Annotated in this window: 50 protein-coding genes (2 of these 50 cut by a window edge); 33 read left to right on the top strand and 17 right to left on the bottom strand. The window is 66.7% G+C overall.

The window, feature by feature from the left end:
• From BMZ69_RS01805 to gmk, 3 genes are all read left to right on the top strand, one after another.
• On the top strand, positions 1-523 hold the 3' end of the coding sequence (locus BMZ69_RS01805; protein ID WP_092154627.1) for a MocR-like pyridoxine biosynthesis transcription factor PdxR. The gene continues 914 nt to the left of window position 1, outside the view; 523 of the gene's 1,437 nt are visible here — the last part of the coding sequence; its start codon lies off the left edge, out of view; it ends in the stop codon at positions 521-523.
• 117 nt (positions 524-640) lie between these two features.
• A complete protein-coding gene (locus BMZ69_RS01800) occupies positions 641-1,522 on the top strand; it encodes a YicC/YloC family endoribonuclease (RefSeq protein ID WP_092154622.1) in 882 nt (293 codons plus the stop codon).
• Between the two features lie 5 nt (positions 1,523-1,527).
• Positions 1,528-2,175, top strand: coding sequence for a guanylate kinase (gene gmk, locus BMZ69_RS01795; protein WP_244543164.1), 648 nt, complete (start codon positions 1,528-1,530; stop codon positions 2,173-2,175).
• Here gmk and rsmA read toward each other — a convergent pair whose 3' ends face one another.
• The 5 genes from rsmA to lptF form a co-directional block, all read right to left on the bottom strand.
• Entirely contained in the window at positions 2,176-2,973 is a 798-nt protein-coding gene (gene rsmA, locus BMZ69_RS01790) for a 16S rRNA (adenine(1518)-N(6)/adenine(1519)-N(6))-dimethyltransferase RsmA (protein WP_244543180.1), read from the bottom strand. It abuts the gene before it with no gap.
• Positions 2,974-3,035: 62 nt separating this feature from the next.
• Positions 3,036-4,055, bottom strand: a complete 1,020-nt coding sequence (gene pdxA / locus BMZ69_RS01785) for a 4-hydroxythreonine-4-phosphate dehydrogenase PdxA (protein ID WP_175506628.1) — start codon at positions 4,053-4,055, stop codon at positions 3,036-3,038.
• Between the two features lie 43 nt (positions 4,056-4,098).
• Complete coding sequence (locus tag BMZ69_RS01780; protein WP_092154172.1) at positions 4,099-6,639, bottom strand: LPS-assembly protein LptD; 2,541 nt, start codon at positions 6,637-6,639, stop codon at positions 4,099-4,101.
• 60 nt (positions 6,640-6,699) lie between these two features.
• Positions 6,700-7,785 (bottom strand): LPS export ABC transporter permease LptG, encoded by a 1,086-nt coding sequence (gene lptG / locus BMZ69_RS01775; RefSeq protein ID WP_092154170.1) that lies wholly within the window; start codon positions 7,783-7,785, stop codon positions 6,700-6,702.
• Positions 7,785-8,975, bottom strand: coding sequence for an LPS export ABC transporter permease LptF (lptF, locus tag BMZ69_RS01770; protein WP_092154168.1), 1,191 nt, complete (start codon positions 8,973-8,975; stop codon positions 7,785-7,787). Before lptF ends, lptG begins: the two co-directional genes overlap by 1 nt.
• A 181-nt stretch (positions 8,976-9,156) precedes the next feature.
• Between lptF and BMZ69_RS01765 the strand changes: the two genes are divergently transcribed.
• From BMZ69_RS01765 to BMZ69_RS01750, 4 genes are all read left to right on the top strand, one after another.
• Positions 9,157-10,650, top strand: coding sequence for a leucyl aminopeptidase (locus BMZ69_RS01765; RefSeq protein ID WP_092154165.1), 1,494 nt, complete (start codon positions 9,157-9,159; stop codon positions 10,648-10,650).
• A gap of 48 nt (positions 10,651-10,698) precedes the next feature.
• The gene (locus tag BMZ69_RS01760; RefSeq protein ID WP_092154163.1) at positions 10,699-11,151 is read left to right on the top strand and encodes a DNA polymerase III subunit chi; all 453 of its coding nucleotides are present in this window, start codon (positions 10,699-10,701) and stop codon (positions 11,149-11,151) included.
• Positions 11,148-11,558: a hypothetical protein gene (locus BMZ69_RS32000; protein ID WP_244543163.1), complete on the top strand. Its 411-nt coding sequence runs from the start codon at positions 11,148-11,150 to the stop codon at positions 11,556-11,558. The genes BMZ69_RS01760 and BMZ69_RS32000 overlap by 4 nt, the downstream gene beginning before the upstream one ends.
• A 113-nt stretch (positions 11,559-11,671) precedes the next feature.
• Positions 11,672-12,157, top strand: coding sequence for a DUF2314 domain-containing protein (locus BMZ69_RS01750; RefSeq protein ID WP_092154161.1), 486 nt, complete (start codon positions 11,672-11,674; stop codon positions 12,155-12,157).
• 3 nt (positions 12,158-12,160) lie between these two features.
• On the opposite strand, the gene BMZ69_RS01745 is transcribed toward BMZ69_RS01750, so the two are convergent.
• Positions 12,161-14,026 carry an ABC-F family ATP-binding cassette domain-containing protein gene (locus BMZ69_RS01745; protein WP_092154158.1) on the bottom strand — a complete coding sequence of 622 codons (1,866 nt, stop codon included), beginning with the start codon at positions 14,024-14,026 and terminating at the stop codon, positions 12,161-12,163.
• Between the two features lie 190 nt (positions 14,027-14,216).
• On the opposite strand from BMZ69_RS01745, the gene BMZ69_RS32335 reads away from it, so the two are divergent.
• From BMZ69_RS32335 to BMZ69_RS01720, 6 genes are all read left to right on the top strand, one after another.
• Positions 14,217-14,348, top strand: coding sequence for a hypothetical protein (locus BMZ69_RS32335; RefSeq protein ID WP_280142055.1), 132 nt, complete (start codon positions 14,217-14,219; stop codon positions 14,346-14,348).
• Positions 14,349-14,440: 92 nt separating this feature from the next.
• On the top strand, positions 14,441-16,579 hold the full coding sequence (locus BMZ69_RS01740; protein ID WP_092154157.1) for a methyl-accepting chemotaxis protein: 2,139 nt from the start codon (positions 14,441-14,443) through the stop codon (positions 16,577-16,579).
• Positions 16,580-16,619: 40 nt separating this feature from the next.
• Positions 16,620-17,120 carry a pantetheine-phosphate adenylyltransferase gene (coaD, locus tag BMZ69_RS01735; RefSeq protein ID WP_092154155.1) on the top strand — a complete coding sequence of 167 codons (501 nt, stop codon included), beginning with the start codon at positions 16,620-16,622 and terminating at the stop codon, positions 17,118-17,120.
• 138 nt (positions 17,121-17,258) lie between these two features.
• Positions 17,259-18,602, top strand: a complete 1,344-nt coding sequence (gene proS, locus BMZ69_RS01730) for a proline--tRNA ligase (protein WP_092154153.1) — start codon at positions 17,259-17,261, stop codon at positions 18,600-18,602.
• A gap of 16 nt (positions 18,603-18,618) precedes the next feature.
• Positions 18,619-19,917, top strand: coding sequence for a lipoprotein-releasing ABC transporter permease subunit (locus tag BMZ69_RS01725; protein WP_092154151.1), 1,299 nt, complete (start codon positions 18,619-18,621; stop codon positions 19,915-19,917).
• A gap of 13 nt (positions 19,918-19,930) precedes the next feature.
• Positions 19,931-20,641 (top strand): ABC transporter ATP-binding protein, encoded by a 711-nt coding sequence (locus BMZ69_RS01720; RefSeq protein ID WP_092154149.1) that lies wholly within the window; start codon positions 19,931-19,933, stop codon positions 20,639-20,641.
• A gap of 185 nt (positions 20,642-20,826) precedes the next feature.
• On the opposite strand, the gene BMZ69_RS31470 is transcribed toward BMZ69_RS01720, so the two are convergent.
• The 6 genes from BMZ69_RS31470 to tssK are packed head-to-tail and all read right to left on the bottom strand — an operon-like array spanning position 20,827 to position 30,840.
• Positions 20,827-22,791 (bottom strand): serine/threonine-protein kinase, encoded by a 1,965-nt coding sequence (locus tag BMZ69_RS31470; RefSeq protein WP_175506627.1) that lies wholly within the window; start codon positions 22,789-22,791, stop codon positions 20,827-20,829.
• Positions 22,788-23,585, bottom strand: coding sequence for a PP2C family protein-serine/threonine phosphatase (locus BMZ69_RS01710; RefSeq protein ID WP_092154147.1), 798 nt, complete (start codon positions 23,583-23,585; stop codon positions 22,788-22,790). Before BMZ69_RS01710 ends, BMZ69_RS31470 begins: the two co-directional genes overlap by 4 nt.
• Positions 23,582-24,274, bottom strand: coding sequence for a type VI secretion system-associated protein TagF (gene tagF / locus BMZ69_RS01705; RefSeq protein ID WP_244543162.1), 693 nt, complete (start codon positions 24,272-24,274; stop codon positions 23,582-23,584). The genes BMZ69_RS01710 and tagF overlap by 4 nt, the downstream gene beginning before the upstream one ends.
• Positions 24,275-24,287: 13 nt before the next feature.
• Positions 24,288-27,956: a type VI secretion system membrane subunit TssM gene (tssM, locus tag BMZ69_RS01700; RefSeq protein WP_092154143.1), complete on the bottom strand. Its 3,669-nt coding sequence runs from the start codon at positions 27,954-27,956 to the stop codon at positions 24,288-24,290.
• Positions 27,957-27,988: 32 nt separating this feature from the next.
• Positions 27,989-29,506: a type IVB secretion system protein IcmH/DotU gene (gene icmH, locus BMZ69_RS01695; RefSeq protein WP_092154141.1), complete on the bottom strand. Its 1,518-nt coding sequence runs from the start codon at positions 29,504-29,506 to the stop codon at positions 27,989-27,991.
• On the bottom strand, positions 29,503-30,840 hold the full coding sequence (tssK, locus tag BMZ69_RS01690) for a type VI secretion system baseplate subunit TssK (RefSeq protein WP_092154138.1): 1,338 nt from the start codon (positions 30,838-30,840) through the stop codon (positions 29,503-29,505). The genes icmH and tssK overlap by 4 nt, the downstream gene beginning before the upstream one ends.
• A 359-nt stretch (positions 30,841-31,199) precedes the next feature.
• Here tssK and BMZ69_RS01685 point away from each other — a divergent pair, with 359 nt between their 5' ends.
• Positions 31,200-31,979: a hypothetical protein gene (locus BMZ69_RS01685; RefSeq protein WP_139218953.1), complete on the top strand. Its 780-nt coding sequence runs from the start codon at positions 31,200-31,202 to the stop codon at positions 31,977-31,979.
• A gap of 17 nt (positions 31,980-31,996) precedes the next feature.
• On the opposite strand, the gene BMZ69_RS01680 is transcribed toward BMZ69_RS01685, so the two are convergent.
• Complete coding sequence (locus tag BMZ69_RS01680) at positions 31,997-32,914, bottom strand: DMT family transporter (RefSeq protein ID WP_092154134.1); 918 nt, start codon at positions 32,912-32,914, stop codon at positions 31,997-31,999.
• Positions 32,915-33,384: 470 nt separating this feature from the next.
• On the opposite strand from BMZ69_RS01680, the gene dnaE reads away from it, so the two are divergent.
• The 3 genes from dnaE to pncA all read left to right on the top strand — a co-directional run bounded on the left by dnaE (position 33,385) and on the right by pncA (position 38,451).
• Entirely contained in the window at positions 33,385-36,852 is a 3,468-nt protein-coding gene (gene dnaE, locus BMZ69_RS01675) for a DNA polymerase III subunit alpha (protein WP_092154132.1), read from the top strand.
• 235 nt (positions 36,853-37,087) lie between these two features.
• Positions 37,088-37,816, top strand: a complete 729-nt coding sequence (locus tag BMZ69_RS01670) for an FkbM family methyltransferase (protein WP_175506626.1) — start codon at positions 37,088-37,090, stop codon at positions 37,814-37,816.
• Positions 37,813-38,451, top strand: coding sequence for a bifunctional nicotinamidase/pyrazinamidase (gene pncA / locus BMZ69_RS01665; RefSeq protein WP_244543161.1), 639 nt, complete (start codon positions 37,813-37,815; stop codon positions 38,449-38,451). Before BMZ69_RS01670 ends, pncA begins: the two co-directional genes overlap by 4 nt.
• Positions 38,452-38,458: 7 nt before the next feature.
• Here the strand turns inward: pncA and BMZ69_RS01660 are convergent, their stop codons facing one another.
• Positions 38,459-39,628, bottom strand: coding sequence for a GGDEF domain-containing protein (locus BMZ69_RS01660; RefSeq protein ID WP_092154127.1), 1,170 nt, complete (start codon positions 39,626-39,628; stop codon positions 38,459-38,461).
• A 98-nt stretch (positions 39,629-39,726) separates the two neighbouring features.
• Positions 39,727-40,113, bottom strand: a complete 387-nt coding sequence (locus tag BMZ69_RS01655; RefSeq protein ID WP_092154125.1) for a RidA family protein — start codon at positions 40,111-40,113, stop codon at positions 39,727-39,729.
• A 297-nt stretch (positions 40,114-40,410) separates the two neighbouring features.
• On the opposite strand from BMZ69_RS01655, the gene BMZ69_RS01650 reads away from it, so the two are divergent.
• From BMZ69_RS01650 to pyrH, 5 genes are all read left to right on the top strand, one after another.
• On the top strand, positions 40,411-40,803 hold the full coding sequence (locus BMZ69_RS01650) for a pore-forming ESAT-6 family protein (RefSeq protein ID WP_175506625.1): 393 nt from the start codon (positions 40,411-40,413) through the stop codon (positions 40,801-40,803).
• 108 nt (positions 40,804-40,911) lie between these two features.
• Positions 40,912-41,223, top strand: coding sequence for a putative quinol monooxygenase (locus tag BMZ69_RS01645; RefSeq protein ID WP_092154123.1), 312 nt, complete (start codon positions 40,912-40,914; stop codon positions 41,221-41,223).
• A 160-nt stretch (positions 41,224-41,383) separates the two neighbouring features.
• Complete coding sequence (locus BMZ69_RS01640; RefSeq protein WP_092154616.1) at positions 41,384-42,391, top strand: 30S ribosomal protein S2; 1,008 nt, start codon at positions 41,384-41,386, stop codon at positions 42,389-42,391.
• Between the two features lie 166 nt (positions 42,392-42,557).
• Complete coding sequence (gene tsf / locus BMZ69_RS01635) at positions 42,558-43,481, top strand: translation elongation factor Ts (RefSeq protein ID WP_092154121.1); 924 nt, start codon at positions 42,558-42,560, stop codon at positions 43,479-43,481.
• 119 nt (positions 43,482-43,600) lie between these two features.
• A complete protein-coding gene (gene pyrH / locus BMZ69_RS01630; RefSeq protein WP_092154119.1) occupies positions 43,601-44,308 on the top strand; it encodes a UMP kinase in 708 nt (235 codons plus the stop codon).
• A gap of 162 nt (positions 44,309-44,470) precedes the next feature.
• Here the strand turns inward: pyrH and BMZ69_RS01625 are convergent, their stop codons facing one another.
• Positions 44,471-44,884: a VOC family protein gene (locus tag BMZ69_RS01625; RefSeq protein ID WP_092154117.1), complete on the bottom strand. Its 414-nt coding sequence runs from the start codon at positions 44,882-44,884 to the stop codon at positions 44,471-44,473.
• A 340-nt stretch (positions 44,885-45,224) separates the two neighbouring features.
• Between BMZ69_RS01625 and frr the strand changes: the two genes are divergently transcribed.
• The 11 genes from frr to lpxB all read left to right on the top strand — a co-directional run bounded on the left by frr (position 45,225) and on the right by lpxB (position 57,175).
• Entirely contained in the window at positions 45,225-45,788 is a 564-nt protein-coding gene (gene frr / locus BMZ69_RS01620; RefSeq protein WP_092154115.1) for a ribosome recycling factor, read from the top strand.
• A gap of 66 nt (positions 45,789-45,854) precedes the next feature.
• Positions 45,855-46,604 (top strand): isoprenyl transferase, encoded by a 750-nt coding sequence (locus BMZ69_RS01615; RefSeq protein ID WP_092154113.1) that lies wholly within the window; start codon positions 45,855-45,857, stop codon positions 46,602-46,604.
• Positions 46,601-47,419: a phosphatidate cytidylyltransferase gene (locus BMZ69_RS01610; RefSeq protein ID WP_092154110.1), complete on the top strand. Its 819-nt coding sequence runs from the start codon at positions 46,601-46,603 to the stop codon at positions 47,417-47,419. Before BMZ69_RS01615 ends, BMZ69_RS01610 begins: the two co-directional genes overlap by 4 nt.
• A gap of 7 nt (positions 47,420-47,426) precedes the next feature.
• Entirely contained in the window at positions 47,427-48,608 is a 1,182-nt protein-coding gene (gene dxr / locus BMZ69_RS01605) for a 1-deoxy-D-xylulose-5-phosphate reductoisomerase (protein WP_092154108.1), read from the top strand.
• A 22-nt stretch (positions 48,609-48,630) separates the two neighbouring features.
• A complete protein-coding gene (rseP, locus tag BMZ69_RS01600) occupies positions 48,631-49,779 on the top strand; it encodes an RIP metalloprotease RseP (RefSeq protein ID WP_092154106.1) in 1,149 nt (382 codons plus the stop codon).
• Between the two features lie 376 nt (positions 49,780-50,155).
• On the top strand, positions 50,156-52,627 hold the full coding sequence (bamA, locus tag BMZ69_RS01595; RefSeq protein ID WP_244543160.1) for an outer membrane protein assembly factor BamA: 2,472 nt from the start codon (positions 50,156-50,158) through the stop codon (positions 52,625-52,627).
• A gap of 39 nt (positions 52,628-52,666) precedes the next feature.
• Complete coding sequence (gene lpxD, locus BMZ69_RS01590) at positions 52,667-53,731, top strand: UDP-3-O-(3-hydroxymyristoyl)glucosamine N-acyltransferase (protein ID WP_092154100.1); 1,065 nt, start codon at positions 52,667-52,669, stop codon at positions 53,729-53,731.
• A gap of 88 nt (positions 53,732-53,819) precedes the next feature.
• Positions 53,820-54,278, top strand: coding sequence for a 3-hydroxyacyl-ACP dehydratase FabZ (fabZ, locus tag BMZ69_RS01585; protein WP_092154098.1), 459 nt, complete (start codon positions 53,820-53,822; stop codon positions 54,276-54,278).
• A 52-nt stretch (positions 54,279-54,330) separates the two neighbouring features.
• Positions 54,331-55,140 carry an acyl-ACP--UDP-N-acetylglucosamine O-acyltransferase gene (gene lpxA / locus BMZ69_RS01580; RefSeq protein WP_092154614.1) on the top strand — a complete coding sequence of 270 codons (810 nt, stop codon included), beginning with the start codon at positions 54,331-54,333 and terminating at the stop codon, positions 55,138-55,140.
• On the top strand, positions 55,137-56,003 hold the full coding sequence (lpxI, locus tag BMZ69_RS01575) for an LpxI family protein (RefSeq protein WP_092154095.1): 867 nt from the start codon (positions 55,137-55,139) through the stop codon (positions 56,001-56,003). The genes lpxA and lpxI overlap by 4 nt, the downstream gene beginning before the upstream one ends.
• Positions 56,000-57,175 carry a lipid-A-disaccharide synthase gene (lpxB, locus tag BMZ69_RS01570; protein ID WP_092154093.1) on the top strand — a complete coding sequence of 392 codons (1,176 nt, stop codon included), beginning with the start codon at positions 56,000-56,002 and terminating at the stop codon, positions 57,173-57,175. The genes lpxI and lpxB overlap by 4 nt, the downstream gene beginning before the upstream one ends.
• A gap of 7 nt (positions 57,176-57,182) precedes the next feature.
• Here the strand turns inward: lpxB and BMZ69_RS01565 are convergent, their stop codons facing one another.
• On the bottom strand, positions 57,183-57,197 hold the end of the coding sequence (locus BMZ69_RS01565; RefSeq protein WP_092154091.1) for a Bug family tripartite tricarboxylate transporter substrate binding protein. 978 nt of this gene lie beyond the right edge of the window; 15 of the gene's 993 nt are visible here — the last part of the coding sequence; its start codon lies off the right edge, out of view; its stop codon occupies positions 57,183-57,185.

The following is a 57,197-nucleotide window of genomic DNA, read 5'->3' as shown; positions in this document are numbered from 1 at the left end:
GATCTATAGCGGCACCTTCTCCAAGACGCTGTTTCCGTCCTTGCGCCTTGCATATCTCGTCCTGCCTCGGGCTATTGCCGAGCAAGTGATCAAGGCCAGGAGCGCCGCTGATCGCTTTCCGCCTGCCTTCCTGGCGGACGCCGTGGCCGATTTGATGTCGAATGGTATGCTTGCCGCGCATCTTCGGCGTGCGCGCCTGCGCTATCGTCAGGCCCGCGAAACCGTTGCATCGGCGCTGGGGCAGGCGAGCCGCGGCCGGTTGCGCGTCGTCGTGCCGCCGCAGGGCCTGCATCTGGTCGCCTATCTCCCCGCCGGCCTCCCCATCGACGCCGGCGCCCGCATTCGCGCCATGGCTGCGGTCGAAACGAGATTGCTGTCCGAGGCCAGCCTGTCGCCGGGTGGGATGGAAGGTTTCATCCTCGGCTTTTCAGGGCATGACAGTCGTGATTTGACCGCTGCCGCCAGGCGGCTCGGTCAGGCTGCGGACGCATATATTGCGGACAGCGGAGTGGCGACCGATTGATTGGGGCCTGAGAGCAGTCAGCCGGGCGCTGCCCCCAAATTTGCTGTGCCGGCGGCTTGCGACCGGCGCACTGCCTCTCTACGGTCCGGCCGCATTCCGGATGAGGGTATGAAAGATATGACGATCGAGAGCATGACGGGGTTCGCCCGGGTGGCTGGAACCGCCGGCATGCACGCCTTCGCCTGGGAGGTTCGCAGCGTCAATGGCCGCGGCCTCGATGTCCGTGTTCGCGTTCCCCCGGGTTTCGACAGCTTCTCGGAAGCGGCACGCAAGCAGTTCTCTGCCGCCTTCGCGCGCGGCACCCTCCATGCCAGCCTGGCGGTCACCAGCGAAGCGTCGGCCCCGCGCCCGCGCATCAATCAGGAGGCGCTCGCCGCCCTGATCGAGGCCGCGAGCCAGGTGAAGCTGCCGGCCGGCATCGCACCGGCGACGCTTGACGGCCTGCTGGCGATCCGCGGCGTCGTCGAGATATCCGAAGAGAGTGGCGATGCGCTGTCTGAGCTCGAAAAGCCGGTGCTGGCAGCGCTGGCGGAGACGATCGCGGCGCTGAAGCAGGCGCGGCTCGCCGAGGGCCGGGCGCTCGAGGCGATCCTCTCCGGCCATCTCGACAGCATCGCCCGCTTGACGGTCGAAGCCGAAGGCCATCCCGGCCGCAGTGTCGAAGCCATTCGCGCGCGTCTTGCCGGGCAGGTCGCTGCTCTGCTGGAAGCGAGCACCGCGCTGGAGCCGCAGCGCCTGCACCAGGAGGCCGCGCTTCTGGCGGTGAAGGCCGATATCCGCGAGGAGATCGACCGGCTGCATGCCCATGTCGCGGCCCTGCGTGAGCTGCTCGCCCAGGGCGGCCCGATCGGCCGCAAGCTCGATTTCCTGGCGCAGGAATTCGGCCGGGAGGCCTCGACGCTCTGCGCCAAGGCTGGCGATCCCGGGCTGTCGCGGATCGGATTGGAGCTGCGCACGACGGTCGACCAGCTGCGCGAGCAGGTCCAGAACGTGGAGTGATGGCGATGGCCGATCTCATTCGCCCGGCCCGCCGCGGCCTGATGCTGGTCCTGTCCTCGCCTTCCGGCGCCGGCAAGTCGACGCTGACGCGGACGCTGTCGCAGAAGGAGACGAATCTCGACCTGTCGATCTCGGTGACGACGCGCGGGCGGCGTCCCTCGGAGATCGACGGGGTCCATTACCGCTTCATCGATCGCGAGGCCTTCGACCAGCTGCGCGATCGCGACGAGCTGCTGGAATCGGCCGAGGTCCATGGCAATGGCTATGGCACGCCACGCAAGCCGGTCGAGGCGGCGTTGAAGGCAGGGCGCGACGTCCTGTTCGACATCGACTATCAGGGCACGCAGCAGATCCTGGAAAAGGCGCGCGAGGACGTCGTCGCGATCTTCATCCTGCCGCCCTCGATGGCGGAGCTGCGCTCGCGGCTTGTCCGGCGCGCCGAGGATGCGCCGGAGGTGATCGCGCGCCGCCTCGCCAATGCCCGCGACGAGATCGCGCGCTGGAATGTCTACGACTACGTCATCATCAACGACGATCTCGGCGCCGCCTATGAGTCTGTCCGCTCGATCCTGGCGGCCGAGAGGCTGAAGCGCAGCCGCGCCACCGGAATGCCGGCCTTCGTCGAGACCTTGCTGGCCGAGCAGGTCGGCTGATCAGCTCCGGGCAGTCGACGCAAACGCATTGGCGAGCGCGACGAAGCCGCTGACCGGGACCTCCTCGGCCCGCATGGTCGGCGACAGACCAGCAGCCTCGATCATCGCTGCCGGCTCGGCGAGCACCGCCTTGAGGCTCTGCCGCAGCATCTTGCGGCGCTGGCCGAAGGCGGCGAGCGTCACCCGTTCGAGCAAGCGTCGGTCGCAGGGCTCCGGCTGAAGGCGCGGCACCAGCTGGACGATCGATGAGGTGATCTTCGGCTGCGGCACGAAGGCGGTCTTGGGCACGTCGAACAGGATCTTGGTCTCGCAGCGCCAGTTGGCGAGCACGGCAAGGCGGCCATAAGCGGCACGCTGTTCCGGCGTCGCGACGATGCGCTCTGCGACCTCGCGCTGGAACATCAGCGTCAGGGACATCCACCAGGGCGGCCAGGGCTCGGCGCTGAGCCAGCCGACCAGCAGCGGCGTGCCGATATTATAGGGCAGGTTGGCGACGATCTGAGCCGGATTGCCGCCGAGCAGATTCGAAAGATCGACCGCGAGCGCATCCCCGTCGACGACATCGAGCTGGCCCGGATAATGCGCGGCGATCTCGGCCAGAGCAGGCAGGCAGCGCCGGTCACGCTCGATGGCGATGACGCGGCCTGCTCCGTTCGCAAGCAAGGCGCGGGTCAGCCCGCCGGGGCCGGGCCCGATCTCGACCACGGTCTGGCCTTCGAGCGGGCCGGCGGCCCGGGCGATCCGGCCGGTCAGATTGAGGTCGAAGAGGAAGTTCTGGCCGAGCGCCTTCTGCGCCATGAGCCCATGGCGCTCGACCACCTCGCGCAGCGGCGGCAGCCCGTCCTGGCTGGTTACCCCGCTCACATCGGCTCTCCGCGCTCGGCCGCTGCCATGCGGGCCGCGAGCCGCAAGGCCGCGCACAGGCTGTCCGGCCGCGCGATGCCTTTGCCGGCGATGTCGAAAGCGGTGCCGTGGTCCGGCGAGGTCCGGATGAAGGGCAGGCCGAGCGTGACGTTGACGCCCTCGTCGAAGGCGATCGTCTTGATCGGGATCAGCGCCTGGTCGTGATACATGCCGAGCGCCACGTCGTAGCCCGCGCGTGCCCGCGCATGGAACAGGGTGTCGGCCGGGTAGGGGCCGCTCGCCTCGATGCCGAGCGCCCGCAGCTGCTCGACGGCCGGCGCGATCACCGCCGCGTCCTCCTTGCCGAGCGAGCCGCCTTCGCCGGCATGCGGGTTGAGCCCGCACAGAGCCAATCGCGGACGCGCGACGCCGAACCGGCGCGTGAGGTCGGATGCGGCGATCCAGCCAGTCTCGACGATCAGCTCCGTCGTCAGCTGCCGTGGCACCGCCTCCAACGGGATGTGGATCGTCACCGGAATGACGGCGAGTTCTTCCGACCAGATCATCATCACCGGCCGCGGTGTCGCTTCGCGGCCGCGGCCCGCCAATTCCGCCAGGAACTCGGTATGGCCGGGATGCTGGAAGCCGGCGGCGTAAAGCACGCTCTTGGCGATCGGATTGGTGACGAGCGCAGCAGCTCGCCCCGTCTCGACCGCTTCGACGCCCCGCTCGATGGCCTCTATGACGCCGACTGCATTGGCCGGATCAGGCGTTCCGGCTCGGGCCAGCGGGGCATTTTCGAGCGCGATCACCGGCAGAGCGGTCGCAAAACAGGCTTCGGCCTGGTCCCAGCCGACCGGCCGCACCGGCACGCGCAGGCCGAGCCGCTCGTTCAGCCCGGCGAGCACTGCCACCGAGCCGAGATAGGCGAAGGGCGGAATGGCCCGCTCCTGGCGCAGTCGCCAGGCGGCGAGCGCCAGCTCGGGGCCGATCCCGGCCGGATCGCCTTGCGTCAAAGCCAGGAGGCGCACGCTCACGAGTGCGCCTTCCCGATTGCCTTCGACAGCGTCGGCAAGGTCGTCAGTTGCTGGAGGCGACACCGTCGCCCGAGCTGCTCGAGCCGAGGTTTTGCGAATAGCTGATCTCGCCGAGCGTGCGCAGTTCGAGGCGGAACATGACGGTCCGCGTGTCGCTCGACCGCGAGCCGTTGACGGCGCGATCGGCGTAAGACTGCGTATAGGATACGTCGAAGATCGTGCACTCGTCCTGATAGCGTACCCCCACCGAGGTCGATGCCGCCTGGAGCGGGCCGGTGTTCGGATAGACCGGATTGGAAACCCAGGCGGGGTACTGCTGGTGAAGTGCCAACGCCTCGCGATAGCGTTCGCGGTCGTACTTGTATTTGTCGAGATCGAACAGAACGCTGCCGCGCACGCTCCAGTACTGAGCGAAGGAAATGCTCTGAGTGAGGCTCAGGCCTTCGCGACGGCGCGGAATGCCGAGGTCGGGCTGCGGCTCGTAACGGCCATAGCCGATCGTCGTCGAGAGAAACCTGTAATTGAACGCAGCCGACGCGTCGATTCGCTGCGCCTCGAAGGTGCTCTCGTTGAAGCGGCCGCCGCCCTGGAGCAGCAGGCCCTTGAACGGCTGGTATTGCGCCTTGGCGACAAAGTCGGAACGGCGGGTGTCCAGTCCCGAATTAAGGCCGGTATTGACCAGGTCGCCGCTCGCGTAGGAGTTGCGACCGCCGAGGTGATAGGACTGGCCCACCAGCAGGCTAGCGTAAGAATCCTTGCCGAACGTGCCGCTGTAACGCAGGCCGATATTGGCGCGGCTGCCGCCCTCGACGCGGTCGAAGCCGGAGAACTTGTTCCACTCGAACAGGTTGGTGTCGTCGAAGACGAGGCTCTGCGCATCCTCGTTGGCGACGCGCAAGCTGTTCGTCTCGTTCGGGCGTGCCACGACCTGCGCGACCGGCTCGACGATGTGGGTGCCCCAGGAGGTCGTTGCGACGAAGGGGAAACGATACATCAGGCCGACCGCCGGCATCGCGCGGCCAAAGACCTCGTCCGAGGCATCGGCGATCGTCGTGACATTGGCGTTGAAGTATTTCGTCGTGTTCGGGTTGATCGAGAACACGTCGGCTCTGAGCGAGGCGTAAGGCGTCCAGACCTGGCCGATCGGGTCGACGATGTTGCGCCGCCAGTCGAGTTGCGCGGTCGCCCTTGCGATCGAGCCCGCAAGGCCCGTAACCAAGCATTTGTCCTTCTGATAGACCGCGCACCCATCATACAGCAAATAGGCAGGATCGCCCGTCGCCGCATTGCCCGGGCTGGAGATCAGATAGGTTTTCTGGACAGGAAGCTCCTTGAAGGAAGCCGCCTCGCGGGTCAGATGGGTGAGGTTGACCGTGAACGACAGCTCGCCGCCGATCATCGACGGCTTATGGATCCGCTTGTTGTAGTCGACCACCGGCGCCACGATCGGCTGCTGCTTCTGCCAGTCGTTGTAGGTCAGCGGCTGGAAGTAGTAGCCGCGCATGTCGAACCAGGCGTTAGAGCTCTGGCCGTTCAGCGCGACGGTCGAGGTCGATTCCTGCAGGTAGTTCGTCGATGTGATGCTCTCGCTGCGGATCCGGTAATTCTTGTAGAAATAGCGGTCCGTCGAGCCGGCAATATCCCAGCTGAAGGTCCAGCGCGGGTTGAGGAACACCTTGCCGGAGGTCTCGATCGAGCCGCGGAACTTGTCGTCTCCGGCGCCGAGCGGGCTTTTCAGATAGGCGTCCTGATCCTGCTGGAAGATACCGGCGGCGCGGATGTTGTACGAGCCGTTGACGAAGCGATGCCGCCATTCGGCCTGGCCGAGGAAGCCCTGGCGCGAAAGATAGGTCGGCGTCAGCGTCAGATCGTAATTCGGCGCGAGATTGATGAAATAGGGCAGGCCGACGCCGAAGCCGAGCGCCGAGGTGTTGATGAACTTCGGCGCCAGGAAACCGGTCTTGCGTTTGACGGTCGCGTCCGGTCCCGACATGAACGGGACATAGGCGATCGGGATGCCGGCGAACTCGAGCCGGGCATCCTCGTAATAGATCATCTGCTCGGATTTCTTGTGAATGATCCGGGCCGCGCGGACCTGCCAGAACGGCGGACGCTCGGGCTGATCGACGCAGGGCTCGCAGGCGGTGTAGATGCCCTTGTCGAAGACGAAGACCTCGCCGTCGGTGCGCTCGGCGCGCGGCGCCGAGAAGCGCGTCTTGTCGGTGTTCACGACGCGCAGCGAGTCGATGAAGCCGTCGCGGAAATCGTCGGTCAGGTTGAAACGGTCGCCGGTAATCACCGTGCCGTTGGATTCGGTGATGCGGGCGTTGCCGGTCGCGACGACGCGCTTGCTCTGGCGGTCATAGACGACGCGATCGGCTTCGATCGTGCGGCCCTGATAGAGAATCTGGACATCGCCCACCGCCGAGACGGTGTTGTTGTCCTTGTCGTAGACGAGCTCGCGCGCATCGACGACCATACGCTCCTGCGGCTTTGCCGCAGGAGTTTGGGCGTAGGCCAGGCTCGTCCAGCCGAGGACCGGGGCGAGTGTCGTCGCCAGCGCGGTCGCAGCTGCAAGGCGCATGACGCGTCTTACGCCGGAAGCCATGAACTCAATCCAAAATTAACCATAGCCACCGTATTCTCAGCCATCTTCCTGATGGAGGAGGGCAAGCGCGCCAAGCAGTGTGCCCACGATTGCGGGCAGCCAAGCGGCCACCGAGGCGTTGACGATCCCCGATGAGCCCAGCTCCTCAGATAACTGTGTCGCAACATAGAGCATGAACCCAGCCGCAACGCCACCTACCACCAGTCTGGTCACACCACCAAACCGGAAAAATCTTAAGGAAACGGATGCCGCGACCAAGATCATGGCGATCATCAGCAGTGGCCGTGCCTTGAGGGATTCATAACGCAATTCATAGCGCGTCGTGTCGAGCCCGGCCCTCTGGGTTCGGTCGAGGACCGCCGGCATCGACCAGAAGCCGACGGAATCGGGCGGCGTGAAACTTTGTCGCACCTGATCCGGCTCCAGCGTCGTCGCGACGAGATATGTCGAGTAGCTCTGTGGCACTTCCGTGGCCGAGACGACACGAACTTCGGACAGCTCCCAATAGCCCCGATAGAGCACGGCCCGCTTCGCCTCGATGCGCTCACTGAAGCCGCCATCTGGCGAAAACGTGAAGAAAGCGACCTGGGCGAGTCCGACGCCGCCGTCCAGCGCGGCCGCGGCCCGGATGATCGCCTGGCCATCGACGCTGCGCTGGCGAAGCCAGATCTCCTTGCCGAGGGTTTGACCCGTCCTGATGAAGAGCGAGGCCTCAAGTGCCGAGGCTCGCTGTTTCAGCTCGGCGGCGATCGGGTTGTAGATTCCGATCGAGACCAGCCCGACCAGCCCCGCGACCAACGCCGCCGGCTGCAGGAACTGCCAGGCCGAGATGCCGACCGAGCGCGCCACGACCAGTTCCAGCTTTCGGCTCAGATTGAGCAAAGCGAACATGCCGCCGAACAACACGGCGAACGGAAATATCTGCTCGGCGACCGAGGGGGCGCGGTAGAGCGCCAGCTGGATGATGCTCGGGGTCGTCGCGGTCGGCGAATCGCCCGCGCGCCGCATCAACTCGACGAAATCGAGGGTCGCGATCAGGAAGAAGAACGTACCGAACACGCTCAGGATCGCGCGCAGGAAGCGCTGCGTCAGATAACGGCCGAAGGTCGTGAACAGCAGCATCAGGCCCGCCGGAATCGCGCTGCCAACGCAACGAAAGGAGCAACCAGCGGCTCGGTCAGCCGGTCGACGAGCAGGCGGGTGTGTGCGCCCAAGCCGATGGCGAACGCCGACAGGATGATCGTGGCGAGTGGCAGGATGTAGAGCAGGGTGGCCGCGAAAGGCGAGCGCACACTGGCGGTCCAGGCGGCGTAGGCGCCGATCCGGATGGCGCCGACCAGGAAGATGGCGATCTGGATCGCGGCGGCACGGCCCTGGCGGGTGGTGCGCGCCTCGCCGAGGATGGCGAGGGCGACCAGCACGAAGGCGATCGGATAGAGCGGCGCCGACAGGCGGTTGTGCAGCTCGGCGCGGAAGCGTCCTTCCTGGTACTTGTAGTAGGGCTCGTTCGTATCCTGCGTGAGCAGCGCCCAGGTCGTACGCTCGCGCGGCTTGTAGATCACCTTGGCGCCGTCCTCGCCGCCGACGCCGTCGGCATCGCCCGTCAGCGCGGAAAGATTGAGCGCGTAGCGCTCGAACGAGATGATCGAGCTCGAGTTCTGGCTGCGGCTCTCGCGCTGGATCGTACCCTTTTCCAGCATCAGGAAGCTGTTGCCGTCGGCCTCGGCCGATTGGCCACGCTCGGCGATGTAGACCGCAGGCTGGTTGGGGTCGCGCCGGTCCTGCATGAAGATGCCGAGCAGGGCCTGCCCCTGCTTCTCGCGATAGTGGAAGGTGACGCCGGAATCGAGCGCGACGAACTGCCCTTCCTTGACCACGTTGGCGACGAAGTCGGCGCGGATCAGCGTGATCAGGTCGCGCAGCGCCCGGAAGCCGGCAGGCATCACCGACAGCGATATCCAGCCGACCAGGACGGAGGTCAGCAGCGTCAGCGCGATGAAGGGCCGCGCCAGTCGGCGGGGCGCGACGCCGGCCGCGTTCATTACGATGAGCTCGGAATCGCTGTTGAGCTTGTTGAGCGTGTAGAGCGTCGCCATGAACAGCGCGACGGGGGCGATACCGGCGATCAGCGCCGGCAGCGACAGCAAGGTGACGGTGAAGAAGATCAGAACCGTCTGGCCCTTGCCGGTGATCAGGTCGACCTCGCGCAGCGCCTGCGTCACCCAGATCACGCTGGTCAGGCCGACGAGCAGAATCACCGCAGCGCCGGCGGCGATCTTCAGAATGTAGCGGTCGAGAAGTCCGAAACGCACGAGGGGAATGGTCCTGGGGCCTGCGATCCTTGACGAAGGCGCTCCCCTTGGACGGCTCGCCTCGAACTCCCTATGGTATAGCTTCGATCATGGCGCAAACGGGAATCGTTTGTGGCCTTTGCGAGCCCCGAGCCCGGTCAGCTCTTCCCGTCATCTCCATCCTGCAGCCCGTGAGCCTTCGATGTCGCAGCGCCTGAAGCTTGAGGTCAAAGCCCTGAACGCCATTGCCGGGGAGGACCTGGTCATCCTCGTTTCGGACAGGCTGGCACCGCCGAAGACGGCCGAGGATTGGATCGGCTCGGGTGCCCATGCGCTGATCGCGCGCGCCGCTGCCGCCGAGCGCTTCAAGGGCAAGGCCTTGTCCGGCCTTGCGCTGCTTGCGCCGGACGGCGCGGGCTATGAGCGCCTGATCCTGATCGGAATCGGCCCGGAATCAGAGCGCGGAAAGCTCGATTTCGCCGCGCTCGGCGGCGCCATCGCCGGCCGTCTCGGCAATGGCCGCGGCGCCGACATCATCGCGGCGCTGCCCGAGGGCGAGCTGTCTGCCGACGAGATCGCCGAGATCGGGCTCGGCCTGCGCCTCAGGAGCTATGTCTTCGACCGCTACAAGACCAAGAGCCGCGACAAGGACCAGGCCGAGCCGAAGTCCGTGACGCTTCGCGTAGCCGATCCGGCTGCGGTCAAGAAGGCATTGAAGGCACGCGAAGCGATCGCCGGCGGGGTCGAATTCGCTCGCGATCTCGTGAACGAGCCGCCGAACGTCCTTTTCCCTGAGGAGTTCGCCGAGCGCGCCGCAAAGCTCGACAAGCTCGGTGTCGAGGTCGAGATCCTCGACGAGAAGGAACTGAAGAAGATCGGCATGCGCGCGCTGCTCGGCGTCGGCCAAGGCTCGCATCGCGAGAGCCGCGTCGTGGTGATGCGCTGGAACGGCGGCGCCAAGGGCGACAGGCCGGTCGCCTTCGTCGGCAAGGGCGTGACCTTCGACACCGGCGGCATCTCGATCAAGCCGGCCGGCGGCATGGAGGACATGAAGGGCGACATGGCTGGCGCGGCCTGCGTCACCGGGCTGATGCAGGCGCTCGCCGCCCGCAAGGCCAAGGTCAACGCGGTCGGCGTGATCGGCCTGGTCGAGAACATGCCGGACGGCAAGGCCCAGCGGCCGGGCGACATCGTCACCTCGCTCTCCGGCCAGACCATCGAGATCATCAACACCGACGCCGAGGGGCGGCTCGTCCTCGCCGATGTGCTCTGGTACACGCAGGAGCGCTTCAAGCCGGTGTTCATGGTCAATCTGGCGACGCTGACCGGGGCGATCCTGGTCGCGCTGGCGCAGGAGAATGCCGGACTGTTCTCCAACAGCGATGAATTGTCGGAACGGCTCACGGCCGCCGGCAAGGCCACCGGCGAAACCGTCTGGCGCATGCCGCTCTCGCCTGCTTACGACAAGATGATCGATTCCAAATTCGCCGACATGAAGAACTCGGCCGGTCGCCATGGCGGCTCGATCACGGCGGCGCAGTTCCTGCAGCGCCATGTCAACGACACGCCCTGGGCGCATCTCGACATCGCCGGTACCGGCATGGGCTCGCCGAACAGCGAGACCAACCGCTCCTGGGGCTCGGGCTGGGGCGTGCGCCTGCTCGACCGGCTGGTGGCTGACCACTACGAGGGCTGATTCGGCTCATCAACCGATTCGCGCAAAGGATTGAACCAACTTAGGATTATGGCCGAGGTTCTGTTCTACCATCTGCAGGGGCGCCCGCTCGAACAGGTCCTTCCGACCCTGCTCGAGCGCTCGCTTTCCCGCGGCTGGAAGGCGGTGGTCGAATTGTCGAGCCGCGAGCGCCTCGCCGGGCTCGACGACCGGCTCTGGACCTATGCCGACGATTCCTTCCTGCCACATGCGACGGCGGCCGAGCCGGATGCCGCCACCAACCCGATCGTGCTCACCACAGCCGCCGACAACCCGAACGGCGCGCAGGTGCGCTTCTGCGTTGACGGTGTTCGCATTCCCGACGCATTGGACGCTTACGAGCGCGTCATCCTGATGTTCGACGGCGACGATCCCGATGCGCTCGCCTCGGCCCGTGAAGACTGGAAAAAGCTGCGGACGCTCGGCATCGCCGCCACCTATTGGCAGCAGGACGAGACCGGCCGCTGGGAGAAAAAAGCGTGAAAGTTCCTGTTGCCCTGGCTCTGGCGGCCGCGCTCGCCGGCTGCTCCGTCGATATGGGCGGGTTTTCCTTCGTCTCCGACGAGCGCGGCACCCGCAGCAGCAGCGCCTCGGCCCGCGTCTCGACTCAAGAAGCGATGCTGACGCCGGAGGGCGAATGCAGCGCCGATGTCTCGCTCGATCCCTCGACGCGCCCGCTGCCGAAGGAGATCGCCGTCGGCATCACCGAATGCGAGCTCGTCAGGCTCAAGGCGAAGCGGCCGACCGACGTGCTGATCGGCGACAATGGCCGGGGCCAGCGCGAGGTGCAGGTGCTCTATTCCGAGCCGGGCAATCGCGAGATCTACCTGTTTACCGACAACCGTTTGAGCCGGATCGTCAAGCCGGGCCAGCCCGAGCAGCAGGGCTGATACAGCAGCCGGCCGAAGATTTCGTCTCTGACGCGACCAAAGCAACCGTTCGATCGATGGCTCGTTTCTAAGTTGATCGGAACGGCCGAAGGCGCAGAGGCGGGAGTGGCGAGATGCAGGTCGAATGGCAGAGGCGGGTGGTGCCCGGTGGCCTTGGGCTTTTGGGCGCTGCGCTGATGGCGGTGTCGCCCGTGGCGGCGCAGGTGATCGACTTCCGCTCCTCGGACCGCGAAATGAACCACGCGATCGCCGAAGCCCGCAGGACGCTGCCGGATTTCGTCGCGCTCTATCGCGCTGGCAGGGGCGAGCGCCATGCCGTGAAGGTCGCAATCCCCTATGACCGCGGACGCGAGCACATCTGGATGAACCTGACGGCGATCGAAGGCGACGTCTTCATCGGCAAGATTGCGAACGATCCCGTCCATCTCGGCACCATGAACAGGGGCGACAGCTACCGCGCCGGCAGCGCGATGGTCAGCGACTGGAACTACAGGTCGGGCGGCCAGATGCACGGCAGCTACACCACCCGCGTCGCGATCAAGAAGCTCACCCCGACGCAGGTGAGGGAACTCGGCCTCAATCTTGCGCCGCTGCCCTGAGCCTCAGGCGCTTTCCAGCTCCTCGCTCAGCATCAGCCATTCCTCCTCGGCCGCCGCCAGCGCCTCGCTCAGTTCGCCGCGCTGGCGTGAGAGCTGCAGCGCCTTCTCCGGCTCGCGCGCAAAAGCGCCGTTGGCGAGCGCGCCGTCGACCTTCTCGATCAGCCCCGTCAGCTTGGCGATGCGCGCCTCGGCGAGGTTGAGCTTCTGCCTGAGCGGTCCCTGCGCCTGGCGCTTGGCCGCCGCGCCCTTGCGCTCGTCGGCCTTGCTCGCGCCGTCCGCTTCCGCCTTGCTGCGCTGCGCCGGCTTGTCGCGGCCGAGCACGAAGTCGCGATAATCGTCCATGTCGCCGTCGAAGCTCTTCACCGTGCCGTCTCCGACCAGCCAGAGCCGGTCGGCGCAGGCCTCGATCAGGAAGCGGTCGTGGCTGACCAGGATGACGGCGCCGGGATAGTCGTTGATCGCCTTGACCAGTGCGGTGCGGCTGTCGATGTCGAGATGGTTGGTCGGCTCGTCGAGGATCAGCAGGTGGGGGCCGCCGAAGGTGGCGATGCCGAGCATCAGGCGCGCCTTCTCGCCGCCCGAGAGGTTCTTCACCGGCGTGTCGGCCTTGTTGGCGGGAAAGCCGATTTGCGCGGTACGCGCCCGCACGCGTGCCTCCGGCGCATCCGGCATCAATTCGCGGACATGGCCAACAGGCGTGTCCTCCATCCGCAACTCGTCGAGCTGATGCTGGGCGAAATAGGCCGTCTGCAGCTTCGAGGAGCGCCGCATCTCGCCCGAAAGCGGCGCGAGCCGCCCGCCGATCAGCTTGCAGAAGGTCGATTTGCCGTTGCCGTTGGAGCCGAGCAGCGCGATGCGGTCGTCGGGCGCCAGCGAGAGGTTGAGGCGCTGCAGCACCTTGCGCTCGCCATAGCCAGCGCTGGCGCTCTCGAGCACGATCATCGGCGGCGAGAGCGGCCGCTCGGGGGCGGGGAAATTGAACGGCTGGACGTCGCGATCCTGGATGACGGCGATCTCCTGCATCTTTTCCAGCCGCTTGACGCGAGACTGGGCCTGGCTGGCCTTCGACGCCTTGGCCTTGAAGCGGTCGACGAAGGATTGCAGATGCTTGCGTTCGGCCTCCTGCTTCTCGCGCGCCTTGGCGAGATGCGCCTGCTTCTCGGCCCTGAGCTTCTCGAAGTCGCTGTAGCCGCCGCGGTAGATGGTGAGCTTGCCCTGGTCGAGATGCAGGATGTGGTCGACGCAGGTGTCGAGCAATTCGCGATCGTGGCTGACCACCAGTACGGTATGCGGATAGCGCTCGAGATAGTCGTAGAGCCAGAGCGTGCCTTCGAGGTCGAGATAGTTGGTCGGCTCGTCCAGCAGCAAGAGGTCAGGCTCGGAGAACAGTACGGCCGCGAGCGCGACGCGCATGCGCCAGCCACCGGAGAAGTCGGAGCAGGGGCGCTGCTGCGCCTCCTCGTCGAAGCCGAGCCCGTAGAGGACGGTCGCGGCCCGCGCCGGCGCGGAATGGGCGCCGATATCGGCAAGCCGTGTCTCGATCTCGGCGATCCGCATCGGATCGGTCGCGCTCTGCGCCTCCGTCATCAGCGCCGCACGCTCGGTATCGGCGGCCAGCACGACCTCGATCAGCGTTTCGGGCCCACCGGGAGCCTCCTGCGCCACCCCGCCGATGCGCATGCCCTTGGGCAGGGCGACATTGCCGCCTTCGGGCGAAAGATCGCCAGTGATGATGCGGAACAGCGTGGTCTTGCCGGTGCCGTTGCGCCCGACAAGGCCGACGCGCGAGCCAGTCGGCAGGAAGGCGCTGGCCTTGTCCAGCAGCAGGCGTTCGCCGAGGCGGTAGGTGATGTCGTTCAGGGTCAGCATGGCGAGCGGGGTTTAGCCTGCTTTTTGCTCGGCTGGAAACGGCGGAACCGCAGGAAATCGTCGGAGCGGCCCGCGAGAGCACGGCTGCCCCAGGGGCATGGCCATGGATTCACCATGTTTCCGCCACTGCGTGGCCGAGCGGACTGGGCATGCATGGGCAAGGTAACGTACTGATTCGCAAAGAGCATCCATGGAATTCGGCTCTCTGGTCCGGCGACCGCGCCGGGTATCGCTCGCAGCCGGCGTCGTCGCGCTGCTCGCTCTGGTCCTCGGCAGCGCCGCTGCGCTCGCCGCGTTCGCGCCGCTGCCCGGCACCCTGTGACGCGGTTGCGGCGCGTCCTGCGCTTCAAGCAACGTTAACCGCGCTCGTGTTGGCTGTTTCGAAACAGTCGATGCCGGGCGGAGACCTGATTCGTGTTCAGCCTCAGAATCAGGCTTCCCGTCGCCATGCTGGCCCTGGCCCTGCTGGCCGCCCTGGCGGTAGGCTCGGCGGCCTATGTCGCGGTGTCGAGCTGGGCGCAAGCGGCCGTCCGCGAGCGCATGCACGCTCTGGCCGAAGGTCATGTCCGCGCCATCGAGCGGCGCTGGGCGCAGCTGCGCGCCGAGCTCGCCGTCCAGGCCCGCAGCGCCTTCACCGTCTCGGCGCTCGACGAGATCGGCAAATGGATGGAGCTCGGCCAGCACGACTACAAGAGCATCCTCAGCCATTATCAGGGTGACGGCTCGCTGCCTTTGGCCGAACGCATCGCCCGCACTGGGCGTGAGCATCAACATGGCTATTCGTGGCGTCATGTGCCGATCCATGAGACCTATGCCGCAGCGCTGAAGCAGTTCAATTACGCCGACATCTATCTGGTCTCGCGCAAGGGCAGGGTGGTCTACAGCGTCACCAAGGGACCGGAGTTCGGCCGCTTGCTGAGCGATGAGGATCTGGCCGGTACCGCCCTCGCCAGATCCGTCGCGATGGCGCGTGGCAAGGCTACCGGCGAGCAGGTGGTGCTCGACTTTGCGCCCTACGATCCGGTCGGCGGCGATCCGCGTGCGTTCCTGGCGGCGCCGTTCTACGACGCTGAGGCAGGCGGGGGCGAGCAGGTCGGGACGATCGTCATCGCCGTCGATACGCGTCTGATCGATGATGTGCTCGCCTTCAACCCGATGGGCTCCAGTGCCGAGCGGATTTTCGTCGTGGGCTCCGACGGGTTCATGCGCTCGAACCCTGCGGCGCGCCGCAACGGCGCCTCGCCGCGCGAGACGCTCGACCGCAGTCGCCTGGCCGCGCAGCCGCAGAAGACGCTCATCCGCATGACCAGCCATGACGGCCAGGCGCTGGTCGCGAGCGGTGAAGAGGTGGCGATCGGCGATTGGCGCTGGCTGCTCTGGCTGACCGAGCCGGAAGAGAGCGCCTTCGCCGTGGTCGGCACGATCCGCAGCGCCGTCGTCTCCGCCGGCCTGCTGGTGTTGTTGCCGCTGTTCGGCATCGCGATCCTGCTCGGCTGGTCGGTGGCGCGTCCGATCGCGCGGCTCTCCGACCGGCTCGCGGGCGTGGCTGCGGGGCGGACCGAAGAGGCGATTCCCGGAGCCGGCCGCCGCGACGAGATCGGCGGAATCGCCAAGTCGATCGACATGATCCGTGAAACCTTGCGCGGCGAGGCGCAGCGCCGCGAGGCCGAGCAGGAAACGCGCCGGGCCGAGGCCGAGCAGCATCAACGGGCCTTGCTGAACGAGCTGGCGAGCGAACTCGAAGATTCGGTCAGGACCGTTTCGGCCTCGGTCTCGGTTTCCGCGGAAACCCTGGGCACGACGGCGCATCAGCTCGCCGAAGGCGCGCGCGAAGCCCAGGCCGGTGCGGCCGATACGGACGGCGCGACCGGCAATGCGATCCGCAGCGTCAAGTCGATCGAGCGCGCGGCGCAGGATCTGCTAGGCGCAGTTGATGCTTTGGCCGCTGAGGTCCGCTCTTCCGATGCGACTGCGGGCCAGGCGCGCGAGCATGCGGATTCGGTGAGCCGGGTCGTCGATGGGCTGTCCAACGGCGCGGCGCGCGTCTCGGAGGTGGTCGGGCTGATCTCGGCGATCGCCGGGCAGACCAATCTGCTCGCGCTCAACGCCACGATCGAGGCGGCCAGGGCCGGCGAGGCCGGCAAGGGTTTTGCCGTCGTCGCCAATGAGGTGAAGTCGCTGGCGACGCAGACCGCCAACGCGACACAAGACATCGCGCGCCAGATCGATGCAATGAATCAGGCGACCGTGGCGACGGTCGAGGGCATCACGGGCATTCGCGCCTTGGTGCAGGAGCTGAACGAGGCGACGCGCCGCACCAGCCAGACCATGCAGCGCCAGCACGAAGCGGCCCATGCCATCGCCGCCGACGTCCTCGCCGCGACGCAGGAGATCGTCCTGATCGGCCAGGCCACCAGCCAGGTCGCGCTCGCCTCGCGCAACACCGCCGGCGCGTCCGACGCGGTGCTGAAGGCGGCGGGCGAACTGACCGCGCTGGCCCAGGCGCTGAATGCGCGCGTCGATCACGTCATTGGCGAGCTGCGCGTCGCCTGAACGCTTGTCGAGGCAGGCAACGTTGGCTAACGCTCAAGCCATGAGCCACACCGCCTTTTATGCCGGGTCGTTCGACCCCGTCACCAACGGCCATGTCGACATGATCGAGGCCGCCTGCCGGCTGTGCGACAGGCTGATCCTCGCCATCGGCGTCCATCCCGGCAAGACGCCGATCTTCAGCGCCGAGGAGCGCGCGGAGCTGCTGCGCGCCATCGCCGGCCCGGTCGCAGCCGAATTCAAGACGGAGCTCGAGGTGATCACCTTCGCCGATCTAACCATCGACGCTGCCAAACGGGCCGGCGCCACCATCCTGGTGCGCGGCCTTCGCGACGGCACCGATCTCGACCTCGAAATGCAGCTCGCCGGCATGAATCACACCATGGCGCCGGGCCTGCAGACCGTACTGCTGCCCTCGACGCCACAGGCGCGGCACATCACCGCGACGCTGGTGCGCCAGATCGCCTCGATGGGCGGCGACGTTTCCGCCTTCGTTCCGCCTATTGTCGGCGACAAGCTGAAAGCCAAGTTCGCCAAGCGCTGAGCTTTCAAATGTCATCGATGTGCATTTGCCTCGCGGCGATGTGCATTAGCGTTTGCAATTTGCAAACGCCGATGGTGTCTCTGGACTAATCTGAATCGTTGCGCGGTCCTGGCGCATCGCCCCTTCAACGAGTGTTCCATGCGCCTGTCCCGCTATTTCCTGCCGATCCTGCGCGATACGCCCAAGGAAGCGGAGATCGTCTCGCACCGGCTGATGCTGCGCGCCGGCATGATCCGCCAGCAATCCGCCGGCATCTATTCCTGGCTGCCGCTCGGCTTGCGGGTTCTCAACAAGATCAGCGCCGTCGTGCGCGAGGAGCAGAACCGCGCGGGCGCCATCGAGATCCTGATGCCGACCATTCAGTCGGCCGATCTCTGGCGCGAGAGCGGGCGCTACGATGCCTATGGCAAGGAGATGCTGCGCATCAAGGACCGGCACGACCGCGAGATGCTCTACGGCCCGACCAATGAGGAGATGGTCACCGAGATCTTCCGCTCCTACGTCAAGTCCTACAAGGACCTGCCGCTCAACCTCTACCACATCCAGTGGAAGTTCCGGGACGAGGTCCGCCCGCGCTTCGGCGTGATGCGCGGCCGTGAGTTCCTGATGAAGGACGCCTATTCCTTCGATCTCGACCAGGCAGGTGCTCGCCATGCCTATAACCGCATGTTCACCGCCTATCTGCGGACATTCGCGCGGCTCGGCCTGAAGGCGATCCCGATGCGCGCCGATACCGGTCCGATCGGCGGGGATCTCAGCCACGAGTTCATCGTGCTCGCCTCGACCGGCGAGAGCGAGGTCTTCTGCCACAAGGACTATCTCGACTTCGCAACGCCGGCCGCGGACACCGACTTCGACAGCGTCCCCGGCCTGCAGGGCATCGTCGACAAGTGGACGAGCCTCTATGCCGCGACCGAGGAAATGCACGAAAAGGATGCCTTCGCGGCGATCCCCGCCGAAAGCCAGGTTTCGGCTCGCGGCATCGAGGTCGGCCATATCTTCTATTTCGGCACCAAGTACTCCGCTCCGATGGGCGCGACCGTCACAGGCCCCGACGGGCAGCTGGTGCCGGTCCATATGGGCTCCTACGGCATCGGCCCGAGCCGCCTCGTCGCCGCGCTGATCGAGGCTGGCCATGATGAGGGCGGCATCGTCTGGCCCGACGAGATCGCGCCTTTCGACATCGCCGTGCTCAATCTCAAGACCGGCGATGCCGCGACCGATGGCGCCTGCGACCAGCTCTACAAGGGTCTCGCGGCCAAGGGCTACGACATGGTCTATGACGACCGCGACGAGCGCCCGGGCGGCAAGTTCGCTACCGCCGACCTGATCGGTATCCCCTGGCAGATCATCGTCGGCCCGAAGGGGCTGGCCGAGGGCAAGGTTGAGCTCAAGCGCCGCGCCGGCGGCGAGCGCGAGCTGGTCTCGCTCGAGGCCGCGCTGGCGCGGTTCCCCGGCAAGGGCGCGGAGGCGAGCGCGTGAGCGGAGGAGGACGGTCATGAGCGCCGTCGCCGAGGCTCCGGCCGCCGGGAGCGTGCCGACCGGCACAAAGGCCTTCGCCGGCTTCGAATGGCTGCTCGCCGGCCGCTATCTGCGCACGCGGCGGCGCGAGGGCTTCGTTTCGGTCATCGCCGGCTTTTCCTTCCTCGGCATCCTGCTCGGCGTCGCGACGCTGATCATCGTGATGTCGGTGATGAACGGCTTCCGCAAGGAGCTGCTGGAGAAGATCGTCGGCGTCAACGGGCACATCTTCGCAACCCCGATCGACCGGCCGCTCGACGATTACGAGCAGGTCGCGGCGCGGCTCCGGCAGATCCAGGGCATCAAGCTGGCGATCCCGCTGGTGGAGGGGCAGGCGCTCGCCTCCTCGCAGGTCGGCAATGGCGGCGTTCTGGTGCGCGGCATCTCGGAAGAGGACATCAAGTCGATCCCCTTCATCGCGAGCAATGTCCGCCAGGGTACGCTCGATGGCTTTGCCACCGCCAATGGTGTCGCGATCGGCCGACGCCTGGCAGGGTCGCTCGGCCTGCAGGTCGGCGACACCATCACGATCGTCACCCCACGCGGCGCCTCGACGCCCTTCGGCACGGCGCCCCGGATCAAGGCCTATCCGGTCACGGCGATCTTCGAGATCGGCATGTCGGAGTTCGACGCCTCCTTCGTCTTCATGCCGCTCGGCGAAGCCCAGGCCTATTTCAACCGCGACGGCGACGTGAACGTCATCGAGATCTTCATCAACGATCCCGACCAGACGCAGGCGGTGCGCGACCGGATCGAGCAGGACGCGCCGCGCCCCCTCGTGCTGTCGGACTGGCGCCAGCGCAACCGCACCTTCTTCAATGCGCTCGAGGTCGAGCGCAATGTGATGTTCATCATCCTGACCCTGATCGTGCTGGTCGCGACGCTGAACATCGTCTCGGGCCTGATCATGCTGGTGAAGGACAAGACCGAGGACATTGCGATCATGCGCACAATGGGCGCCTCGCGCGGCACTGTGCTGCGGGTCTTCCTGATTACGGGCGCGGCGATCGGCGTGTTTGGCACCATCGCCGGCTTCATTCTCGGCGTCGTCTTCGCGAAGAACATCCAGACCATCAACAAGGGGCTGAGCAGCCTGCTTGGCGTGAACCCCTGGGACCCAACCGTGCGCTTCCTCAGCGACATCCCTTCGGTGATCGACTGGCGCGAGGTCGCCGCTGTGGTGGTGATGACACTCGTCCTGTCGCTGCTGGCGACGCTCTATCCGGCCTGGAAGGCAGCGCGGCTCGACCCCGTCAAAGCCCTGCGGATGGGTTGAGGAACGCAGGCTGATGGCAACCGAGACCCCGGCGCTCTTCCTCTCCCAGATCGAGCGCTACTATCCCCAGTCCGACGGCCCGCTCGAGGTGCTGCGCAAGGCCGATTTCGCGATCTGGCCGGGCGAGCTCGTGGCGCTGGTCGCGCCGAGCGGCACCGGCAAGTCGACCCTGCTTCACGTCGCCGGCCTGCTCGAAAGCCCCGATGGCGGCGAGGTCTTCATCGGCGGCGTGCCGACCTCGCAGCTCGACGACAAGGGCCTGACCCGGCTGCGGCGCACCGAGATCGGCTTCGTCTATCAGTTCCACCATCTCCTGCCGGAATTCACGGCGCTGGAGAACGTCGTGCTGCCGCAGCGCATTCGCGGGCTCGGCAAGGCCGAGGCGGAATCGCGCGCGACCGAGCTGCTGAGCTTCCTCGGCCTCGGCGAGCGGCTCGACCATCTGCCGGGCGAATTGTCGGGCGGCGAGCAGCAGCGTGTCGCCATCGGCCGCGCCGTCGCCAATGCGCCGCGCGTGCTGCTGGCTGACGAGCCGACCGGCAATCTCGACCCGCACACCTCGCTGCACGTCTTCAACACGCTGGTGGCGCTGGCGCGCGCCTCGGGACTGGCGGCGCTGGTCGCGACGCACAATCTCGACCTCGCCGCCCGCATGGACCGCCAGGTCACGATCCGCGACGGGATGGTGGTGCCGCTGGCTTTGGCGCGACCAGCTAGAGACTGATCCGACCTGATCGGCGAATCAGTCTCTAAATTATTGATAGAGAACGGTTTACCGATCTGATTGCGGTGCAATCAGATCGGAACGTGCTCTAAGCGATAAACTCGCTTTCATTCGAAGGACTCCTGAGCAGGCGCATAGGTGCATGGGGCTCAGGCCTTCGCCCTGCCGCGAAACGACCGCGGCGCTCACTCGATCCGGAAATATTTGATGCCGACACCGACCTTGCCGCCGGCGCGGGCGATGTCCTGGTGCAGGCCCGGGAAGACGTCGCCGGCGGGAGCCGGGTTGGGGCCCGACAGCGTCGGTAGCGGCGACTGGCTCACCAGGGCAAGCACGGTCTGCGGCCTGACCGGGGCGCCGGACGCTGCCGTCGATTCTAGCTTCAGGCTGAAGCTCGCCCTGCGACCTTCCCGGCGCGTATAGTTTGCAAGGTTGTAGACCAGCCCGTCATCGCCGATCAGCAGGATGTCGAGGTTCTTGCCCGGGTCGGTCTCGACCGAGCCGGAGAGCGTGTCGCCGCTCTTCATGGTGAAAGCGCCGATCTGCATCACCGGGCTACGATCGATACCACGGCCGAGTTGGCGCAGGAAATCAACCATCGGGCATTGTGCCGACGTGACGGTGCGCAGGCTGATCTGCGCTTCGTAGCCCTGAGCCTTCTTGAAGGCGGCGTCGAAGCTGACGAAGGGCTCGGCCGTGCTGCCGAAGCCTTCGATCGCCGCGCGCTTGTCGGCGATCGTCGTCGGCCACAGGAAGAAGCAGGCCCCGCCATCATAATCCGCGACATAGCGAGCCGTCCGCTCGGCGGCTGTGCGTGGCTCCGGGTCAATGGCTGGCGGTGTCGGCGTCGGCACCGGTAGCGGGGCGGTCGGGGCGGTCGTCGAGGCCGGGCTGGCCGGTGGTGGCGTCGGCGTTGGGTTCAGCTCCGGCGGGGCAGGCGCGGGCGGTTGTGGAGAGGGCGGAACCGGCGTCGGCACGGTCTGCGTCGGAGCCGCAGGCGGCTGGAGAGTTGGCGGCTCGCTTTGGCTCGCAGGCTGCGGCGAGGGAGCCGGACTGGCCGGCGGCGGGTTCGCGGGTGTCAGCTCAGGCGGCGGACTGCTCGATCCCGCGCCGGGTGACGCCGGCGGGCGATCGTCGCTCAAGGCGGGCGGCGGGGCGTTCATCGCCTGCTGGACCGGTGTGTTACCACCCAGCATTTTCCATGCGAGGAACCCGCCTCCGGCAAGCAGGGCGAGCGCCGCGACGCCGGCGACCAGCGCCCAGGGAAAGCTGCGTCCACCACCGCCTGCAGAACTCGCGCTGCCCTTGGCCTGCCATGCCGCGACCTCGGCCATGTCGGCCGGCCGGTCCTTCGGATCGGGCGCGAGCATGCGCGCCAGCAGCGGGCGAATGCGCTTGTCGATGGCGGCCAGATCGGGGACGCGCCGCCGCTTTTCCAGGATCTGCATCTGCGTGCCGCCCATGTCGAGCGGGCGGCCGCCGAGCGCTTCGGCGAGCACGAGGCCGAGGCTGTAGATGTCCGACTTGCCGGTGACCTCGGCGCCGTAGAGGCCGAGCTGTTCGGGCGATACGTAGTTGTACTTGCCGGCAAAGCCGGAGCCGATCACCGTCTTCTCGGCCAGCTTCGACTTGGCGATGCCGAAATCGATGATCTTGGCGCGGGTGACCTGGCCGCCGGGCAGGATGATGTTGTCGGGCGAGACGTCGCGATGGGTGATGCCGAGCAGGTGGGCGGCCTGCAGGCCGGACGCGATGCGCCGGCGCAGGAGATCGGCCTCCTCCAGAGACAACGGACCATCTTTCAAGCGGTCGGAAAGCGACTGACCGTCGACGAACTCCATGGCGAGATAGGTCGCCTGCGTCGCCGGGTCGACGGTGAACACGTAGTAGCGGACGATGGCCTCGTTGTAGAGGTTGTGCAGCGCCGACGCCTCGTTGCGGAACAGGGTGATGACGTTGGCGTCCTGCGCCATGTCGGAGCGCACGATCTTGATCGCGACGGCGTCGCCGGTCTGGATGGCGCGGCCCTGATAGACCTCGCCCATGCCGCCGGTCGCGATCAGGCGCTCGATCTCGTAGATGCCGTTCAGCCGCACGCCAGGCGCCAGGCCAGTGCGCGGCAGAAAGACGGTGCGGTCGGGGTCGCTCATGGCGCATCGCTCCTGCGCTGGCGCATGTTCGGCACCCAGCGCGTCTTTTCGCTTCCGCCGTCGTGATGATAGCGCACGACGATCACGGTGACATTGTCGGTGGCGCCGCGTTCCAGCGTCAGCGCCAGCAAGGCGTCGCAGGCGGCCTGCGCGCCGCTGGAGACGGCCGCGCGGAGGATTTCCTCGTCGCGGACATGGTCGGTGAGCCCGTCCGAGCAGAGCACGAAGACGTCGCCGCCTTCGAGCTCGCCATGGTCGATGTCGAGTTCGGGCCGGTCGTGGACGCCGATGGCGCGGGTGATGACGTGGCGCCGTGGCCAGGTCCGCGCCTCCTCGACGGTGAGCAGGCCGCGCTCGATCATGTCCTGGGCTTCGGTGTGGTCGCGGGTGACCTGGGTGATCTGCCCGCCGCGGACGAGATAGACGCGGCTGTCGCCACACCAGACGCAGGCGAAATGGCGGTCATGGGCGAGCAGCACGGCCAGCGTCGCGCCCATGGTAGCGCCGTCATGCTCGCGGATTTTGCGGCGCAGTTCCGTATTGGCCTCGACCACGGCGCGTTCGAGCCGGTCGAGCAGCTCGGTGGCTGACGCGGCCGGACCGACGGCGGAGAGGCTCGCGGCCACGATCGCGCTCGCCATGGCGCCGTTCTGATGGCCGCCCATGCCGTCGGCGACGGCCCAGAGCCCGAATTCGGGCCGCACCACCAGATTGTCCTCGTTGTGGCTGCGCACGCGCCCGGCATGGCTGACCGCACCCGTCTCGAAGGAAGAGCCGGTGCGGTGCTCGTTCATGCGGCCGATCCTGCGCCGAGGAAGGCGTCGAAGCGGCCCGTCAGGAGGCCGGTGAAGAGATAGGGGCTGGGCAGGCCCTGGCCGACGAGAGCGAGCGGCTCGAAATCGTCGCCGCCGATGGTCCAGAGATAGCTGGCATGGGCATAGGACCGGGTGTGATCCTCGATCCGCAGCGCCGAGAGCCGGGCAGGGAAGCTGGCGGAATCGAGCGCCGTGACGATGGTGCCGTCGGAGAGGCGCACCATGTCGGCAGGCGGGGCGGCCTTGAGGTCGTCATAGGGCATTGCGAGTCCCCCCAGCGCATGCGCCACGGCCTCGTAGCTGGCCTCGGGTTCGAGCGCGCGCAGCAGGAAGTCCTCGGCCTGCGTGAACCAGGTGTCCTGCGGATCGAGCTCGGGCGGCGGGATCGCGGCGCCTGGGCCGGCGAGAGCGAAGACAGTCAGCGGGAAGTAGCGGCCGATACCGTCGACCGAGGGCATGAAGGCGCCGGCCACGGTCGTGCCGCAGAAGGCGCTGCCGAACCAGAAGCGCCAGATCGGCGCATTGAGGAAAGCATTCTGCCAGCCGCCGCCGAGCTCGACCCGGCTGGCGGTGAGCCCGCCCTGGAGCCAGGGCTCATAGGCCGAGAGGAAGGGCGTCGGCGCGTTCAGCGCGATGAAGTCCCGCTTGCCCGGAAGCTTCCCGAACAATCCACAGCTCATGCTAAATCCCCGCCGGACAACGGATTTCGCGCAGCGCCGGCAGCACCAGCGGGTTCTTCAGCGAGCCGACGCCGAACTGGTAGCCGATCTGGCGGCCGCCGGCGGCGAGGGTGAAGACGACATTGTCGCCCTGGCGCAGCACCGAGCCGGCATCGAGCAGGCGGAAGAAGGACCAGACGCCGGTGCGGTCGAACATCTTCACCTCGGTTGGCGCTGCCGGCGTCGGGCTGTTGGAGAAGAAGCCGCCGCCGAAGATGCCGCCGGCATTGTTGTTGGCGGCGGCGCCGCCTCCGATCGTCAGCGTGATCGAGGTCTTGGCGAGGCCGCCGCCCGGCCACATCACCGGCGTAGGGGTGTTGACGCCCTGCTGGCTCGCCACGGTGAAGCCGTTGATCTCGAGCTTGGCGCCGGAGGCGTCGGAGGAGAGGGTGGTCGGCACCACCACCATCTGGAAGTTGGGCAGGTTGCCGCCGGTCGGGAAGAAGGCCTCGCGGATGTCGCTCGCGCGCTGGAATTCACGCAAGGTCGTCGGCGAGAGCGCGCGGGCGACGCGGCTGTCCTGGCGCCAGCTCCAGTTCTGGCCGGACTTGTCGATATAGGGGTCGAGCCGCTCCTTCATGAACTTGTCCATCGCACCGGTGCCCGGCGCGAAGAGCTGGGCGAAGTCGGCGAGGCCGATCTCGCTCGTGCTGCCCTTGGCGAAGGGATAGCGATTGGCCAGCAGGCTGGAACAGCGGCCGGTGACCTCGCTGGCCAGCGCCTGGCGCAGCAGCGAGACGGTGGCGCCGGTGGCATCGCCCTCGAAATCGTTGACGGCCGCGACGATCATCGCGTCGAACGGCGCCGGATAGCGCGAGGAATTGCCGCGCAGCGAGGCGATCAGCGGCACCAGCGCCGCATTGGCGGCGGCGGCCTGGGCCGGCGTGGTGGCGGCCATTGCGAGGTTCTGGTTGATCTCGGCGAAGATCTGCAGCGCCTGATCGACCGGCCGCTTGCCGCCATCGCCCTCGACCAGGACGTGGAAGGCCTTGAACTGCGCTTCGATGTTGGCGCCGAGGGCCTCGCCGCCGCCACCGCCGGAGAGCACGCGGTCGACGCCGGGCGCGCTGAGCGGCAGGCTGGTGCCGAGGCGGCTGAGCGAATAATTGGCGCGCTGCTCAAGGGTCTTGGCGGCGTGGTCAGCGACCTGGCCGGCCATCTTCTCGGCAGCCTGCGCACCGGCTGGCCGTTTCGGCGCCGCCCGCTCCTTGGTCAATTGCGTTTCGTCGCGGATCGATTCGAGCAGCTGCTTGAAGGGCGAGGTCGGCGCCGCGATGGCCGACAGCGCTATGTATTTCGGCTTGTCGGCATTGAGCGGCCGCAGCTTCAGCCGGCGCAGCGCCTTCTGCCAGGAGGCGGTGAAGTCGCGCGCGTAGAGCTTCAGCAGGTCCTGGAACAGGCTGGCATATTGCGAGGTGATCGCCGCCTGGTCGGCATTGTCGCCGAGGACCCAGCGCTCCTTCTCGATGCGCTCGCCGATATCGCCGAGGCGGTCGACGAAGGCGCTCTGGAAGCCGTCATAGGTGTAGAAATACGGCACCCGGATCGTATCGAGATCCTCGCCGGAGACGCCCTCGAAGACGAGGCGGGCATCCGAACCGCCGCGGGTTGCCGCGACCCAGTCGCGGGCGGCGTTGCGCCCTTGCGTGCGCAGCAGCTCGTAGGCGCGCTCGGCGATGCTGAGCCGGCGCAGGGTGCGCTGGCTGCTCTCGATCAGCGGCTGGTTGAGCTTGACCACCGGCTCAGCGCCGTCGTCGAGATCGAGCAGGGCGACGAGGTGCTCCTCCAGCGCCTCGCGGCCCTTGGCGTTGGCGGCGCCGGGAAAGAGGTTCTCGGCCCAGTCCTGCCGCATCCAGGCGAGGACGAGGTCGCGGTCGAGCGGAGCGCGGCCGCCGACCATCAGATAGACCTTGAGCGCCTCGTAGATGAAGCCGGGATTGTTGACGTTGGCTTCGAGCTGCTCCTCCAGCCGGAAGATGATGCGCGAGCGCAGCAGCCGTTCCAGCGCCTGATGGTAGCTCTCCTGCGTCGCCGACTGCAGGCGCTCGCGCTGGCTGAGGCCGAAGGTGGCGGCGACCGGCGTCGGCTCGTCCTTGTCGGCATAGCCGGCCGGCATGTGGCGCAGCTTGTGCAGCAGCGGCAGGACGCGGCTGAAATTGCGGTCGGAGAGGGTGGTCTCCTGCAGCACCGGGGCGGCGCTGGAGCGATAGTCGGCGAGGCCGTAATTGGTCTGGTTGATCAGGTCGCTGTTGCGGGCATAGCTCGTCCACCACATGCCGCCAAGCGCCAGCGAGACCAGCGCGACCGCGCTGAAGCCGGCGATGCGCAGCAGGGTCGAGCGGCGGGCGGCGCGCAGATCGGTCGAGACCCAGCCGGATTCGCCGATGATCACCTTCTGGATCAGGTCGGTCAGGAAGAAGCTCTTGCCGCGGCCGGAATAGGAGCCGGAATCGGCGTGGTCGCTGCCGAAATTGCGCGAGAGTGCCCCGATCAGCTGGTCGATCGGCGTCCCTTCCTGGGTACCGGAGGTGAAGTAGAAGCCGCGCAAGGTCGCGCTGGACTGATAGCGCGTCGGCTCGAAGACGCGACCGAGGAAGTCGATTATGACCGGCTTCAGCGTCGCCATCTGGCTCGGCAGGCCGAAGAGCTTGGCGCGCGAGGTCGGGTTGTGCTCGTCCTGCAGGCGATCCGAGAGGCGCTCGTTCAGCCGCTCGATCAGCGCGTCGAATTCCGCCGGCACGTCGCCGATCATGTTGCGGGTCTTGTCGACGGTCTGGAAGGTGTGGCCCCAGACCATGCGCCGCTGCGGCTCGGAGAGCGCGGCGAAGAACTCATTGAAGCCGGCGATCAGGTCGGCCTTGGTGAAGACGGCATAGACCGGGAAATCGACCTTGAGCCGCTCGTTGAGCTCGAGCAGGCGGGCGCGGATCGCGTCGCCATGGGCGATGATCTCCTCCTGCGAGGAGGTCAGCAGGTCCTCGATGCTGATCGCGACGATGACGCCGTTGATCGGCTGGCGTGGGCGGTTGGCCTTGAGCAAATCGAGGAAGGCGAGCCAGCTCGTCCGCTCGGCCCGGGTATCGGTGTCCTGCGTGGTGTAGCGGCCGGCAGTGTCGATCAGCACCGCGTCCTCGGCGAACCACCAGTCGCAATAGCGGGTGCCGCCGGCGCCGGCGACCGCGGCCGGGGTCTGGCCGCCGCGGGCAAGGGGGAATTTCAGCCCGGAATTGATCAGCGCCGTGGTCTTGCCGGCGCCGGGCGGGCCGATGATGACGTACCAGGGCAGGTCGTAGAGATAATCGCCGCCATCCTTGCCGCGGGTGCGCCGGAGCGTCGCCAAGGCATCGCGCATGGCGGCCGACAGCGCCGCGCCGTCACCGGTCTGGCTTTCCTCCTTCGCCATTGCCTCGGAGAGCGCGGCGACGGCCCGGCGCCGCTTGATCACGATCCAGGCGATCCAGCCGAGCGCTCCCAGCATCAGCACGATCGCGATCGGCAGCCTGACCCAGACCGATTCGAACGGGCGCACCTCGCCGAAGGCGACGAAGGGGCCGCCGAACCAGATCAGCAGCGTCAGCGCCAGCGCGCCGACGAAAATAGCTGCGATCCTGAGCCACGTCGCGAGATTCATCGTCTACCCGTCTCCTGCATCGCCACCCGGTCCTAGCTGTTGCGCTGGATCAGGATCTCGACGCGTCGGTTCTTCGCCTTGCCGGCCGCGGTCGCGTTGGTATCGATCGGCACGTCCTGCCCCTTGCCGTCGGTGCTGATACGGTTCGGCTGCTTCAGCCTGGTCTTCAGGAGGTCGCCGACCGCTACAGCGCGGGCCTTCGACAATTCGAGATTGTTGGGGAAACGGGCGGATCGGATCGGATCGGAGTCGGAGTGGCCGACGACCTTGATCGCGCCGCCTTCCTCGTTGAGCACGGTCGAGATGCGATCGATCAGCGGGCGGAACTCATTGCGCACGACCGCCTGGCCGGGATCGAACAGAGTAATGCCCATCAGGCGCACGATGATCAGGTTCGGCGTCACCTCGCAGGTGATTGGCGGCTGCACCGTGCCGCAGACTTTTGGCGGCTGCGCCGGCGGCGGCAGAGGCGGCGGCGGCCTCGCCGCGACCTTCCGGATGATCTCGATGTCGCCCTTGGGATGGACAGAGAGCAGCGCGCTGGCCGAGGCCTCGGCATTGCCGCCGAGCAAAGCGCGGAAGATGAAATAGAGGCCGAGCACGGCGACCGCGGCGACGGCGGCGACCGACCAGACCGGGATCTTGAAGCCGGCGAGCCGGGCCGTCAGCGCCTGGCCCTGCCAGCGCGGCGACAACTCAGGATCGGGCTGCTTCACGCGCCGCAGCGTCTCGAACAGGTTGCGCTGGATCATCTGCAGGTTGGCGGCGCCGCCGGCCGAGGTGCGGTGCACGCCCTCGAAGCCGAGCGCCAGGCAGACATGCATCAGTTCGAGCAGGTCGTAATTGACCGATGGATCGCGCTTGGCACGCTCGAGCTCCTCGAAGAATCGCACGCCGCCGATGCGCTCGCCGAAGAAGCGCGAGAGCATGCTGTACTGCGTCCAGACATGCCGGTCCTCGCCCGGGATGTTCTGAACGATGTCGTCGGCGAAGGCGCAGATGATGTACTTGGCGGTGCGCGTCTGCTCGGCGGTGAAGCCGGCTGCGCGGACCTCATGATCGAAGGCCTCGATCGTCTCGCCGACCTGGCCGATCATCTGTGTCGCCGGCGCGCGGGACAGGTTGGCGCGCAGGCGCCCGAGCAGGAGCAGAAGCGGCCCGGCCGCCTTCAGCAGCGGATTGGTGTTCGGCGTGAGCATCTGCTCGCGCTTGGGCAGGGCCTGCGGCACATAGCCCTGTCGCGGAGGCGGCGGTGCGCTTGGCCGCGGCTGCGGCTGCGACATCCATTCCTCGCCGCCGGGCACGCCGGGCGAAGGGGCTGCCTGCGGGTATTGCGGCGCACCGGAGGGCGCATAGGGCGATGGCGGCGGCGGATAGCCGGCAGGCGGAGGTGGATAGGGTGCGTTCGGGGGCGGGTAGGGCTGCCCCTGCGGCGGGTAGCCCGGCGCCTCAGCCGGGCGGGAAGGCGGCGGCACGCGCCGTCCCGCCGGGTTCGGCCGGATGAAGGTCCGGTCCGAGCGGCCGAACGGATCGGAGCCGTCATTGCTCATCGCCTGCCCTCGAGCACGGCCCAGAGCTCCATTTCGAGATCGGGCCAGTCACCGGAGAAATGCATGCCGATCGAGCTCGCCGAGCTGAATTCCGGCCAGAGCGGCGAGGTGCGGTCGAGATAGAAATAGACGTGGTCGGTCAGCGCCCGGATCTGCGGCGGAGGAGTCGGCAGATGGACGAGATTGATGCCCGGCAGATGGGCATGGACGATCTCGTTCATCTTGGTGTTCGGGCCGACCTTGAACAGATGCGGGAACTGCGACTGGATTTCGGTCAGAGGCCGGCGCGCCGCCACTTCCAGGATCAGCGTCGCATTGCGCATCAAAGCGCGGTCGCGGATCGTCGACATGAAGGCGTTCTGCGCCCGCTCGACGATTTCGAGCCGGATGGCGCGGCGGCCGAGCTGGGCCGAGAGGAAGTCCTGGATGTCGCGCACCACCGGGGTGAAGCAGCCCTCCAGGTCGTCATGATCATAGGCCGGGTAGTCGCGGGCGCGGCGCTCGGCCGTGGTGAAGGTGGCGAGCTCGCCGGCGATGGCGAGCAGGGTGACGAACAGGCGCTCGGGATGGACGAAGCGCGAGCCGCGCATGTGCTTCAGCACCGGGATGTGCCGATTGAGCATCTGCAGGATGAAATAGTCGGCGCTCTGCAGGCCGCCGCCGGCGGTCGGGTCGGCGGCGTAGCGCGCGAGCTCTTCGAGCTTGTTGTCGATCCAGCCGATGACCCGGTCCATCCAGCCGTCGACCACCGGATGGGCCGAGCAGAGCAGCACGGGCGGGGCGAATTTCTCGTCGAACAGGATGGCGCGGTCGCGCACCTCCAGGATCCGCCCGAGCGCCAGGCCGACATAGCCGGGCTTGCCGGTCTTGCGCAGCTCCAGGCCCATGCGTGGATGAGCGATGTCGATCTCCTCCTCGACCCGCAGCGAGGCGGTCGAGTCGATCATCATCTCCGTCGCCGGGTAGAAGCGGCTGGCCGAGCCGTTCAGGCTGTCTTCGACCTCGCGGGTGTTGGAAGCGGCGAGCGGCAGCGACAGCCACGCATACTGTCCGGCGGCGTTCTCCGGCACCTCGATCGCGGGCGGCAAAGGCGAATTGTCCGGCATGGCGAAGGGCGTGCCATCCGGCATCACGCCCACGGCGCGCCTGAGCCCGATGCGGCTCTGCTGAGCCAGGTCGCGGTCGATCTCGAGCACCGAGAACCCCCACGGATAAGGCGTGACGTGCCGGACGCGATTCTCCAGCAGATTCTCGAGATAGCGATCGTTCTGCTGCAGGTGATGTGGCCGCAGGAACAAGCCTTCGGACCAGACGACCTTACTGTACCACGACATCCGGTTCTCGCTATCTCAAGGCCTAGGCTGGACACTATACAGCTCGTTTCCGAGCGTCACCATTCGTATGGGGGAGGGCAAGATTGCCTCTGCCTGCCACAAGGCGGTTTTCGCTGGGACATGTCGATTCGTTGACTTGCCCGGCCGGCGGGAGCGAAGTTCCCGGCCGAGCGAGCCATGAAGGTGTCCGATGCCTAGAGATCCCGCCGCGCGCATTCTCGATCCCGCGATCCATCCTGTGCCCGGCGTGCTACAGCCAGGGCTCGGAAGCCCTCTTGTGATCATCGGAGGCAAACTCGCCTTGCCCGTCGGTCTTGTCACAGCGATGCGCGAGCCCTCTGTCACCGCAGGCGACTGAGATGGGGCGTCGCCGTTCTCCCGACCGAGCTGTCGCAGCCGAGGAGCGCTTCCGCCTGCTGAGGGTGCAGCGCTTCTCTTCCGACACCGACAAGGCCGTTTGGCACGGGCGCTCGCGCAATGCGCGCCTCGCCAAGGTGCTGGTCTACATGGCGGCGATCCGGATGCCGGACCGGCCGGGCCCGCCGCTGACTCCCAATCCGAACGTGACCTGCAAGGGCGCCGAGCAACAGTTCTTCAGCGCCTCGGGCGAGAACCAGGCCGCGCATCTGCTGCCGGGCCAGATCCTGATCGACAACACCCATCCCTGGCTCTTCCTGCAGGGCGAGCCGGCGCGGCTGCTGCAGAACGAATTCGCCTATGTCGATCCGATCCACGCCAACTACAACGCGGCCGACCGGCTGGCCGAGCGCAACGGCATGGTCGACGCGTTCGCGGCAGCCTGTCGCGCCGTGCTGATCGGCACGGGCGATCCCGAGCGCGATGTCAGCAATGCCTATCATCGCGTCTGGGTGCCGGGTGCGCAGGCGGCGATCGCCGCGGCGGAAAACGAATTGCGTTCCGAGCCGCTGCCGCCGCCATTGGTCTACGGCACCGGGCCTGAGGATTATGGCATGATCCTCAATCTCGAGGAGCGCAGCCAGGCGATGAACGACGAGGAAATCTGGAACAATTTCGAGCAGCTCAGCATGCTCGACTACTACCGCGCCGCCTTCGACGAGACACCGACCGAGATCGAGCCACGCGCCATCGTCAGCGCCCTGAGCAGCTTGGTGAAATAGCGTCCCGCAGCGGGCGGTCAGGATTGCGCCGGCGGCGCTACGGGGCGTGCGGTCGCGACGATCAGCCCAGCTGCGACGATGACCGCGATTCCGGCCCAGGTCGCCAGTGAGGGCAAGTCTCCGAACATGAAGAACCCCAGCGCGGTCGCGCCGATCAGCTCGAGATAGACGAAGGGCGAGAGCGTCTGCACCTGCGCCAGGCGGAAGGCGCTGATCGTCATCAGGTTGCTGAGCGTCGAGACGAGGCCCATCAGCAGGATCAGCAGCAGCCCCTCGCGCGTCGGCATCGTCCAGCCGAGCAGGGCGAAGGGCAGCAGCATCAGGATGCCGAGGGAAAGCTGGATCGCCAGCGTCGTCACCGGCGGCCGATCCTGCGCGGTGGCGCGCGTCAGCACCAGATAGCAGGCCATGCAGAAGCCGGAGACGAGCGCGATCAAGGTGTCGGCGCTGGTCTCGGTCCCCGGACGCACGACGAGGATGGCGCCGACGAAGCCGAGCGCGGCCGCGAGCAGCTTTTGCCGGTTGAGCCGCTCGCGCAGCGCGATCGCGGCGAGCAGGGTCGCGGCGATCGGGGCGATGAAATAAGCACCGAGCGCATCGGCCAGCGGAATGCGCGCGATCGCCACGAAATACAGCGTCATCGCCGTGACGAGAAAGGCGGTCCGCAGGATCTGGGCGAGCCAGTATCGCCCTTGCGAGGCTGGAGCGCGCGCCGGTCCCGGCGCTCGTGCGTGCTGGAGCAACGCGACCGGCAGGATGAAGCCGAGCGCCGCGACATAGCGCACCCAGCTGAGGAAGGCCGGCAAATGGCCGCCGCTGAGATATTTGGCGATGGCGTCCGAGGTCGGGATGATCAGCATCGCCGTCGCCATGAGCAGGATGCCGAGCATCTCGTCGCGGCGCTTGCGATGCGCCTGATCGGAAAAAGGGGTCATGGGCGAACCCTAACTGATTCCGGCCCGTTGACGGCGCTGCCGTTAACGCTTCTGCAGCTCGGGTAAACGTGCGTTAACCGCGTGCCGAACCTCGTGATGAGCGCTGACCTTGCGATATTGACGAGAACAAATAAAAAACTAATATGAACATATAAAGAACATTGGAGATCGGACATGGTGATTGCCCGCAAGCTGATGGCCGGAGCCGTGGAGTTCCTGGCACTCGCGCTCTTCGTTGGAATGATCTGGGTCTGGGCTGCGCTGGCTTCTGGGCCGCATGTCTGAGCGGTTCCTTGCGAGCGGAGTTGCATGCCGTGCGCGACGGCATCCACAGCCTCGCAAATGGGGCGGCTCGACCGGGCAGGGATGGCGCGCAATAAGCGGTTCGGAGCATGCTCCTGGGATCAAGAATCGGCGCAGGTCCTCTCGCTCGGCCCATCGGCTGAACGGACGGCGTGCCGGAGGGCGCGATGACCGACCGCAAAGACGTTACACAGGTTCAGGACGAGGTTGGCTTCGTCCATCTGCATGTCCATTCGAGCTACTCGCTGCTCGAAGGCGCGATCCAGGTCGGCGCGCTCGCCAAGCTCGCCGCCGGCGACGGCCAGCCGGCCATGGCGCTGACCGACACCAACAACCTGTTCGGTGCGCTCGAATTCTCCGAGAAGCTTGCGGGAGCGGGCATCCAGCCGATCGCCGGCGTGCAGCTTTCGGTCGACTTCGCCGATGAGGACACAAGCGGGCGCAAGCCGCTCCAGAGCGTGACGCCACATCTCGTGCTGCTGGCGACCAGCGAGGCCGGCTACGGCAATCTGATGAAGCTGGTGACGGAGGCCTGCCTCGCTGCCTCCGGCGGCAGCCCTGTCGCGAGCATCGATCATCTTGCAGCCTATCACAACGATATAATTGCCCTGACCGGTGGAGCGGGCGGGCCGCTCGACCTCGCCCTGCGCGCCGGCCAGCCGGCACAGGCGGAAGCGCGCCTGAAGCGCCTTACGGCGATCTTCGGCGACCGGCTCTATGTCGAGATCCAGCGCCATGAGCGCGAGGACGGGCCGGCGGTCGAGGCCGGCCTGCTCAGGCTCGCCTATGACAACGACCTGCCGATCGTCGCCACCAATGAGCCCTTCTTCGGCAAGCCTGCGGATTTCGAGGCGCATGACGCGCTGCTTGCCGTGGCGGCCGGGCGTCTGCTCTCGGATGGCGAGCGGCGGCGGGTGTCGCCGGCGCATTATTTCGCAAGCCGCGAGGAGATGAAGCGGCGCTTCGCCGACCTGCCGGAGGCGCTGGCCTCGACGGTCGAGATCGCCCGGCGCTGCGCCTGGCGCGTCGGCACGCGCAAGCCGATCCTGCCGCGCTTCGGCAAGGAAGGCCGCGACGAAGCCGAGGAGCTGGAAGCGCAGGCGCGCGCGGGCCTTGCGGCGCGGCTGGCCAAGCACGGCCCGGCCGAGGGCTTCACGGTCGAGGCCTATGACAAGCGCCTCGATTTCGAGCTCTCGATCATCACCCGGATGAAATTCCCGGGCTACTTTCTGATCGTCTCGGACTTCATCAAATGGGCCAAGGCGCAGGACATCCCGGTCGGGCCGGGCCGTGGCTCGGGCGCGGGCTCGCTCGTCGCCTATGCGCTGACCATCACCGACGTCGATCCTTTGCGCTTCGGCCTGTTGTTCGAGCGCTTCCTCAATCCCGACCGCGTCTCGATGCCGGACTTCGACATCGACTTCTGCCAGTACCGGCGTGAAGAGGTGATCGAGTACGTCAAGCATCGCTATGGCGAGGAACGCGTCGCCCAGATCATCACCTTCGGCACCTTGCAGGCGCGCGGCGTGCTGCGCGATGTCGGCCGCGTTCTGGAAATGCCCTACGGCCAGGTCGACAAGCTGACCAAGCTGGTGCCGCAGAACCCGGCCAAGCCGATCACGCTGCCGGAAGCGATCGCCGGCGAGCCGAAGCTGCAGGAGGCGGCGGCCGAGGAGCCGGTGGTCGGGCGCCTGCTCGAGATCGCCCAGAAGCTCGAAGGCCTGCACCGTCACGCCTCGACCCACGCCGCCGGCGTCGTCATCGGCGATCGGCCGCTGGAGCAGCTCGTCGCGCTCTCGGTCGATCCGCGCACCGGCATGCGCGTCACCCAGTTCAACATGAAATGGGTCGAGCAGGCCGGGCTGGTGAAGTTCGACTTCCTCGGCCTGAAGACGCTGACGACGCTGACCATCGCGGTGCAATTGATCGCCCAGCGCGGCATTTCGGTCGATCTGGCGCAATTGCCCTTCGACGATCCCAAGACCTACGAGATGCTGGCGCGCGGCGAGACAGTCGGCGTGTTCCAGGTGGAATCGGTCGGCATGCGCAAGGCGCTGGTCGAGATGAAGGCCGACCGGATCGAGGACCTGATCGCGCTGGTGGCGCTCTACCGTCCCGGCCCGATGGACAACATCCCGACCTATTGCCGCCGCAAGCTCGGGCTGGAGGAGCCGACCTATCTCCATCCCGGCATGGAGCCGTTCCTGTCCGAGACGCATGGCATCATCGTCTACCAGGAACAGGTGATGCAGGTGGCGCAGGCGCTGTCGGGCTATTCGCTCGGCGAAGCCGACCTGCTGCGCCGCGCCATGGGCAAGAAGATCAAGGCCGAGATGGACGCCCAGCGCGACCGTTTCGTGAAGGGCGCGATCGAGGCCGGCCTGAAGAAGGACCTGGCCTCCGAGATCTTCGATCTTCTGGCGAAGTTCGCCGACTACGGCTTCAACAAGAGCCACGCGGCGGCCTATGCCGTCGTCGCCTTCCAGACCGCCTATCTGAAGGCCAATTACCCGGTCGAGTTCATGGCGGCGTCGATGACGCTCGACATCGGCAACACCGACAAGCTCTCGGAATTCAGGCGCGAGGCCGAGCGGCTCGGCATCAAGGTCGAGCGTCCCTCGATCAACCGCTCCGGCGTCGACTTCGACGTCGCCGACGGCGCGATCCGCTATGCGCTCGGCGCGATCAAGGGGGTCGGCCGGGCCGCGGTGGAGTCGATCATCGCGGCGCGAGCCAAGGAAGGACCGTTCCGGGACCTCGCCGATTTCGCGCGAAGGATCGATACGCGCCTGGTCAATCGGCGCACGATCGAGGCGCTGATCTCAGCGGGCACGCTCGACGAGATCGAGCCGGAGCGGGCCAAGGCGATGGCGGCGGTCGACGGCATGCTGGCGTTGTCGAACCGCACCCGCGAGGCGGCCGAGGGCGGCCAGTCCGAGCTCTTCGGTGGCGGCGGCGTGGCCGAAGCCTTCCGCATCCCGCCCTTCGAGCCCTGGGCCCCGGCCGAGCGATTGCGGCGCGAGCACGAGGCGGTCGGCTTCTTCCTCTCCGGCCACCCGCTCGACGATTACGAGCATGTGCTGAAGCGGTTGAAGGTTCAAAGCTATGCCGACTTCGCCCGTGCCGTCAGGTCGAAGGGCACCTCGATCGCCAAGGTCGCCGCCTCCGTCATCGACAGGTCGGAGCGGCGGACCAAGTCCGGCAACAAGATGGGCATCGTCCAGCTCTCCGATCCCACCGGGCAGTTCGAGGCGATCCTGTTCTCGGAGGGCCTGCAGCGCTATCGCGACCTGCTCGAACCCGGTGCGGCGCTGGTGGTCCGGCTTTCGGCTGTGCTCGACGGCGAAGAGGTTCGTCCGCGCATCGAGGATGTCGAGCGGCTCGACGAACTCGCCGGGCGGCAGAAGCAGGATCTCTTGATCCATTTGCGCGACGACAAGGCGCTCAATTCGATCGCCGAGCGGGTGAAGCCGCGCGACGGCGTGCGCGCCGACGGCAAGATCTCGCTGATGATGCTTCTCGACGACGGTGCCCAACTGGTCGAGATCGAATTGCCCGGGCGTTATCCGGTCAGCCAGCAGCTGGCCAATGCGTTGCGCACCGCGCCCGGGGTCATGGAGGTCGAGCTGCGCTGACCGGCCTTGACCCTCTTCTCAGCCCTCATCCTGAGGAGCGAGCACAGCTCGCGTCTCGAAGGAGGGTCCAGGAGGCTCCGAAACCAGCTGGAGCATCCTTCGAGACGCCGCCTCGCGGTTCCTCAGGATGAGGGTTGAGGGGGTACGGAATGCCCGAGCTTGCGCCGCAAGCTGCTGCGGCGTCAGATGTGCCGAAGCCGGCCGCGGAGATGGCCGGCGATGCCTGGGGGAGAGAATGAAGCAATACGTCGCGCGCATTCCGATGTGCCTTGCCGTGCCCGATGCGATGCATTGGGCGATCAAGGACGTGCTCGAGGGCGAATACGAATGCGGCTTCGACGGTGTCGGCCTCGACATCCTCGACATCGGCGCCAATGTCGGCTCCTTCGCGCTCTGGGCGAGCGCGCGCTGGCCGGGCAGCACCGTGACCTCCTACGAGCCGCATCCGGGCACCTATGAACTCCTGAAGCGCAACACCGACCGGCGCCGCGACATCGTCACGGTCAATGCCGCGCTCTTTCCCGGCGGTCAGACGACCGCGACCTTCCTCAGCCGCTTTGCCGGCGACGGTGAATCTGGGCTCGCCTCCTATGCCGGCGACACTTTCGTCGCCGATGCCATGGTCGAGCGCTACGAGGTCGCGGTGGTCGATCCGGCGAGGCTGCCTTCGGCCGATATCGTCAAGATCGACATCGAGGGCGGCGAGGGCGACGTGCTCGACCATCTCGACCTGTCGAAGACCTCGCTGGTGCTGCTCGAATACCAGAACCGCAAGAATCGCGTGCAATTGGAGGCGCGGCTTAACGCCGATTTCGAGCTGATCGACACGGTCGAGCATATCTGGGACCCGCTGCTCGAACAGCGCTGCTACCGGCCCGATCTCGCCGGCGACGTCTATGGCCGCATGTTCGCCGCCCGCAAGGGCATCACGCGGATGACGCGGACCGCAGCAGCGTCAGCGTGAGCAAGCCCGTGATCGATGCCAGGACCGCGCTGATCGTCATCGACGTCCAGAACGATTTCTGCCCCGGCGGCAGCCTGGCCGTCGCGGGCGGCGACGAGATCGCCCCGCTCGTCAACGAACTCGGCCGGCGCTTCGCCACGGTCGTGCTGACGCAGGACTGGCATCCGGCCGGGCATTCGTCCTTCGCGTCGAGCCATCCGGGCAAGGTTCCGTTCGAGACGATCGCGATGCCCTATGGCACGCAGGTCCTCTGGCCGGAGCATTGCGTGCAGGGCAGTGCGGGCGCGGCGTTCCATTCTGGGCTCGACCTCAGCATCGCGCAGGCGGTGATCCGCAAGGGCTGCCGCCGCGAGGTCGACAGCTATTCCGGCTTCGTCGAGGCCGACCGCACCACGCCGACAGGCCTCGCCGGCTATCTCAAGGAACGGGGCATCGCACGCGTCGTGGTGGCTGGCCTCGCCACCGATTTCTGCGTGAACTGGACGGCGCAGGACGCGGCCCGCCACGGTTTCGAGACGATTGTCATCGAGGAGGCTTGCCGCGCCATCGATCTCGACGGCTCGCTCGACCGCGCCTGGGCCGAGATGACGGCGCTCGGCGTCAGGCGGGCGGGGCTCGCCGATCTGGCCGATTGAGATCGTTTCACCGCGCCAAGGCGTGGATCTGCACCTGGACGCGGTCGCGGCCGAGCCGCTTCGAGCGATAGAGGGCCTCGTCGGCATGCTGCAGCAGCGTCTCCAGTTCGTCGCTGGCAGCATCGCCCTCGGCGACGCCGATGCTCAGCGTCGGCTGCCGCAAGGGATCCCCGTCCCAGTCGGCGAGAGCCCGCGCGAAGGCGGAGCGGATCCGATTGGCGACGCGCACCGCGTCCTTGGTCGGCATGTGCGGGAGGAGGGCGACGAACTCGTCGCCGCCATGGCGCGCCAGTATGTCGCTGGCGCGCAGCTCGCTGCGAGCCGCTCCGGCGAAGAGCTGCAGGATATGGTCGCCGGCGGCGTGGCCATGCGTGTCGTTCAGGCTCTTGAAGTGGTCGATGTCGATCAGCAGCAGGGTCAGCCGGCCGGGGCGCTTGCCGGCGTCGGCAGCGATCCGGGCCATGGCGCGCTCGAGGCCGCTGCGGTTCATCGCGCCGGTGAGCGGATCGTGCTGGGCGATCGTCACCAGCCTGTTGCGGCTTCGCTCAGCGGCGAGCAGCAGCAGGGCGCCGCTGCGCAGGAGCACGAAAGCCGTGCCGGTGGCGGCGAACCACGGATCGGCATTGTCGGCGGGAAATAGTTCGACGCCGAGCTCTCCGGTCACTGCGAGCCAGGCACGCAATGCGAACAGAATGACCGTCGGGGCGAACAGGGCGGCCAGGATCGCACCAGAGACGAGCCGGTCCCGCCGCCACAGCAGCAGGCCTTCCCGGACGAGGAGCACATCACAGGCCATGACCAGGATGGAAACGAGAACAACCCGTCTGACGAAGCCTTCAGGCTCGTTCCACAGGAACAATGGAATGGCGGCGGCTGCTATCGCCAAGATGTAGAGCGGCAGGCGTGCCGGCTGCCCGGCAAAGCTTCGAACCCCGAACAGGACGAGCAGATAGCCGATCCAGCTGACGGTGTTGGCGAGCGGGATCGAGACGATATCGGGAACAACGCCCCGCAACCCTACGCCGATGAAGCCAATCCCCATCAGCAGGTTGCTCAGCCCCCACCAGAGCGGCCAGCGCTCGAAGCGACCGGTTGCGTAGGCGGCGAGCTGCACGAGGCCAAGAATCAAGGCGGTGATCGCGCCCGCCAGATAGATTGTCCTCAGATCGAGCAACACGCCGCAGTCATCCAGGCCGACTTCCGAGCTCCTGCTAGCAGATCGACGTGAACGTTTTGCCAACGAGGTACGGGGCATCCGTGCAATCCGGCGTCGGCTCAGGCCGCGGCGATCACCTCGACCTCGATCAGCCAGTCGTCGCGCAGCGTCTGCGCGACGATCGCGGTGGTTGGGATTGCGCGACCGCCGAGGGCAGCGAGACGGGCATTCTGGTTGGCCTCGGCGAAGCCGGCATCGCGCAGATAGCTGGTCAGGCGCACGATGTTGTCGACGGTCATCTCCGCGGAAGCGAGGATCGCGCGCAGATTGTTCCAGATCAGCGTCAGCTGCTCGTCGAGTGTCGCACCGGGCTTTCCGGCCTCGTCGAGCCCCATCGTGCCGCTGACGAAGAGCAGGCGCCGCGGCGCAACGACCTCCATGGCGTGGGCGTAGTCCGAGGTCGCCGGATAGATGCCGCGGCTCGGATTATGGGCGATCACTTGCATGGTTTGCTCCCTCCTGTCGTTCGTCTGAACATCATTAGGCGAGCGAGTGATATGGCTGGATGAGGTTCCGCCCGAAGTGAAAAACCGAGCGCTGGGTAAAATACAGATGGTATTCCGCCTCGGTCGCCGGCGCGGTGGGCAGGGGGAGCTTTCGGCGAAACGTCATCAGGCTCTCACAAAGGCGGCCTGCTTTCGCCATGCGCCCGGACCTGCTTGCCGTGTCCCACGGGAGGCTGTTCGTGCGCTGGCGAAGCGGGGCTTGCACCTGCGGGTGCGTTCAATTCGAGAGAGATTGTCATGCTGCTTTTCTTCAAGCGTTTCAGTGTCATTGCCGTATTGGTGGCTTTGTCCGGCGGGCACGCTTTCGCCCAGAATCCGGCGGACCAGCTCGCCGCCGCCTATCAGGCCGGTCGCAACCAGCTCGGCGTCATCAGCTATTGCGCCGAGAAGGGCCATGTCGGTGCCGACATCCTCGAGATTCAGACCAAGGTTCTGGCCCTGATCCCGCCGCCGGCCGACAAGAGCGCCGGCGATACCGCCGAGGCGCTCGGCAAGAAGGGTACGCTGTCGATGATGGGGGTGACCCAGGACATCGAAGCGGTTTCGAAAGCGCAGGGCAGCACGGCTGCGGCGTTCTGCAAGCAGCTCGGTGACGCAGTGAAACTGGCTGCCTCATCGCTGCCGAAGTGAAATCGACGCAGGCCGCTCCTGCCAGTATCTGGCGGAGCATGCCTTGACCTCGACCTTGGTTGAGGTCGTATCGACCCGGCTCCTGCATCTGCATCGAAGGAGCCGGGCATGCCCGATCAGCCGGTCGTCAACATCAGCGTCATCACACCGAAGCCTGAATGCTTCGCCGAGTTCATGGAGCTGCAGCTCGCCCAGCATCATACCTTGCGCGGCAAGGTCGAAGGCTTGGTCGGCGGGCGGCTGTTCCGTTCGCGCGTGGATCGCGACGTCGTTCTGGTGACGATGTTCGAGAGCGAGGAGGCCGCGCAGCGCTTCAGCCGCGACGAGCGTTTCACCAGCCACATGGCACGGATACGCCCCTTGCTGGAACGCGCCGTGCCGGGGGCTTATGACGTCGCCTATGAGGTCGGCTCGCTCTGACGATCCGGCCCCAAGCCTTGCATTCCCGCGCCATCGCGTGTATGGCGCGCCTCATTCCACATGGGAAGCATCACCTCGACACCGAGGCGTTCCGGTGACCAGCCAGTTCATGGCCGGCTCATTCGCTCCCCAGAGGCTCAACCGGAAGGACAAGAATACCATGGCTCTGCCTGATTTCTCCATGCGTCAGCTGCTCGAGGCCGGCGCCCACTTCGGCCACCAGGCTCATCGCTGGAACCCGAAGATGTCGCCGTTCATCTACGGGACGCGCAACAACATCCACATCCTCGACCTGTCGCAGTCGGTGCCGATGCTGTCGCGCGCCCTGCAGGCGGTCAGCGACACCGTCGCCCGCGGCGGCCGCGTCCTCTTCGTCGGCACCAAGCGCCAGGCGCAGGACGCCATCGCCGACGCCGCCAAGCGCTCGGCCCAGTACTACGTCAACTCCCGCTGGCTCGGCGGCATGCTGACCAACTGGAAGACCATCTCGGCCTCGATCCAGCGCCTGCGCAAGGTCGACGAGCTGCTCTCCGGCGGCGGCACCGGCCTGACCAAGAAGGAGCGCCTGATGCTGGCCCGCGAGCGTGACAAGCTCGAGAAGGCGCTCGGCGGCATCAAGGACATGGGCGGCACTCCCGACATGATCTTCGTGATCGACACCAACAAGGAGCAGCTGGCGATCAAGGAGGCTCAGCGCCTCGGCATCCCGGTCGCCGCCATCGTCGATTCGAACTCGGATCCGGACGGCATCACCTTCCCGGTCCCGGCCAATGACGACGCCGGCCGCGCCATCCAGCTCTATTGCGACCTGATCGCCCGTTCGGCCATCGACGGCATCTCGCGCGCCTCGGGCGACAGCGGCATCGATCTCGGCGCTGCCGAGGCCCCGGTCGTCGAGACCGCGCTCGCTGCCGAGCCGGCGGCTGGCGAAGGCCAGGCCTTCGAGCTGCTGACCGCGCCGCGCGGCGCGCCGGACGACTTCATGCGCCTCACCGGCATGGGCCCGGAGATCGTGCAGAAGCTCAACGACGGCGGCATCTTCCACTTCTGGCAGCTCGCTGCCATGAGCCCGGCCGATGTCACCAAGGTCGATCACGACCTGAAGCTCGCCGGCCGCATCGAGAGCCAGGGCTGGGTTGCCCAGGCCCGCGATCTCGCCGACGCCTGATCTTCCGACTTGCGGCGCGTCATCGGCGCGTCGCACTTCGATACCTGATTAAGCCCAAGCAGCGCCGACGCCGGAAACGGGACGTCGGCGTTTGCCAATGGGGACCGGATTTTAGAGTTGCGGCACGCCACCGGGTGAGGCCGCCAAGACAGCAAGGACGACGCAAATGGCTGCGATCACCGCCGGCATGGTGAAGGAACTCCGCGACAAGACCGGCGCGGGCATGATGGACTGCAAGGCCGCGCTCTCGGCCACGGACGGCAACATGGAAGCCGCCATCGACTGGCTGCGCGCCAAGGGCCTGTCCAAGGCCGCCAAGAAGGCCGGCCGCGTCGCCGCCGAGGGCCTCGTCGCCGTCGCGGTGCGCGGCCATAGCGGCGTCGTGGTCGAGGTCAACTCCGAGACCGACTTCGTCGCCCGCAACCTGGAATTCCAGGCGCTGGCCCGCACCATCGCCGATGTTGCGCTCGAGCGCGGTGGCGACGTCGAGGCGCTGGCCGCCCATCACTATCCGGGCGGCGGCACCGTTGCCGACGCGATCTCCAATGCCATCGCCACCATCGGCGAGAACATGACGCTGCGCCGCGTCGCGCAGGTCTCGGTTTCGGCCGGCGTGATCGGCTCCTATGTCCATGGCGCGATCGCCGACGGGCTCGGCAAGATCGGCGTCATCGTCGGCCTGGAGACCAGCGGCAAGGGCGACGAGCTTGCCGGCCTCGGCCGTCAGCTCGCGATGCACATCGCTGCGACCAACCCGGTCGCGCTCGATCTCGCTTCGGTCGACCCGGCGGTGCTGGAGCGCGAGAAGGCGATCCTGGCCGAGAAGAACGCCGGCAAGCCCGAGCATGTGCTGGCCAAGATCGTCGAGAGCGGCCTGAAGAGCTACGCCAAGGAATACTGCCTGCTCGACCAGGCTTATATCCATGACGGCTCGAAGTCGGTCGCCCAGGTGCTGAAGGAGGCCGAAGGCAAGGTCGGCGGTCCCCTCAAGATCACGGGCTTTGCCCGCTTCGCGCTCGGCGAGGGCATCGAGAAGGAAGAAACCGACTTCGCCGCCGAGGTCGCGGCGGCCGGCGGCACCACGGGCTGACAAGCCCGTTGATAGGACACAGAAAGGCCGCGCCTCGCGCGGCCTTTTTTGTAAGTAGAGAAGGTCTACCTGCCGATTCGGTTGGGTTGGACATGTGGCGCAAGCAGTGGAGAGCCCCGATGAGACCTAAACGCGTTCTCGTGAAGCTCTCCGGCGAAGCCCTTGCAGGACCTGCAGGAAATGGCCTCGACGGCGCGACGCTGACGGCTCTGGCCGCGGACATCGCCCATGCTTCGCGCGAGGGCGTCGAGATCGGCATCGTCGTCGGTGGCGGCAATTTTTTCCGCGGCGTGCAGGGGCTGACCAAAGGGCTCGACCGCACCAGCGCCGACTCGATCGGCATGCTTGGCACGGTAATGAACGCGCTCGCGCTCGAACATGCGATCGAGAGCGCCGGGGCCCCTGCGCGCGCCATGTCGGCGGTGCCGATGCCCTCGCTCTGCGAGAGCTATGCCCGCAAGCGCGCGCTCGACCATCTCAGCAACGGCAAGGTCGTGATCCTCGGCGGCGGCACCGGCAATCCCTATTTCACCACCGACACGGGCGCTGCCCTGCGTGCGGCCGAGCTCGATTGCAGCCATCTCCTCAAGGCGACGCAGGTCGACGGCGTCTATTCTGCCGATCCGAAGAAGGACCCGAGCGCGACCCGCTACGACACGCTGACCCATGAGGACGCGATCAAGCGCGACCTCAAGGTGATGGACACCGCCGCCTTCGCCCTGGCGCGCGACGCGGCGCTCACCATCGTGGTCTTCTCGATCGCCGAGCCCGGCATGCTCGCTGCGGTGCTGCGCGGCGAGGGCAGGGCGACCTACGTCACGCCCTGAACTGATCGGCGCTTCTCTCAGCCCTCATCCTGAGGAGGCCCGACAGGGCCGTCTCGAAGGATGATCCAGCTGGTTCCGAAGCCTCGCGAAGCATCCTTCGAGACGCCGCTGCGCGGCTCCCCAGGATGAGGGCTGGTTGTTCCGCGGCTCCAAGCGCCGTGGTCAGAAGTTCGGCCAGTTGCCCGGCGTCATGATCTCAAGCAGATGGCCGTCCGGATCGCGGAAGTAGATGCTTGTCCCGCCGCGGTTCCAGCGCATGCGGCCTTCGATCTCTATGTCGTGCTGCCCGAGCCGCTCCTCCCAAGAGGCGAGCTCGCCGGCGTCGATCGCAAAGCAGATATGCAGCGGTCCATGGCCGTCATGCGGTGGGATGCTGCCTCGTTCCGAGACCTGCGTCTGGACCGAGGCGCCGCGCAGGAACAGCAGCAGGACGTTCTGGCCGCCGATGTCATAGGCATAGAGCGTCCTGGTCCTGAGCATCGACGAGAGACCGAGTTTTTCCTCATAGAACGCCGAGGCGCGGTCGAGATCGTCGACATAGAGCGCGGTTTCGACGATGCGGTTCAGCCGGGGCATGTGCTTGCTCTTCGAGGGCGATGACCTCAGCCCAAGATAGTGTCGATCGGCTCCCGATCGAGACCGGCACCGATTCCGCGCCGCCACTCTGGACAAGCTGCGAAGCAGCCAAGCTCCGGAATCCATCGAAGGGCGTTGAACTCTACGATGGCTTCCGGGACTGCGCTTCGCTTGCCCCGAATGACGGCGCATGGACTTCGGCTTGAGGCGATTTTTCTTGCGGACCCGCCAGGGAAAATGCTGTTGACGCATAAATCCTTGACCCTGCGGCGGCTGCTCGCCATGGTCGCGCCCATTTCCGGCGTTGCGTTTGCCGGGTTTCGACAAGGTTTTGAAGACGATGGCCCAGACCACTTTCGATCTCGCCGATCTCAATCGCCGCATGGACGGCGGCGTTCAGAAGTTCAAGAGCGACCTGGCTTCGCTTCGCACCGGCCGCGCCTCGGCAAATGTGCTCGATCCGATCACGGTCGAGGCCTATGGCGCCCGCACGCCTTTGAGCCAGCTCGCCACGGTCAGCGTACCCGAGCCGCGCCTGCTATCGGTCCAGGTCTGGGATCGCAGCATGGTCCAGGCGGTGGAGAAGGCGATCCGCGAATCCGATCTCGGCCTCAATCCTCAGACCGAGGGCCAGGTACTGCGCATTCGCATCCCGGAGCTCAACGAGCAGCGCCGCAAGGAGATGGTCAAGGTCGCGCACAAATATGCCGAGGACGCCAAGGTGGCCGTCCGACATGTGCGCCGCGACGGCATGGACCTGATCAAGAAGCTCGAAAAGGACGGGCATATGCCTAAGGACGACGTCACCAAGCAGACCGACCTCGTCCAGAAGGCGACCGACAAGCATATCGGCGAGATCGACCAGGCCCTCGCCGCCAAGGAAAAGGAAATCCTGCACGTCTGAAGTGCGTGGCGCGGCGCCGTCCTGTATCATCGACGCATGGGCGGCTGCCCGGAAGAGACAACCTAAATGTCAGACAGCCCGCGCCCGGTAGTTCCTGCCCATGTCGCCATCATCATGGACGGTAACGGCCGCTGGGCGCAGATGCGGGGCCTGCCGCGCCAGGAGGGACATCGGCGCGGGCTTGAAGCGCTGCGGCGGACGGTCCGCAACGCGGCTGATCTCGGCATCCGCGTCCTGACTCTCTACTCGTTCTCGACCGAGAATTGGCGGCGGCCGATGACCGAGGTCTCGTTCCTGATGGGGCTGCTGCGCCGCTTCGTCGAGAACGACCTCGCCGAACTGAACGAAGCTGGCGTGCGGGTGCGTATCATCGGCAGCCGCGAGGACCTCGCGCCCGACCTTCGCGCCCTCGTCGAGCGCGCCGAGGCGATGACGCAGGGCAATACCGGCCTCACCCTGGTGGTTGCGTTCAATTACGGCTCCCGCGACGAGATCACCCGCGTGGCGCGAAGCCTTGCTGTGGAGGTTGCGGCCGGCCGGCTTCAACCCGAGGCCATAGACGAGGCCATGCTGTCCTCACATCTCGACACCGGCGCTCTGCCCGATCCGGATCTGGTGATCCGCACCTCGGGCGAGACCCGCATCTCGAATTTCCTGCTCTGGCAGGCGGCCTATGCCGAGTTCGTCTTCACGCCGGTGCTCTGGCCCGATTTCGATCGCAAGGCGCTGGATGATGCGCTGGCGGAGTATCAGCGCCGCGAGCGTCGCTATGGCGGTGTCGGTCAGCCGGCCGAAGCCAAGATGGGGGTCGCGTGAATGGCGGTAGCGCCGGCGCGGGCGCATCAGAGCTTCGGCTGCGGGTCATCTCGGCGCTGGTGCTCGCAGTCGTCATTCTTGGCGTCACCCTGTATGGCGGCTGGCCCTTCCGCCTGATCTGGACCGCTGTCGCCGGCGTCGTCGCCTATGAATGGCTTGCCATGGTTAGCCGCAGGCATGCCGTCGCGGGTGGGATCGGTGTCGGCCTCACCGGGCTCATGCTCGGCTTCCTGCCGTTGAGCGGCGCCGCGCTCGCAGGGGTTGCTGCGCTCGCAGCGCTCGCCGGCGCGGTCGTCACGACCCAGGCGAGCAATCAGCGGCTGCTGGAAGTCTGCGGCGTCGCCTATGCGCTCTGCTTCGCGTTGGTGACACCGGCGCTGCGTGATGCGCCCGGAATCGGGCTTGCCCTGATCATCTGGACCTTCGCCGTGGTCTGGCTCACCGATATCGCGGCCTATTTCACCGGCAGGGCCCTGGGCGGGCCGAAGTTGATGCCGAGCGTCAGCCCGAAAAAGACCTGGTCCGGCGCGCTCGGCGGCGCCTTGGCAGGAACTCTGTGCGGCACCGCCGTCTGGGCCTGGTTCTTTCCCGGGCTGCCATCGGGCCTCTGGCCTGTGCTTGCCGTTTCGCTAGCGGCCTCCGTCGCGAGCCAGGCGGGCGATCTCTTCGAATCCTCAATCAAGCGGCGCTTCGGCGCCAAGGATTCGAGTCATTTGATACCCGGCCATGGCGGCTTCCTCGACCGGCTCGACGGCTATTGGGCCGTGCTGGTCTTCGCCGGCCTGCTGCTTTATCTGGCGCGGTTGGGACACTGATCGCCAGATGCGCCGCACCATCACCATATTGGGAGCCACGGGCTCCATCGGCCGCTCGACGCGTGCCGTCATCGCCGAGAACCCGGAACGGCTCGCGGTCGGCGCGGTCGTCGCCGGCCGCGACGCGGCTGGCCTGGCTCAGATCGCTCGCGAGACCGGCGCAAATTTCGCGGCGATCGCTGATGAAGGGCAGGGTGGGGCGCTCGCCGCTGCGCTCGCCGGCAGCGGCATCCGCCACGGCGCCGGCCGGGAGGCCGTGCTCGAAGCGGTCGCGCGCGACAGCGATATCGTGGTCAGCGCAATCTCCGGCGCAGCGGGGCTGGAGGCGACCTTCGCTGCCCTGACGCCGGGGCGCACCGTCGCGCTCGCCAACAAGGAGAGCCTGGTCTGCGCCGGCGCCGCCGTGATGGCGCGGGCGCATGCCGTTGGTGCCCGCATCCTGCCACTCGATTCCGAGCACAACGCCCTGTTCCAGGTGCTGGGAGCCGAACCGATCTCGGCGGTCCGGACGATGACGCTGACTGCCTCGGGCGGGCCGTTTCGGACCTGGCCGGCGGAGAAGATCGCCGCCGCCACGCCGGAACAGGCACTCGCCCATCCGAATTATGCGATGGGCGCCAAGATCACGATCGACTCGGCCAGCATGATGAACAAGGGGCTGGAGCTGATCGAAGCCTTCTTCCTGTTCGGGCTCGGCGCCGACCAGCTCGACGTGCTGGTCCATCCACAGCAGATCGTGCATGGCCTGGTCACTTTCCGCGACGGCTCGGTCAGTGCCGGCATGGCGGTGCCGGACATGCGCGTGGCGGCCGCCCATTGCCTTGGCGTCGATGGTCGGCTCGACGCGCCGCAAAGCCGCTTCCTCGATCTGGTCGCCGCCGGACCGCTCGCCTTCGAGCGGCCGGACCTCGCCCGTTTCCCGGCATTGCGCCTCGCCATGGCGGCCCTTGCAGGAGGCGGAATCGCGCCGGTCGTGCTCAACGCCGCCAACGAGATCGCGGTCGCGGCTTTTCTTGATCGCCGCATTGCCTTCCCCGCGATTCCCGCTTTGGTCGAGGCCGTCTGCGAGCAGATGGCGGGCGCCTCGTCCTCGCCACCTTCCGACGTCACAGAAGCGCTCGCCGTTGACCAAGATGCGAGAAACCGGACCCGCCTGCTCTTGTCCGGAGGCCGCTTCACTGTCACCTAGTGACTGAAGCCTGGAGAGTTTTATGGATATCGTCGGATCGGTCTGGCATGCGGCGAGCTTCGTGCTGGGTTATCTGCTGCCGTTCCTGTTCGTCCTGACCCTTGTCGTGTTCGTGCACGAACTCGGCCATTTCCTGGTCGGGCGCTGGTGCGGCGTCGATGTGAAGACCTTCTCGATCGGTTTCGGGCGCGAGCTGTTCGGCTTCAATGACCGGCACGGCACGCGCTGGCGCTTCGCGTTGATACCGCTCGGCGGCTACGTCAAGTTCTCCGGCGACGCCGATGCCACGAGCTCGACCACGTCCGACACGCTCGTCGGCATGAGCCGCGAGGAGCGCGAGCGCTCCTTCCCGGCGCAGTCGGTCGCGGAGCGGGCGGCGATCGTCGCCGCGGGGCCGATCGCCAATTTCCTGCTCGCCATTCTGATCTTCGGCGGGACGGCCTATTTCATGGGCAAGCCGACGCTGACCCCGCGCGTCGACAGCGTCACGGTCGGTGGCGCGGCGGCGCGGGCCGGGCTGCAATCGGGCGATCTGGTTCGCCAGGTCGATGGACGCGAGATCAAGAGCTTCAGCGACCTGCAACGGGCGATCTCCGTCCGCCCGGGCGAGACGTTCCCCGTCACGGTCGACCGAGGGGGAACGTCCGTCGTCCTCTCGGTGACGCCCGATCTGGTCGAGACGTCCTCACCGGTCGGCAAGCAGCGATTGGGGATCATCGGCGTCCAGGCGTCGGGGAAGCCCGAGGACTGGACGACCCAGCATTTCAATCTCGGCCAGTCGATGCTGCTCGGCATGAGCGAGACCTGGTTCGTGGTCGAGCGGACCTATGACTACATCGCCAAGCTGATCCGGGGGAAGGAATCGACCGACCAGTTGTCGGGGCCGATCCGGATCGCCCAAGTCTCGGGGATCGTCGCCTCCAGCGGCGGGCTGCTTGGCCTGATCAATCTCGCGGCGATCCTGTCGGTGTCTATCGGGCTGATGAACCTGTTCCCGGTACCGATGCTGGATGGCGGCCACCTGCTGTTCTATGCGATCGAGGCGCTGCGTGGGAAACCGCTGAGCGAACGGGCGCAGGAGATCGGCTTCCGGCTGGGGCTGGGGCTGGTCCTGATGCTGATGCTGTTCGTGACCTGGAACGACCTCGTCCATGTCCGCTCGCTGCTCTGATTCCATGTCCTCGCTTGCCCGGCAAACTAGCTTGCACCGGGCTGACAACGTCCCTCTCTAAGACCGCCTGGCGACAGGGGATTGTGGCTTTTTATGGCCCATTTTCTCGTGCCGGGCGCCTTTTCAAGCCGTGGCGCGTGGCCTCTCCGCAACGACCCCCGCAAAAATCTTTTGTTAACGACAATGGCGGTTTGCACCCTGCGGGAAACTTTGTAGAAGCGTTTGGTCTTCAATGTCGCCGAGCCTCGCCTGTAGCGAGGTTCCCCGCTTGCGGGGTGGTGACCCAAAGAATGGAATAGGCGACCCGATGACGTCGACGCTTCAGAGCCGGTCCTTGCGCATGCGGCTCTCTCGATCAGTCGGACTTGCGGCCGTCATGGTGGCCGTTAGCGGTGGCGTGGTGTTCGCGCAGTCCGTGATTGTCCAAGGCAACCGTCGCGTGGATGCGGAGACGATCCGTTCCTATGCGACCGGGCAGGGTTCGGGTAACCCGCAGGAGATTCGCCAGAATCTCATGGCGACGGGCCTGTTCTCGAATGTGCAGGTCAGCCGCCGGGGGGCGCAGACCGTCGTCTCGGTCCAGGAGAACGACACGATCAACCGCGTCGCTTTCGAGGGCAATCGCCGCCTGAAGGGCGACGTGCTGCTCGGTCAGGTTCAGTCCAAGGCGCATGGCCCGTTGAGCCAGCAGCTGATCGACGCCGACGTCGAGCGCCTCAAGGAGGTCTATCGCCGCGCCGGCTACGGGCTCGCCACGATCAGTGGTCGTATCCAGCCGCTGCCGAACGGCCGCTCCGACGTGGTCTTCACCATCCAGGAGAGCGGCAAGACCGGCATCAAGTCGATCAATTTCACCGGCAACGGCGTCTATTCCTCGTCGCGCCTGCGTGGGCTGATGAGCTCGACCGAGTCGAATTTCCTGAGCTGGATCAAGACCTCCGACGTCTACGATCCGGACCGGATCAATGCCGATCTCGAGCTGATTCGACGCTACTATCTGAAGAACGGCTACGCCGACTTCCGCATCGTCTCGAGCGATGCCCGCTTCGACGATGCGGCGGGCGGCTGGGTCATCGACGTCGCCGTCGACGAGGGGCCGCAATACAAGGTCGGTAACGTCGGGGTCGATTCCCGTTTGCGTGACGTCGATCCGGCCGTTCTGCAATCGCTCGTCAACACGGCCAGCGGCGATACCTACAACGCCGAGGCGGTCGAGCGGTCGCTGGTCACCCTGACCACCGAGGTGGCACGGCGCGGCTATGCCTTCGCACAGGTCCGTCCGCGCGGTGAGCGCGATGCGGCCAGCGGGCAGATCGGCATCACCTATGTCGTCGAAGAAGGCCCGCGGGTCTATGTCGAGCGCATCAATGTGCGCGGCAACACCCGTACCCGCGACTATGTCGTTCGCCGCGAGCTCGATCTCGGCGAGGGTGACGCCTACAACAAGGTCTTCATCGACCGCGCCGAGCGCCGCCTGAACAATCTCGGCTTCTTCAACAAGGTCCGCATCACCAACGAGCCGGGCAGCGCGCCCGACCGTGTGATCGTCAATATCGATGTCGAGGACAAGGCGACCGGTTCGTTCTCGATCGCCGGTGGCTATTCGACCTCGGACGGCATCATCGGCGAAGTCTCGCTGTCGGAGTCGAACTTCCTCGGCCGCGGCCAATATGTCCGCATCGCCGGCACGATGGGCCAGCGCACCCAGGGCATCGACTTCTCGTTCACCGAGCCGTACTTCCTCGGTCATCGGATCGCGGCGGGCTTCGACGTCTTCTCGAAGTTCAACGACAACACCAATATCGGCTATTTCGAGAGCCGCGTGACCGGCGGCCAGATCCGCTTCTCCTTCCCGATCACGGAAGAGTTCTCGATCACGCCGCGCTATTCGATCTATACGACCGAGATCAAGATCCCGAACGAGGTCAACAAGCCGTACAATGACTGCTCCTTGCCGCTCCCGGGAATTACGCCCGGCTTCGGCACGGCAGCTCCTGCGACGAATTATTTCAACTGCTTGACGAACGGCGAAGCGACGGTCGCGGTCAAGGAGGCTCAAGGCACGACGCTGACCTCGCTGGTCGGCCTGAACTTCAACTACAACTCGCTCGACAACTACCAGAGCCCGCGCAACGGCTTCGTCGCCGAGATCAAGCCGGAGTTCGCGGGCGTCGGCGGCGACTCGAAGTTCCTGCGCGTCAGCGCCGATGCGCGTTACTACAGGGAGTTCCTGGAGGACTTCGTCGGTATCGCGCGTGTCCAGGCCGGCCATGTGCAGTCGACCGGTGGCGGCGATCTGCGCATGATCGACCACTACTTCCTCGGACCGACGCTGGTGCGCGGCTTCGCGCCTTCCGGTATCGGCCCGCGCGACACGCTCAACGACCCGACCGGCAACGCGCTCGGCGGAACCACCTATTTCGGTGGCTCACTCGAAGTGCAGTTCCCGATCTTCGGTCTGCCGCGCGATCTCGGCCTGAAGGGCGCGGTCTTCGCCGATGCCGGTACGCTGTTCAACTATGACGGCGGCTCGAAGGTGATCACCAATGCCGGCTTCGGCGCCTGCCCGGCGGGTTCGGAAGCGCGTCAGTTCAACGTCTCGGTCATCTCCGGCTACCAGAGCAACGTGGCCTGCGTGCGCGACAAGAACGTCATCCGGTCCTCGGTCGGCGTCAGCTTGCTCTGGCAGTCGCCGCTCGGCCCGATCCGCTTCGACTACGCCTATGCCCTGTCGAAGGACGACGGCCAGTTCGGCACGGCGGTTCTCCCGAACGGCCAGACCATCACCGGCAAGTTCGGCGGCGACCGCACCCAGGCCTTCCGCTTCTCGGGCGGCGCCCGCTTCTGACCGGTGGGGCGCTTCCCGCGCCCCGCAACGGATCAACTTATGGCAGATCCCAATTTCTTTCCGATCGCGACCTCGCTGTCTTTCAGCGAGGTCGCTTCCTTGTCGGGTGTCGCGCTGCCGGACGGCGTCGATCCCGAACGCCGGATCGGCGGCGTAGCGCCGCTCGAAACGGCCGGCGGTGGCGACGCCGCCTATATGGACAATCCGAAATATGTCACGGCCTTGACCGGGACGTCGGCTGGGCTCTGCTTCGTTTCGGCCCGCTTCGCCGGGCGCGTACCGGCCGGAACGGTCGCACTGGTCACGCCGGCGCCCTACCACGCCTTCGCCAAGCTGCTCTCGACCTTTCATCCGCAGGCGTTGCATCCGGGCTCGATGTTCGGCTCGGCCGGTGTCGCCCCCGGCGCCTTCGTGCATGCGACGGCTCGGCTCGAGGCCGATGTCACGGTCGATCCAGGGGCGGTGGTCGGCCCCGGCGCCGAGATCGGCGCGGGCACGGTGATCGGGCCGAACGCCGTCATCGGTCCGCAGGTCCGGATCGGGCGGGACTGCGCGGTCGGTGCCGGCTCGACATTGCAGGCGGCCCTGATCGGCAATCGCGTCATCATCCATCCGGGCGTCCGGATCGGCCAGGACGGATTCGGCTTCGCCATGGGACCGAAAGGGCACATGAAGGTGCCGCAGGTCGGCCGCGTCATCATCCAGGACGATGTCGAGATCGGCGCCAACACCACGATCGATCGCGGCGCCAGCCGCGACACGGTGATCGGCGAGGGCAGCAAGATCGATAACCTCGTCCAGATCGGCCACAACTGCGTGGTCGGTCGGCATTGCGTGATCTGCGCCCAGGTCGGCATGGCTGGATCGAGCACGCTCGAGGATTTCGCCGTGCTCGGCGGGCAGGTCGGGCTGGCGGGGCACCTTACGATCGGCATGGGCGCACAGATCGCGGCTCAAAGCGGGGTCGCCGGCGACGTTCCGCGCGGTGCGCGCTATGGCGGCTATCCCGCGCAGCCGGCGCTGAGCTGGGCTCGTGAAGCCGCCTTGCTCAAGCAACTCGTCTCAAAGCGTGGCAAGGGCCCCGGCGGCGGCGAAAACGCTTGATCTCGCGCCGACTTCCGGCAAAAGCAGCTTGCAATATAGGTGACGCGCGCCAGCGCGGGGCGCAGGGCGTTCGAGGAGACCAGACACGATGACGGATGCGACCAAAGCGCTCGGCGTGGCCGATATCCAGAAGATCATGGCCTGCATTCCGCATCGTTACCCGTTCCTGCTGGTCGACAAGGTCGTCGAGATCGACGGGGACAGCTCCGGCATCGGTATCAAGAACGTCACCTTCAATGAACCGCAGTTCACCGGCCACTTTCCCGGCCGTCCGGTTTTTCCGGGCGTGCTGATGATTGAAGCGATGGCGCAAACCGCGGGCGTGCTCGTCGTCAGCGCGCGTGGCAGTGACGATCTTGCGGTCACCACCGTGCTGTTCACGACGATCGACAAGGCGAAGTTCCGCAAGCCCGTCATTCCGGGCGATACGCTGCGCTTCCATCTCACGAAGCTGGCGCACAAGCGCAATATCTGGTTCTACCGCGGCGAGGCCAGGGTCGACGGCGTGCTCGTCGCCGAGGCCGAGCTCTCGGCCATGGTCGTGTGAGCGAGGGATCGCGATGCACGCTCCGCTTTCCGGCGAGACGCAGGATTCTGCCATGACCACTTCGATCCATCCGATGGCGATCGTCGATCCGGCCGCCAAGCTCGGGGCGGGCGTCAAGATCGGCCCGTTCTGCACCGTTGGTCCCGATGTCGTCCTCGGCGACGGCGTCGAGCTGATCAGCCATGTCGTCGTCGCCGGCCGCACGACGATCGGCCCGCGCACCAAGATCTACCCTTTCGCCTCTATCGGTCACCCGCCGCAGGACCTGAAGTACAAGGGCGAGCCTTCGACGCTGGCGATCGGCGCCGACTGCGTGATCCGCGAAGGCGTGACGATGAATCCAGGCACCGAAGGCGGCGGCATGAAGACCGTCATCGGCGATCGCGGCCTGTTCCTGGCCAATTCGCATGTCGGCCATGACAGCGTGATCGGCAACAACGTCATCTTCTCGAACAATGTCATGTGCGCCGGCCACGTCACCGTCGGCGATTTCGTCATCGTCAGCGGTGGCACCGGGCTACAGCAGTTCGTCCGCATCGGTGATCACGCCTTCATCGGCGGCGGCTCCGGTGTCCTGCTCGACGTCATCCCGTTCGGGATGGTGCGCGACAACCCGGCTCATCTGGCCGGGCTCAATCTCGTCGGCCTCAAGCGCCGCGGCTTCTCGCGCGAGCAGATCCACGAATTGCGCCGTGCCTATCGCCTGCTCTTTGCGGACGAGGGCACCTTGGCCGAGCGCGTCGAGGATGTCGCCGGCGAGTTCGCCGAGCATCCGCTGATTCACGAGATCCTCGATTTCATCCGCGCCGGCGGCGACCGGGGGATTTCGGTGCCGCGCGACGTCAACGCGCCCGAGCGGTGAGCACAGGACCGGCCGACACTGGTCGGCCGCAGGGACGGCGCGTCGCCGTCCTGGCCGGTCGTGGCGAGTTTCCGCTGCGGGTGGCCGGTGCGGCGGCAGCGCAGGGCGCAAGCGTCTACGTCGCGGCGCTCTCCGGAGCGGCTGATCCCGCCGACTATTCCGCCTACGACGCCAAGGAATACCGGCTCGGCCAGCTCGGACGCTTCCTCGACGAGATCAAGCGGCGCAAGATCGACGAGATCGTCATGGTCGGCGCTTTGCCGCGGCCGAGCTTCGGTTCGCTTGCGCCGGAATTATCGACGCTGAAATACCTGCCTCACTTCGCCCGCGCCTTCCAGGGGGGCGACGACCATTTGCTGCGTGGCGTCGTCAGCTTCTTCGAGGGCCAGGGGCTGCGCGTCGTCGGACCGGCCGATATCGCGCCCGATCTCGTCGCGCCGAGCGGGGCGCTCGGGCGTCACAAGCCTTCCGCAGTCGCGCGCGAGGCGATCGCGACCGGCTTCAACCTGCTCGCCACGCTCTCGCCCTTCGACATGGGGCAGGCGGCGATCATCGCCGATCACCGCGTCGTCGCCGTCGAGGCGGCCGAAGGGACCGACGCGATGATCGAGCGCGTCGCAGGCCTAGTCCAGGCAGGTCGCCTCAAGCCCGGCAAGGGCGATGGCGTGCTGGTCAAGGCGCCGAAGCTCGGGCAGGACCTCAGGGTCGACATGCCGGCGATCGGCCCGGAGACCGTGGCACGTGTCGCAGCCGCCGGCCTTGCCGGTATAGCGGTCAAGGCCGGCAGCGTGCTGATCGGCGATCGCGACCGTCTGGCGACGTTTGCCGATGCCGCGGGCCTCTTCATCGAGGGCGTGGCGTGACCCGTCCGTTCAGGCTCTTCATCGTCGCCGGCGAAGCGTCGGGCGATGCGCTCGGCGCGCGCTTCGTGGCACGGCTGCGCGCGGTGCTGGGCGATCGACCGCTGGAGCTGTCAGGCGTCGGCGGCGAGGCGCTGATCGCCGAGGGACTGCACAGCGTCTTCCCACAGGAGGACATCGCGGTGATGGGCTTCGGCCCGGTCGTGGCGCGGCTGCCGCTGCTCTTGCGCCGGATGTCGGACGCAGCGCGGGCAGCCGCCGTCTTCAAGCCCGACCTCCTGCTCACCATCGACGCGCCCGATTTCAGCCTCCGCGTCGCGACGAAGGTGAGGCGGCTCGCGCCTTCCATACCGACCGCGCATTGGGTCTGCCCGAGTGTCTGGGCCTGGCGGCAGGGAAGGGCGCGGCGGATGAAGCCGCATGTCGACCGGATCCTGGCGGTGCTGCCCTTCGAGCCGGCGGCGCTCGAACGGCTCGGTGGTCCGCAGACCGTCTATGTCGGCCATCCGCTGATCGAACGGCTGCAAGCGTATCGGCCGAGGCCGGACGAGGCCGCGCGCCGGGATGATATGAACGCTCCCACGATCCTGATCCTCCCCGGCAGCCGGCGCTCCGAGATCCAGCATCTGCTGCCACCTTTCGGACAAGCGGTCGCGCTCGTCGCCGCGCAATTGCCGCGTGCGCGCTTCGTGCTGCCGGCGGTGCCGCGTCTGGTGGAGGCGATCACGCAGCTCACCGCGACTTGGCCGATCAAGCCAGAGATCGTGACGGGCGAGGCGGCCAAGCTCGCAGCGTTTCGTGAAGCGCGGGCGGCCCTGGCGGCGTCGGGCACGGTGACGCTGGAACTGGCGCTGGCGCAGGTGCCGACTGTCGCCGCCTATCGCGGTGCGGCCTGGGAGGCGATGCTGGCGCGGCGCCTGATCAAGCTGCCGAGCGTGATCCTGCCCAATCTGATCATCGGCGAGAGCGTGGTGCCGGAGTTCATCCAGGACGACGCCTCGCCGCAGGCTTTGGCAAATGCGCTTCTCGCCGCGACCGCGGATGGCCCAGCGCGCCAGCGCCAGCTCGACGGTTTCGTGAGGGTCGAGCAGACCATGCGCAGCGCCGGGCCGAGCCCGGCAGCGAACGCCGTCGATGCGGCGCTCGCTCTGGTTCGGGAGCCGGCAGGCGGCTGACAGCCGCTTACTCGACGACCGC

This window comes from Allobosea sp. CRIB-10, from assembly GCF_900112185.1.
Lineage (GTDB): Bacteria > Pseudomonadota > Alphaproteobacteria > Rhizobiales > Beijerinckiaceae > Allobosea.
Note: the sequence above shows the minus strand (reverse complement) of the source record. Positions and strands in the feature narration are given on the sequence as shown.

Excerpts from the sequence above, each read along its gene's own strand:
- BMZ69_RS01800 (WP_092154622.1), top strand. The coding sequence starts at position 641 with ATGACGATCGAGAGCATGACGGGGTTCGCCCGGGTGGCTGGAACCGCC.
- gmk (WP_244543164.1), top strand. The coding sequence starts at position 1,528 with ATGGCCGATCTCATTCGCCCGGCCCGCCGCGGCCTGATGCTGGTCCTG.
- rsmA (WP_244543180.1), bottom strand. The coding sequence starts at position 2,973 with ATGGCGCAGAAGGCGCTCGGCCAGAACTTCCTCTTCGACCTCAATCTG.
- BMZ69_RS01780 (WP_092154172.1), bottom strand. The coding sequence starts at position 6,639 with ATGCGCCTTGCAGCTGCGACCGCGCTGGCGACGACACTCGCCCCGGTC.
- lptG (WP_092154170.1), bottom strand. The coding sequence starts at position 7,785 with ATGCTGCTGTTCACGACCTTCGGCCGTTATCTGACGCAGCGCTTCCTG.
- BMZ69_RS01765 (WP_092154165.1), top strand. The coding sequence starts at position 9,157 with ATGTCGCAGCGCCTGAAGCTTGAGGTCAAAGCCCTGAACGCCATTGCC.
- BMZ69_RS01760 (WP_092154163.1), top strand. The coding sequence starts at position 10,699 with ATGGCCGAGGTTCTGTTCTACCATCTGCAGGGGCGCCCGCTCGAACAG.
- BMZ69_RS01750 (WP_092154161.1), top strand. The coding sequence starts at position 11,672 with ATGCAGGTCGAATGGCAGAGGCGGGTGGTGCCCGGTGGCCTTGGGCTT.
- BMZ69_RS01745 (WP_092154158.1), bottom strand. The coding sequence starts at position 14,026 with ATGCTGACCCTGAACGACATCACCTACCGCCTCGGCGAACGCCTGCTG.
- BMZ69_RS32335 (WP_280142055.1), top strand. The coding sequence starts at position 14,217 with ATGGAATTCGGCTCTCTGGTCCGGCGACCGCGCCGGGTATCGCTCGCA.
- coaD (WP_092154155.1), top strand. The coding sequence starts at position 16,620 with ATGAGCCACACCGCCTTTTATGCCGGGTCGTTCGACCCCGTCACCAAC.
- proS (WP_092154153.1), top strand. The coding sequence starts at position 17,259 with ATGCGCCTGTCCCGCTATTTCCTGCCGATCCTGCGCGATACGCCCAAG.
- BMZ69_RS01725 (WP_092154151.1), top strand. The coding sequence starts at position 18,619 with ATGAGCGCCGTCGCCGAGGCTCCGGCCGCCGGGAGCGTGCCGACCGGC.
- BMZ69_RS01720 (WP_092154149.1), top strand. The coding sequence starts at position 19,931 with ATGGCAACCGAGACCCCGGCGCTCTTCCTCTCCCAGATCGAGCGCTAC.
- BMZ69_RS31470 (WP_175506627.1), bottom strand. The coding sequence starts at position 22,791 with ATGAGCGACCCCGACCGCACCGTCTTTCTGCCGCGCACTGGCCTGGCG.
- BMZ69_RS01710 (WP_092154147.1), bottom strand. The coding sequence starts at position 23,585 with ATGAACGAGCACCGCACCGGCTCTTCCTTCGAGACGGGTGCGGTCAGC.
- tssM (WP_092154143.1), bottom strand. The coding sequence starts at position 27,956 with ATGAATCTCGCGACGTGGCTCAGGATCGCAGCTATTTTCGTCGGCGCG.
- icmH (WP_092154141.1), bottom strand. The coding sequence starts at position 29,506 with ATGAGCAATGACGGCTCCGATCCGTTCGGCCGCTCGGACCGGACCTTC.
- tssK (WP_092154138.1), bottom strand. The coding sequence starts at position 30,840 with ATGTCGTGGTACAGTAAGGTCGTCTGGTCCGAAGGCTTGTTCCTGCGG.
- BMZ69_RS01685 (WP_139218953.1), top strand. The coding sequence starts at position 31,200 with ATGGGGCGTCGCCGTTCTCCCGACCGAGCTGTCGCAGCCGAGGAGCGC.
- BMZ69_RS01680 (WP_092154134.1), bottom strand. The coding sequence starts at position 32,914 with ATGACCCCTTTTTCCGATCAGGCGCATCGCAAGCGCCGCGACGAGATG.
- dnaE (WP_092154132.1), top strand. The coding sequence starts at position 33,385 with ATGACCGACCGCAAAGACGTTACACAGGTTCAGGACGAGGTTGGCTTC.
- BMZ69_RS01670 (WP_175506626.1), top strand. The coding sequence starts at position 37,088 with ATGAAGCAATACGTCGCGCGCATTCCGATGTGCCTTGCCGTGCCCGAT.
- BMZ69_RS01655 (WP_092154125.1), bottom strand. The coding sequence starts at position 40,113 with ATGCAAGTGATCGCCCATAATCCGAGCCGCGGCATCTATCCGGCGACC.
- BMZ69_RS01650 (WP_175506625.1), top strand. The coding sequence starts at position 40,411 with ATGCTGCTTTTCTTCAAGCGTTTCAGTGTCATTGCCGTATTGGTGGCT.
- BMZ69_RS01645 (WP_092154123.1), top strand. The coding sequence starts at position 40,912 with ATGCCCGATCAGCCGGTCGTCAACATCAGCGTCATCACACCGAAGCCT.
- BMZ69_RS01640 (WP_092154616.1), top strand. The coding sequence starts at position 41,384 with ATGGCTCTGCCTGATTTCTCCATGCGTCAGCTGCTCGAGGCCGGCGCC.
- tsf (WP_092154121.1), top strand. The coding sequence starts at position 42,558 with ATGGCTGCGATCACCGCCGGCATGGTGAAGGAACTCCGCGACAAGACC.
- pyrH (WP_092154119.1), top strand. The coding sequence starts at position 43,601 with ATGAGACCTAAACGCGTTCTCGTGAAGCTCTCCGGCGAAGCCCTTGCA.
- BMZ69_RS01625 (WP_092154117.1), bottom strand. The coding sequence starts at position 44,884 with ATGCCCCGGCTGAACCGCATCGTCGAAACCGCGCTCTATGTCGACGAT.
- frr (WP_092154115.1), top strand. The coding sequence starts at position 45,225 with ATGGCCCAGACCACTTTCGATCTCGCCGATCTCAATCGCCGCATGGAC.
- BMZ69_RS01615 (WP_092154113.1), top strand. The coding sequence starts at position 45,855 with ATGTCAGACAGCCCGCGCCCGGTAGTTCCTGCCCATGTCGCCATCATC.
- dxr (WP_092154108.1), top strand. The coding sequence starts at position 47,427 with ATGCGCCGCACCATCACCATATTGGGAGCCACGGGCTCCATCGGCCGC.
- rseP (WP_092154106.1), top strand. The coding sequence starts at position 48,631 with ATGGATATCGTCGGATCGGTCTGGCATGCGGCGAGCTTCGTGCTGGGT.
- bamA (WP_244543160.1), top strand. The coding sequence starts at position 50,156 with ATGGTGGCCGTTAGCGGTGGCGTGGTGTTCGCGCAGTCCGTGATTGTC.
- lpxD (WP_092154100.1), top strand. The coding sequence starts at position 52,667 with ATGGCAGATCCCAATTTCTTTCCGATCGCGACCTCGCTGTCTTTCAGC.
- fabZ (WP_092154098.1), top strand. The coding sequence starts at position 53,820 with ATGACGGATGCGACCAAAGCGCTCGGCGTGGCCGATATCCAGAAGATC.
- lpxA (WP_092154614.1), top strand. The coding sequence starts at position 54,331 with ATGACCACTTCGATCCATCCGATGGCGATCGTCGATCCGGCCGCCAAG.